Consider the following 57671-nt stretch of genomic DNA (forward strand, 5'->3'; position numbering starts at 1 on the left):
GTTTTACGCATACTTACTTAGGTTGGGTTGCGGTATCTTTTCCTTTTGTAATCTCATTCTTGAGGTTGATCACTCTCTTCAACAGGTCGAACCAAAATGGAGCTCCAAGACTGATCGCTACGGCTGTTACGGCCCAGCCGATCACCCGTAACACCCAATCCCAAAATCCGGTATTGCCGGACAGGTTTCCCCATCCCAGTCCAAGTACTGATGAAACCTGTTCAATATCTTCTTGCACGAGCGCGTGTATCGTTTCATAGCTGCGGTTTATCTGTGCCAGGGTCGGATACGCGGCATTAACAGAGTCGACGCAAGCCGCGGTGTTACCACAATGCTCGTACTGGCTCCGCAGGAAATCACGGATGGCATGACCGTTTTCGAGGGTATCGCTGGTAATTGCTGTGGTTCCGGAGGTATCTGTGACAGTGACCTCTACAACCACGCCCTCTTCCAGGTTGTGAGACTCAATAAATCCCTGGGCCTGCTGCACAACCGCTCTCCTCGTTTCCGGATTATTGGCCAGTGTCTTAAAAATTGAAATGGAATCAACATTGAAACCCGCGGCGGTCAGAAATCCCAGCGCCAGCAATACATACCGAAGTTTTTGCTTGTACCATTCGCTGGTATACGCCATAATTTCATTGAACCAGTCTTCAATCTCATTGCGGAGGACCTCAATCTCTCCATCGGCCCGTTTATATATTTTTTCCAAAAACGGCGCTTGCCTGAACAGCTCGTCCCGCTGCTTCTTATCCCGGATAATCTCTATCAGGGTATCGGCGAATGTAGTTGGAGAAATTTCTGAGGGGTAGGCGTTGTTGGTAATTTTCTTCTTCAGGTCATCGCCCCTGACGTCAATATCTCTTGAAAACTTTGTCCTGATCCACAAATAAATTCCCCAAAAAGGGGTGCCATAAAAAAAGCTCGAACGGTATTTGGTCTTGTTGATCTTCGGGTTCTCGTAAAATTGATCGCGCAGGGCTTTCCCGATCATCCGTTCTATTGAAAAACGCAGCTCTTTGCCCCGTATCTTCAGGAACTGGTTGATGATTTCATTCACAATGCTCACAAACAAGCTGAAGAGCAGGTATACAAATATAAGACCGATGACGACCTCGAGAGCTTCTATCCCAAACATAATCCCTGCAGTTAAATAATATTGAAGATGAGTCTAAGTACTGAGTCAGGACAGATGTGCTGCTTTAATCAAACATTCCCATCTGCCCAGCAGATCTAAAAGGATAATTATCAACTACTTAAATCACAACTACATTTTACCCGAACCCCTTTTTTCGCGCATTCTAAATTTTCATATTGGGATTTGCGGTGTTCTGATTTGGCCCCGTATTAACTCTGGAAAATCCCTTGTTTTTCAACAACCTGTTTTCATCAACTTGAAGTAAAAATTGAAGGATTATATCATTATTATTGTACCGTAAAATTAACGCTTAATACAGGTTATGATACAAAAAGCACGAGAGGCGCTGACCAACATTTTCGGATTTAAGGATTTTCGTCCCCTGCAGGAGGAGGTTATCGATCACGTGTTACAAAAGAACGATGCCCTTGTGGTCATGCCCACCGGCGGGGGGAAATCGCTGTGTTACCAGATTCCCGCCCTTATCTTTGACGGCCTCACTATTGTTGTCTCTCCCCTGATCTCGCTGATGAAGGACCAGGTGGAACAACTCGAGCAGTTCAATATTAATGCCGTATACCTGAACAGTACACTCGCACCCCGGGAATACCGTCATAATATCAATTTATTAAAGCGTGGCGAGGTCTCCATGCTCTACCTGGCCCCTGAAACACTGATGCTCGAGCGCACCATGCGACTGCTCGAAACGCTCGAGATCGCGTGTTTCACCATTGACGAAGCCCACTGCATCTCCGAATGGGGGCACGATTTCAGGCCGGAATACCGGCAGCTGGCCGATGTGCGCACCAACTTTCCGAATGCAGTAACGATTGCCCTTACAGCTACAGCGACGCCCCGCGTGCAGCAGGATATCAAGGCTACCTTGCAGCTCAAGGAGACAGAGACCTTCATCGCCAGCTTCAACAGGGCCAACCTGTTCCTGGAAATCCGTGACAAGTATCGGCCGCTGGAGCAGGTCCTGGACTTCCTGGAGAACCACAAAAAGCAGTCGGGCATCATCTACTGCTTCTCCCGCCGCCAGGTTGACGAGCTGGCGGGTGACCTGGAGCATGAAGGATACTCGGTCCGCCCGTATCACGCGGGGCTTGCCGAACATGAACGAAGTCGCCACCAGGAGGCCTTTATCCGGGATGATGTGAATATCATAGTGGCGACGGTGGCTTTTGGGATGGGGATTAACAAGCCGGATGTCCGCTTTGTCATCCACCACGACATGCCCCAAAATATTGAATCCTATTACCAGCAGATCGGGCGGGCGGGTCGCGACGGCCTGCGCGCCGACTGCCTGATGCTGTTCAGCTATTCTGATATCAATAAAATAAAGTACTTCATCGACCAGAAAAGCGGCAAGGAACAGCGGGTGGCACGCCGGCACCTGAACGCCCTGCTCCAGTTTATTGAAAACAACGCGTGCCGTCGTATTCCGCTAATGGATTATTTTGGAGAAACCTATCCCTCCGACAGCTGTGACATGTGTGACAACTGTGTCGGCGATGTCCGGGAGGTGGAGGACCTGACAGTACCGGCTCAGAAATTTCTCTCTTGTGTGGTCCGCACCGAACAACTATTCGGAGCCAGCCATATCGCCAATATATTGCGCGGATCAAACGCCAGGAAAGTAAAAGAACACGGCCACCAGCAACTTTCCACGCATGGTATTGGCCGGGAATACTCCAAAAAACAGTGGAGCAAGCTGGCACAGCAGCTCGTTATCCACGGGTACCTCAGGCGCGATCCCGAATACGGGAGCCTCAAACTTACACAGGAGGGTGTCAATCTGCTCAAGGGAGAGGCTACCCTGTACGGCCGGGTTAAAACCCAACAGCCTGATCGCCCTGACCGGTCGTCGGGCAAAACTGTACCGGCGGATCAACTGGACTACGATGAAGAACTGTTCCAGCTGCTGAGAAAAAAACGAAAGGAACTTGCTGACGAAGACGATGTCCCCCCCTATATCATTTTTCCCGATACCACGCTCATAGAGATGGCTCACTACTTTCCGCAGGGAGAACAAAACATGCGGAAAATTCACGGTGTCGGTTCCGCTAAATTGAAAAAATATGGGGATATATTCAGTAAAATTATTGAAGCCTACTGTGACGAAAAGGGAATCCGGGAAAAACCGAAATCCTCAGGCAGTACGAACAGAACCGATCGTTCGGGGCGAACCGGCCGTAAACGTCACCATGAAGTTGGCGATGCCTATAACAAAGGGAAGTCGATTCCCTCACTTATGAATTCGTATGACGTCAAACTTTCTACTATTCTGAACAACCTGCGAAAATACGCTTCTGAAGGGCATGCACTGCGTTCCGACGGACTCCTTGAAATCACGGAACTGGACGAGCAGCAGATCAGCGAGGTAATGGAGGCGTACAGCACCGTGGGTACCGAACTGTTGCGCCCGGTTCATGATGAATTGAACGGCAACATAAGCTACAAAGAACTCAAGATTATAAGACTTTATTACCTGGCAACAACGGGATAAAATCGGCAGTGACGCCTGCCGCGACAGAATCATCGCAATAGGGCCTTGAAAAGAACCTTTTTTTGCAGTCAAAAAAATTGCATTGAGTCCCGGGCATTCGCCGGACGAGCAAACCAGTCGTTTTGACGAGTTACCCCGCGGGCAGTCTCAATCCCATTCAAAGGAAAAATGATGCGTTTCTGTCAAATATTTACGATTTTTTAAAAAAGTTAAAAAACACTTATCTGTTCCATGAATAAGAGCATCTTGTCCAGAAATAATGTTCATGTTTCAGGAGAGGGTGACCAGCCAATGATATTTGGCAATGGATTCGGCTGTGATCAGCATATGTGGCGCTACATCGTCCCCGATTTTCAGCAAAACTACCGAACTATCTTATTTGACTATGTGGGTTCCGGCGATTCTGATGTTGAGGCCTACAACTCTGAACGGTACAGTTCTCTTGGTGGATATTCACGTGATCTCATAGAGATAATGGATGCGATGAAACTTGATGACATCATCTTTGTCGGGCACTCGGTCAGCTGTATGATCGGTATGCTCGCTGCCATCCAGCGACCCGAACGGTTTCACCGGCTTATAATGATTGGGCCGTCAGCCTGTTACCTCAACGATCCTCCGGACTACCACGGCGGGTTTGATCGCGAAACCATAGAAGAACTGCTCAACCTGATGGAGAAAAACTACATTGGATGGGCCACCACATTCGCACCGGAGGTTATGAAAAACCGGGATCGTCCTGAACTGTCGGAAGAGTTGAAAGAAAACTTCTGCAGCACCGACCCGCTGATTGCCCGCGAGTTTGCGGAAGTCACCTTTCTGTCAGACAATCGCGATGACCTGGAAAACTGCACGATTCCCACACTCCTTATCCAATGCGCCGATGACGCCATCGCCCCGGTAGAAGCGGGCAAATTTATCCACAAAAAAATTCCCTACAGCAGCTTTGACCTGCTTCCGGTGAGCGGGCATTGTCCGCACCTGAGTCATCCCTCCAAGACAATCGAGTCGATTAATCGCTATTTGAATTCCGAAACCGATTAAATGTGAAAAATATGATAGACAACATACCGGGTGGTTTTTTGGCGCTTGATGACGAAGGAATTATAAAAGCGGTGAATGAGAGATCCTGTACCCTGACTGGATACAAGAAAACAGAGTTGATCAATTCGCATGTCAAACGGATCCTCACCCCCGGTTCAACGATTTTTTTCCAAACACATCTATACCCGCTTATCAAAATAGAGCACCATGCAAAGGAGATCTACCTTTCCCTGCTCTCGGCAGAGAAGGAGAAGATTCCTGTACTGGTCAACGCCGAGAAAAAGGATGTTGAAGACGGTTCGTCGCTCTATTGCTGCCTGGTACTGCCGGTGGAACGGCGCTCCGAGTATGAGGACCAGCTTCTACATGCCAAAAAGAAGGCCGAAAAGAAGAGTGAGCAGAAGGAGAGGTTTCTCTCCATGATATCTCATGAACTCCGGACTCCCCTCAACACGATTCTGGGAATGGTGGATTTGCTGAGTGAAGAGCTGAACGGGAATGCCGGGAATGAGGAGCGAGAATATCTGAGTCTTATTAAGAGTGCCGGCAAAAACCTGGGGCGACTGGCTGACGACATCCTCAATTTTGCCAAGCTTGAGACCGGTTATTTTGAAATAGCCAAAGAGCCTTTCTCCCTGGAGGAAGCAATAATAAAGGCATACATGATGGCCATGCGCAAAGCCGATGAAAAAGGAATTAAATTAATTCGTCATCAGAAAACGGAACTCACAGTACATGCTGATGCCGACCGCCTGCAACAAATATTGTTGAACCTGCTTTATAATGCGATAAAGTTCACCGACAGAGGGGGAATCGTTCAGTTGCATACGGATCAGGATGATCAATTTGCATATATCTATGTTAAAGACAACGGCATCGGCATGAGTGCCGATAAGCAGGACCGTATTTTTGATCCTTTTGTACAGATAGAGCATAACAGCCACACGGGCAACGACAGCGGATTCGGGCTGGGGCTGCCCATCAGCCGGAAGCTAGCCAGGCTGATGGGAGGCGATTTACAGGTCGAGAGTACACCGGGACGCGGCTCCGTTTTCACGGTACGCCTGCCAATTGCCGAGTCTCCCGCCAGCTGAACCCAATTTGTCAAAAACAGCAACCCCTCGCTGAAATAGGGTAATAAGCCTGATGGATTTCCCGGCAGTTAAAACCTTCAGGCTGCAACCATCACTTCCCCGATTGGAAAGACCGGGTTTCAGGAAAATACCAATCTTTACCAGAGGGCTTTGCAAAACCCTCAACCCTCGTTCTGAGGGAGTTGTACTCCCATTCAAAAGGGTAATAAAGTCGGTGGTACCACCTCCCAGCAAAATAGCAGGCTCTCCAAAGGTCCCTACCATCAGTCCAGGTAGTCGACACATCGGCAGCTGTGGATTCCTTTTGCTACTTTGCTCACATCTCAGGAGATCTTTTCTTATCATTAAACCAAATTTCTCAACTGCTTCGAATATCAGTTAGACAGCATGAAAAAAAATATCCTGATAGCTTTTGGCGGCGTTTCTCCTGAACACGAGGTATCCGTTTTAAGTGCCATGCAGGCGATATCTGCGCTGGAGGATACCAGCTACTCGTTACTTCCACTTTATATCACCAAAAGCGGGCGCTGGCTGACCGGTGAATACCTGCTGGACCTGGAACACTACCAGGAACTTGATACACTGAAGGAAAAGGCCATACCGTGCACTTTTTCCCACAACGAAATGGGGAAACCGGTACTGCTGGAAACCAAAAAACGGGGACTGTTCTCCTCTCCCCGGGAGCACTCCATCTACGCTGTGCTTCCTGCTTTTCATGGGTCAGAGGGTGAAAACGGCGCATTCCAGGGGACCTGCGAAATGTACAACCTGCCTTTTGCCGGCAGTGGGGTACTGGCTTCCAGCCTGGGAATGAACAAAGTAAAAGCCAAGGAGCTCTGCAGCGCGCACGACATCCCCGTAGTGGAAAGTGTTCACTTTTTTGAATCGCAGTGGGAGGCCGGACAAAAGGAGCTGCTTGCAGAAATTGATTCGATCGGATACCCCGTCATTGTAAAGCCGGTCAACCTGGGCAGCAGTATCGGGGTGAAGCGAGCGGACGATCGCGACTCTCTCATCGAAGCGGTGGAGACCGCCTTCCGCTATGATGCCAATCTGCTGGTAGAGAAGGCGATATCGCCCCTGATGGAGATCAACTGTGCCGTGCTTGGCGATCCGGAAGAGGCCCGGCCCAGCGTGTGCGAACGTCCTCTCGGAAAAGAGGAGACCCTTTCTTTCAGGGACAAGTACCAAAATGAAAACGGCGGCGGCAAAGGCATGGCTTCAGCTGACCGTGTTATTCCCGCCGACATCCCGGACAAGCTCACGGAGCAGATACAGCAGATGTCGCTCTCCATCTTCAGGGCATTCCGCGCCGCCGGCGTGGCCCGGCTCGACTTCCTGGTGAATGCCGAAACCCACGAGGTCTTTTTCAATGAAATAAACACTATTCCTGGTTCTTTCTCTTTCTATCTCTGGGAGGAATCCGGTATCTCAATCCGCGATCTGATGCTGCAGCTTATTGAAATTGCGCGCAGGCAGCATCAGCGAAAGATCGGCCGGGTGCGCAGCTACGAAACGAACTTGTTAAGCCAAAAGGCCGTTCAAGGCATCAAAGGGCTGAAGGGAAAACAAAAAAATGGCGAAACTTAACATGACGTTGCCACAACTTTTCGCGGCAGTCCGGGTTAACATTCAGAGGCTTTGACCATTCGGGAAACTTGATTAAAATTAAAGATTTACGTCAAAAAAGGATGTAGCATCCGCCCCTGAAGGTATGCCCCATAATTATCATTCATAAAACTATCTTAATGAAAACGTTATTCTATTCTCTGATCTTCGGAGTCATATTGGGACTCATGCTTCACGGTTGCGCCAAGCAGCCTGAAACGATTGTCATCGAGGATTCTCCGGAATCTCCGCAGGCTCCGCCAGCCCCCGATACCGCGGTTTCTCCCATCGAGACTGCGGATTTCAGGCAACTCATCCTCGGCGAAATACACCCGGTCCCCACCCTCGATCCCCTCTTTGCCGATAACAACAGCGCAAAAAGGACCCTGCAGCTCCTGTATGAGGGATTGGTCCGATATGACCGGGATGGAGAGATTGTTCCCGCCGCGGCCAAGCGGTGGTCGGTTGGCGGCGACTCCCTTTCCTACGTGATCACACTTCGCAACGATCTTTACTATCACGACAGCGATATCTTCAGCAGTGGGCTGGGGCGTAAAGTAGTGGCCGGGGATGTAAAATTTGCCTTCGAACGGATGGCAAGGAACGGGGTTCCCTCCGATGCTGCAGAACTTTTCATGGCAATTGAAGGCTTTCAGCCCTATTTCCAGGAACAGCACAATGTACTCAACCCCGCCTACCGGCAAATCAGCAGCGTCAGCGGCATCCAGGCACCCAACGATACCACGGTGGCGTTCGTACTGGATGAGCGGGATCCGCATTTCCTGCAAAAGATGGCCTCTCCCTACGCCTCGGTCTACCCCAGCGAAGCAGTGGCAGAAAATCCACTCGATTTCACGCCCGTTGGATCGGGTCCGTTTGAACTCTCGCAGCAGGTGGGAGACTCGGTCTATATATTTTCGGAGTTTGAGAATTACCCGCGGCCGGGCGGCGACCCTTCGTCACTGGATCGGGTAGATGTGGTTATTGAGCAGAATGAATCGAACCTCCTGAAGGCACTGGCGGCGGGCGACATCCATGCCATCCCGGAACTTGGCCCCCAGATCATCCGCAATATACTCACCCCGCAGGGCGAATTATCCCCGGCATATTCGACCGATTATATCTTTTCCACACCGGGCGGATTCACGACCTACAGCCTGCTTCATAATCCCGCTTCTTCCGTTTCCCGTTCGGGAGTTCGGTCCATATTCAGCAGAGTAGACCCTGCACCGCTGAGTCAGAATATTCCCGCTGACATCGTGCAAGTGGAAACTGTTCCTGATTCGGTTTCGGTACCTTCCGCCGAGCAACCTTCCACAATCTACAGCACCTTTTGGACAGATCCGTTTCAGCGCTGGTTTTTGCAACAGCTTTCAACCCAGTGGCGCGGGCAGCCCAAGCTACAGATCGTCAATATTCGCACCCCAAGCAAGCACACCGCGCTCTATACGAGCTCTTTTGTCCCTTTTTATCCCGGCCACTCGGCTATGATCAACTCAAATATGCTGGTAAAATACACAGTCAAACAGGCAACATTGTCGATCAATGAAATTGAGGATCTCCGGTTTAACCGTTATCCTTGGTGGATTAATGTCAGAACGGTCGATATGCCTGGAATTGACGAGCTATAAGAAGAACATGGACCTGATTTCAACTTTGTTATTATGAAACTGGCTGTTATAGCTAATCCGCAAAAATATTCAGTTAAGGACCCCTTTCTTGCCGCCCTCGACTGGGCCGACAGGCAGGGCGTCAAGATCTATTTTAACAGTGATCTGAACTCTCTCTATGACGCGTCGACTCATGAGTCGGCCGTAGTGGTAAATTCGGAAGAGGAAGCGATCAACCAGGCCGATATCATCGTTGCCATGGGGGGAGACGGAACCATGCTGTACACCGCCCGGCTTATGAAAAACATCCAAAAACCGATTCTCGGCGTAAACAGCGGTAGACTGGGATTCATGGCCAACACACAAAAAGAGAACCTGCCGCGGGCGCTGGAGAGCATCCGGGACAGCAACTACCGGATTGACAAGCGACACCTGCTGCAGGCTGAAGATGGAAACGGGCACATCTATCACGCACTGAACGAATTTCTTTTTTCAAAGCGCGACTCCACCTCAATGATCACCGTTGAAGCCGAATACGACAACATGTTTATCAACACGTACTGGGCTGACGGACTTATTGTGGCATCTCCCACCGGGTCAACCGCGTATAATCTCTCTTCCGGGGGACCCATCGTAATGCCCAACACCGATGTAATGGTACTCACCCCCATCAACCCACACACGCTCACCACACGCCCGCTGGTGCTGCCCTCCGACAAATCGCTCAGGATAACCGTCGAAAAACAACAGCATGAAGTTCTGTTTTCTTATGACGGCAAAATTTATGAAATTCAAGACTATCCATTTCAGGTAGCGATAAAACGCTCCAATTTTACCATTGATCTTATTGAACTACCTGATCAAAGCTATTTTGAAACGCTCCGCAATAAACTGATGTGGGGAATGGACTCGAGAAAACGATATTAATTTTGTCCGGTATATTTTGAATGTAGCGAAACAATCGTTTACACCGCTTTTGATTACCAACGTTCAATATTAATTACAAATTTAACATCCAAATTTAATATTCATGAAAGTAACTGTAGTAGGTGCTGGCGGAAATGTCGGTTCAACCGTATCGATGGCCATAGCTCAACGCGATTTCGCCAAAGAAGTGGTAATGGTCGATATCGTCCAGGAAAAAAACGGCGACAAGATCTACCCCTCCAAGGGGCGGGCGCTGGATCAGTGGGAATCGGCCCCGATCCATAAATTTGATACCAGGCTAACCGGAACGGTCGATTATGAGGATACGGCCGACTCCGACGTCTGCGTCATTACCGCCGGGGTTCCCCGCCGGCCCGGCATGAGCCGCGATGACCTGCTGGAAACCAACGCCAATATTGTACAGAGCGTGGTGGAGCAGCTTGTTGAGCACTCGCCAGACACCATTCTGATTATTGTCTCCAACCCATTGGATGTGATGGCACAGGTCGCCCTCGAAACCAGTGGATTTCCCTCCAACCGCGTGATGGGGATGGCCGGCATCCTTGACACCGCCCGCTTCCGCGCCTTCTTGGCCGAGGAGATCGAGGTCTCTCCCAAAGACATCCAGGCGCTGCTGCTCGGCGGACACGGCGACACCATGGTGCCTCTGCCCCGCTTCACCACGGTTTCCGGCATGCCGATCACCCATTTTATCGATGATAATCGCCTGGAAGAAATTGTGGAACGCACAAAGAAAGGTGGAGGTGAGCTGGTCAACCTGATGGGAACCTCTGCATGGTACGCCCCCGGTGCTGCTGCCGCACAGATGGTGGAAGCCATTATGCTGGACCAAAATCGCGTATTCCCCTGCGCTGCATACCTGAACGGCGAATACGGGCAGGAAGAGCTGTTTTTAGGCGTTCCCGTCAAGCTTGGTCACGGGGGAATTAAAGAGATAATTGAGGTTGATTTAAACGAAGAAGAACAACAACTTTTGGATACATCAGCAGATCACGTGCATTCTGTGCTCAGTGATTTCCGAAAGCTGATGTCCAGTTAATCAATCGCAATAAAAATGAAGAACCAGGCTTCTTCACTACTTGCATTTGCAGAAAGGCTCTGTCGATCATAGCAGAGCCTTTTTGCTTTATAGGGCTTCCTCAAAAAGTCACGAAACTCTTTTTCATTTTTGCACATCCAAAAAATGAAAAAATCGCCGCCGGTGGGAATTAGGAATGTAGAACAAGAAATAACGAATTTCGGAGGAGAGGTCGTACCAACGGGTATAGCACCACGTTCTAAACCGTAAGAATTTCTCTCTGACGAAAGGCCGGACTTGAAAAGGACACCCTGTCTTTCCCGGCTTCGAATGGGGCGTGGAAGCCGAAGCAGGCGGGTGTGGATAAGCAAGACCGGTGTTGGAGCCACCTTGCCTGGTCAGGACATTGCTCTTCTCACTTACCTTACCAATTTCAACCCGTTTAAGCAGGAACTTCTGGGCTTGAAACTGCTGATGAGGCCTACTGCTCACTCATTTTATTGAAAAGGTAGTCCTGGAAACTCAACACTTTCACCCCTTGTGGAATCTGCACCATCGCCCTGGCAATATCAGATTGTTCAATTTCCTGTATTTCAGTAACCTGACGAAGCTCCCCGGACTCATATCCTTCAATACGCATCGGGAAGTATCCATCCCTGAAAATTAAGTCCGTTGAAAACTGGTCGCCCATCATATCCAGGTCAGTATTTCCCCACGGTTCAGCCAGCATTCCCCAATGTATATTCAGCTCATTGGTCATCCACACCTCTGCATGCGCATTGGGATCTTCCTGGTCGGTAAAAATAAATTTTTCACAGCTGTAGCCGTTCACATTTTGGGTCTCCCCGGTTCTTTCATATTCAACCTCCTGGTCCACATCCGGGGTTTGTCCGGCAGCATTTCCATTGCTGAACATATTCATCATGGCGCTTATATCCTGCTTGGAAATCTTTAATGCCGACTGCTCTCCGGTTAAGAACACAAAATCCTCAAAATCCAGCCGCACCAGTACCCCTTCAGTCTGAATAGAGCCGCCAAAACTGTATTGGTTTTCCCCTTCCAGCAAAATGCGGTCGTTCGTAACATACATGGAGAACTGGTCATTCTGGCTCTGCGAACCATCAGGGGTAACCTCGTAACTGTTAAATACGATTTTTCCCTCGAACTGCGCCGCCGCGGGTACACTAAAGACTGCAAGCAATACTGCGATTCCAACCGAAACACCGAATTTTTTTATCATAACCGGACCTTTCTAAAAAAATTTTAAGTATGAGCCTTAAAAGTACAAAAGTTTACAAATGGTTGTACCCCAAATATAACGCTGTGTTTCAATATACTGGTATAAAAAAAGTGCGATGCTCGTTATTGTGCATCGCACATGCCAAAATATAAATGTTGAATTATACGCCTACGCGGGCTGGAGCGCATCGGATTCAACATTTACTTTTCGAATCCAGCCCCCCGCCACTACGTCATCATCTTCGTAGCAAACCACGGCCTGGCCCGGTGTAATCGCCTCACGACCCGCGGGAAAATGGACTTCCATCTCGTTGTCATTAATCTGTGTGAGATGACCAATCGCCCCGTCATCATTATACCGGATAGCGCCGGTGATTTCCATGCCACCTTCCGGAATACGATCATATTTTACCAGGTTCAGCTCTCCGGCACGGCAGGTTGTACTAATCAAATCCTTCTTGCGGCCAATCGTGATTACATTTTGATCCGCATCGATATCGGTAACATAGACCGGGTATCCCATTGCCAGGTCGAGTCCACGTCGCTGACCGATGGTATAAAAAGGATAGCCTTTGTGCCGGCCAACGACTTCCCCATCCTGGTCTACAATTTTTCCGGGCCCAATTCGGTCATCCAGGTCCTCCACCCGGTCGCGCAAAAAGCGATGGTAATCATCATCCGGGATGAAACAGATCTCGTAAGAATCCGGTTTTCCGGCCACTTTAGTGAGCCCGAACTCTTCCGCCAGATCCCGGATTTCCGTTTTTTCATAATTGCCGAGTGGAAAAATCGTGCGCTTCAGATGCTTCTGGGCCACGCCCCAAAGGGCATACGACTGATCTTTTCGGGGATCTTTACCCCGCGAGATAACATACCGGCTGTTTTCTTCCCGAACATTGGCATAATGACCAGTGGCGATATAGTCACAACCCAGGTTATCTGCCCGGCGCAACAGGGCAGCCCATTTTATATGCGTGTTGCAAAGCACACAGGGATTAGGGGTACGCCCCCCCATATAGTCATCCACAAACCGGTCAATTACCCAGTCACCGAACTCGTCGCGGATATCCACAATAAAATGCTTGAACCCGTGCTTGACCGCTATCTGGCGGGCGTCGTTCATCGACTCGAGCGTGCAGCAGCCGGTTTCCTTGTCCGACTTGCCGCCTACGCGGGAATAGTCCCACGTTTTCATGGTAATGCCGATTACATCGTATCCCTGTTCTTTGAGCATTACAGCCGTTACAGAGGAGTCAACCCCCCCGCTCATTGCCACTAATACTCGTCCTTTTGAGTTCATGGATCTAACACTTGATAATTATTTCGATTCGAAAACTATTAAAGATAAGAGTTTTTTATGTAAATAGTGTGAAGCGGATTATCCGGTTTTGGACTTCCAAACGGATGCCATCCCGGTTCATTGTTTCAGGCGTAAAAAACTGCTCATCTGACAATATTATTCACACTGTCTCCACGTCGATATCTCCCGGAAAATAATCTTTGACCGGTCACTAAGAACGGCAACAAGAAGTAAAGGGGCCTTTGCAAAACCTTCGATTTTGTTGGGAGGTAGTTGTACTACCGACCTTGGCTACCTCTAAAACGGGAGTACAACTCCCTCAGAACGAGGGATTGAGGGTTTTGCAAAGCCCTCGCAAAGTCAGCAATACAAGGAAGGATACCCGCTTCCCCTCCCCCGGGTCTGGGAAAAAGTTGTGATATTGAAAAATCACATATACAGGTAGGGCTTCCAATCTTCCTGAACACCTCCGAGGATCGATTGGAGAAACGTGATATGTACAGGGCGAAACGGCTTCTTTTTGAGTGGCATGCCGGCTTCTTCCGGCGTTCGATTGCCTTTGCGGACGTTGCATTCATCGCAGGCCGTTACAAGGTTTTCCCACGTATCTTTTCCGCCGCGACTCTTCGGCATCACATGATCAATAGTCAGATTCTTTCCCACCCCGCAGTACTGGCACTTGTTGCGATCTCGCTTCATGATATTTCTGCGGGAGAGCACAATCTTGTTGTAGGGGAGATTAATATAACGACGCAGCCGAATCACCGATGGATAGGAGTATTCCTCTGATACTGTACGTATCGTGCGATCAGGATAGTCGTGTACCATTTCTGCCTTTTCCATGAAAAGGAGTTTGACTGATCGTTGTACCGAGCATACACTCAGGGGCTGATAGTCCTGATTTAGTACCAAAACATTAGCGTCCATAGGTATCTTGTATTTATTTAATCATGCAAATGCTTTTGGCCTGACATACATTGGGATCAATTTTATATTCAGATGGTAAAATCAACATCATATTTTCCTAAAATGCAACAAAAAATGACACTTGGGGCGTTCAAGCGCCCATTAGTCGCCTTTATCTACTCTCTGGAAAGATCAATTAACGGCGAAAAAAGATGCCAACAAGCACGCTGCAAAGCCGGGGGTGCCGTCTTTCAGAAGGCCGGCACACTTTGCCCTGATAAGGCCCCGGGCTTACTGATCTGCATATTTTTTTATACTTTAGGTAGGCCCGGAATATGCAACAATCTCATGCATAATACAGTTATATTCAGTAGCCGGGTTATACAACATATTTCATCGACCGCGAGCTATGCCTCACCAGAAAAAACAGTTTATTCGGCCACTGGAACTGCACCCCGGATATAGTTTCCTGCCAAAGTTTCCACTCACTACCCTGGAACAGGCCCCGGCTTTCATCCCAAAACCGAAGATTTTTTAATCACAAATATGACAAAACAAACCACCAAATCTCTTACGCTTACCTCCAGTTTTGAACAAGTCAGCAGGGTGGAATCCTTTGTGGATGAATTGCAGGAGTGGATTGGATTCGATCAGGATATGTATGGGAACATATTACTGGCACTTAATGAGGCCGTGACAAACGCGATCGTTCACGGTAATAACGAGGATGAGCAGAAAAATGTATTTATCACAGCTGTCCACGAAGTTCCGAAATTAAAGGTCAGCATACAGGATGAAGGCAAAGGATTTGACCCCAGCTCCCTGCCCGACCCGTTAGAAGATGAAAACCTGCTGAAGGAGGGAGGGCGTGGTGTTTACCTGATGGAACAGTTTGCCGATGAGGTTACCTATTCTGAAGGTGGGACCAGAATTACAATTGAATTTTTGATTGACGAGCAACAGTAAAACCCCGGAGGCGACGCCAAGTCACCACCGGGATTATGACCAAAAGCCGACCTCAATCCAGAGAGTTAATCCATCGTGCAATTTTAAGAGCTTCCTCCTTTGGCACGTTGGTCATGGGCGGCATGGCGGTAGCGTAGTCCGGCCAGTTGGATTGATCCGGGTTATAGATCAGCTCCACCATCTCCTCCGCGCTGTAGTTTCGTTGGGCCACATCCACAAAGGCCGGACCGACCTGGCGCTGATCCCGGTTGTGGCAGGCCGTACAGGTATATTTTGTTAACAGCGGCTTTACCGACTCATAGCTGCTCACATCGGCCTGCTCTCCTGAATCACCTGTGCCGGTTTGGCCGGACTCCGTTCCAGCCTCTTCCGTTGAATTATAGGTACTGACCTCACTCATCGACAGTGCGGGTCCGTCGGGGATGTTTTTCAACGTATAATACCCGGAATTGTGCAGTAACGGGTAGTCCTCCTCTTTATCCCTCACGCCGTCGGCCACCACGAAATGGACATAGTTTTCTCGCAGATTGTCCACTTTCAGGCGAACCGTCCTCGCATCATCCGAAATCCGGACGCCGGTTACCTCCGACTGCTCCTGGTCAACCATCGGGCTGCCATAGACCGGATGATATTTATATATAAAGCTGGAGACCGAATAAGAGGCAAGATCCCGGGCCGTTTCAGGCTCCACCGGCTTCGTGAACTCAATTTCAAATCCATCGGGTGTAGCCCGTATTGTCTTCATCTCAAACGGCACCTGCCCATTCCAAACCAGCCGCTGCAGTCCTTCATCCGCCTCTCCGGCCGATCCCCAGCCCCGGTTGGTCTCTCCCACAAACATCGAGCCGTCATCAGCCCAGGCCATGCGCAGCACCCCCGACTGAAATCCGCTACGGAAGTTAAACACGGCCCCCTGGTAGGTTCCTTTCACCTTTTCAAGTGAAACGCGCATAATTTTACTTTGTCCCTGGTCGCCCACCAGCACCTGTTCTTCAAACGGACCAAAATACCCTTCCGGGATCGGCTGAATATCTGAATTTGAGATGCCCATTATCCCGTGCGGCAGCCAGACTGCGGGTGTTTTGAGGGCCGGGAGTTCATCCTGAAGCTCAAACATCGCTTTATAATTTTCTTCATCCTGGATGTTTTCCGGTTTAATATAATTGCCCTCTTCATCCTTGTTGATACGGGGATCGATATGGCGATAGAGGTCCTCTGCGGTCATCTTCAATGGCGCATTCGGCTTGTCGGTCCACCGCAGTCCGGCGGGGTGCCCAGTAAAATCTCCCTTCTCCACATGCCATATGCCGCCAGAACCGATCCAGTCACCCTGGTTCTCCGCGTAAAAAAGCTCGCCGTCGATCAGTCCGAGTCCCGCGGGAGAACGCATACCGGTTGCCCAGGGCTCCATTTTTCCATCCTCTGAAATACGCATAATCCAGCCTCTCCACGGCACCCGGCTTTCCCCGCGCCACCACTGCTGATCGCCAAAAGCCACATTCGCTGAGACAAAATAGGAACCGTCCGGTGCCACCAGCGGGCCGTAACTGTATTCGTGATAGTGACCAGAAAGCGGCCAGGAATAGACCGTTTCGATGGCGTCAGCTTTTCCATCCATGTCGGTATCTTCCAGGCGCGTGAGCTCCCCCCGCTGGACGCAGTAGAGCGCCCCGTCTTTATATGCCAGCCCCAGAACTTCGTGGAGCCCGGTTGCAAATTTTCGGAAATAGGGCTCTTCACTGGCAGGATTCTCCACCATGAAAATATCACCACGGCGCGTAGCGACCGCCAGGTTGCCGTTGGGCAGCACGGCCATGCCGCCGACCTCCAGCAGATGTTCTTCCGGGCTGACAACATCTGTGATATAGAAATAATCCTCTTCTGCGGGAGGCTCCTGGGCCGAAGCCACGCCGCCGGTTACCAGGCAAAAAAGCAGTACAAATATGAAATAACGTGTATCAGACATAAAATCTCCTCGTATCCTCAGGTTAAAACAGAATGGTATAATGTATCGTCGGGCGGGCCGGCAGTATCAGTTCCTGGTGGCCGTCGATCTCTCTTATAATAACATTATCGGCACCACCCGGACTTTCCAGCTGAATATAATATGACTGGTCATCGACCAGGAACCGGTTCTCCCCTGCCTGTTTTATCGACTCACCAACGCCGATTCTGACATACCTCTGTTCAAGGGGTCCGCTCATGCGAATGGTTCTTTTGAGGCCACCTCCATCGCGTACCGTTTGGATCCGGTCATTAACGGTGGTTCCGAAGACCGTATACGTAAATTCGGGATTGTCATTGTCATCCAGGTTGTATCCGCCGGATTTGAACCCGGTTCCCGTTCTATCCCGTTTCCAGGGGGCTTGCTCATCCTCCATCTTATTTACCGACAATGCTGGTTCCTCCAGCATATACTCAACAGACCCGTTGGGTCTTGATGAGCCGTCGCCCCGGCTATACCACATCGGGGTCACATCCAGGAACTCGCCCCGCCATGCCTGCACGAGGCTGCCGTGATTCAGGTCATATGTATAGTGGAGCTGTTCCAGGCTGCTGACCGATACCGCATGGGTCAGGCGATCTCCTTCCGGGAGGTCCATAAAACTGCGGAGCAGTGGCTTTTCCCTGGCGTGTACATAAATCGGGTTTCGATCACTCTGCCCCGTAAACCGCTGGTCGCTAAGCACATGTTCTCGCAGTCCCTCAGCGGACACCGAAAGTTCAATATTCGGGGTACTCCAGTCTCCTCTGCGAGCATACAGCAACTCAAAAGGGATCTTCCCGCTGTTAAGCTCTGCTCGCCCCTCCGTGTCATCTACCGGTATAACTTGCTGGTCGGCTATGCGCAACAGCCCCGCCCCGCCGGCGACATCGAGTGCAAAATTGTAGCTGCCCGGCTCCTCGATATCGAGCATTCCGGTATACCGCAGCAGGAACTGTTCCGGGAGCACTCCCAGGTGGGCCGTGAGAAGATCGGAGGATCCCGTCCTGTCGACCGTCAATGTATCCAGATCGGGCTCTTCGGTAAACACCCCTTCATAGAGTTGGTAGCGAAGATCCCCGACAGAAGGGGCCGGACGGTTGTATGGGGTGATTTCGACATTGCGAAACGCCACGGGACCGTGGTCGCCCTGGAACCGAAGAGGGCCCTTCGGGACCTCCCCATCCCCGTAGGCACCGGCCGTCGGACCCATAAGTTCGACGTTTTCATGGATCGGAACGCCGTTCAGTTCTGCCCGGAGCAGGCGTGCATTGGCTATTTTGCGTCCATTTTCATCAAAGCGGGGAGCCTGGAAGGATAACTCCAGGTGCTGCCACAACCCCGGGGCCCTGCTTGCATTCTGGCGGGGAGCATACCCCTGCCGTGGACCTTTCGCATCCGCCGGACGCTGGTAAATGCCGCCGTTGTGGGCAGCGGTCGGAACCTTCACCGTCCAGCTGTCATGAAGCTGCAGCTCGTAGCGTCCCTGCAGGTAGATCCCGGAGTTGGATCCCCTGGGCATCATATATTCAAGCGACAGGTCTATATCGCCGTGCTGAAGCCTGGTATACAGATCTTCCCCCTTGTGGGGGTCGCCCGGATTGTTGACCAGGATCCCCTCTCCCCCCGATATCGAGATGGCGTTGTCCTCATCAAGGGAGGCGGTTACCCCCCCGGCTAATTGCCAACTTCCGGCGGGATCCTCAAAATATGACAAGTCATCGAGCAGTACGGTGTTGGAATCCTGTGCATGCACCCCGGTAACAAGGACCATCCACAGGAGTAGTGCGCTCCACGGCAGAAAGCTGAAAGCGTATTTTTTTGTATTCATAAAGTATGCTGTGTATGATTATATGACGATTCTGATCATTGTACCCTATTCCCCATCCATTTTCAAAACACAGGATGCGACCTGTGCACTTATATTATATTCTGTCGATTCATCCCGTAAATGAATTACTGAATGGAGGTAAGGAATGTGTTTTAGACAAATATTAAAAATTTACCCCGGGAAAAGTTATGATATAAGTAACGGTTTGCCAATTGCCACAGTTAATGGCCACCATACCTGCAGAGTTCTTCCAGTCATTGATCGGGCGACTATTGTAGTCGCCCGATCAGTAACCTGAGATAGGTTAATAAATTTCACCTGTGCTTATGAGTAGACGTTTCAAGGATCTCTGTAATGTTACAGGGGATATCCTTTAAAAATGCGATTGGCTGAACAAGCCGACAAGCACTGTACTGCCTGCAGGCGTTATTCAACCAACCGCCACGATTTTTTTCCTGTTCTGGCTACTCAATAATTAGCATTAGTTATACCCGGGATTCTGCTCAAGCGCAGGATTTGTCTGAATTTCATCATCCGGAATGGGATACAGCAGGTGATGCTCTTCGTAGGTCTGTCCCCAGTTGTTGGATGCCCCGACCACATCGACAAACGTGATCTCACCGGGGTTGTTTTCGGAGGTCACGGGGTATTGCCGTGTGCGCTGTATATCAGACCATATCTTGAAGTTCAGCGCCAGCTCACGCAGCCGCTCTTTCCACACTTCTTCCACGAACTGTTGCTCTGAAAGCCCCGAAAGGCTTGCAACAATCGTGCTCCTGTCGGTTTGCCAGTAGGCGCGATCTCTCACATCGGCCAGGTACTGTACCGCCTCGCTGGTAACTCCCTCGGAACGGGCAATGGCCTCTGCAGCGATCAGCAGAACTTCCGCATAGCGATACACCCGGATATCCCGGCTTCCCCGCCCGGTTTCGAAGAGTGCTTCCTCTTCATACCAGAGGTAGGGGGCCCATTCTCCAAAATCAAACTGTTCGCCTTCCCGCTCCAGCGAGGTGTAGTACAGCTGTTTTTCCTGAATGCGCAGATCCATATTCGGATCATACATCCATGAAAACTCCTCTATAGGGCGGTATGCATTCAATGTCCGGCCGTAGCTGATTCCGGGAGGACGAATAACGCCGGGTACCGTTATCCTCGGGTTGTCGTTGGGATCGATGTCGGCATTATATTCGATGCCGTATACGAACTCGTCATCCGTATCGGAGATCCGGAACTTGTTATAGGCACTCTCTTCAGGCGTGGACCCGTGTTCCAGCAACCTGTGCTGGCCCGACTGAATCACCGAACGCGCCGCATCAGCTGCATTTCCATAGTTGTCAGCCTGCAGCGGGAATCCCGACATCTGAAGATATACATCGGCCAGAAGCGTCTGGACTGCTCCCTGCGTTACCCGATAGTTGTTTTCCGGGAAAGGGACGTTGGCAAGCCCCCCGTTGTTGACAGCCCAGTTCAGGTCTTCAACGATCTGTTCATAAACCGCAGATGAAGGATCGCGCTCCACTTCAATACCTTCAAGACTTTCGGTAGGCTCGGTAATCAGCGGCACATCGCCGAAAAACTTGACCAGGGCAAAATAATTGAGGGCCCTGAAAAAACGCGCCTCCGCCAGCAGCCTGTTTTTCTCATCCTGGGCCATTCCCTCCATATCGGGAATGTATTTCAGAGCGGTATTGGCTCTGCCGATGACATCATAATGCCCGGACCACCAGCCGTCGAAAAACTGGTTCAGCACTTCGGGATCGACCTGCAGATCCTGGGCAACCTGCCCCTGGATCCGCTCGCCTTTACCCTCGTTGTCAAAGTAGCCCGACATGTAGCCTCCCATCATCACATCGGCTCCTCCAAATCCGCCAGAGTCGTAAAAGCCGGCTCCCTGGCCGTCTCTGTACAGTCCGTTAACCAGACCTCTGGCACCTTCGGGCGTATTCAACAGCTGATCTACTGATATCTCATCCTTCGGCACCTCCGTCAGGAAATCATCACACGAATTCAACGCCAAAAAACTCAGTACAAGAATGAAAACTAACTTTTTCATAATGTTAAAATCTGTTTTTAAAAATGAGTATTTAGAATCTGAAGTTTACCCCAAGGGTAAAGGTGCGGGGCTTCGGATACTGGTAGAAAAAGATGTTCTGCGTATTCGGGTTGCCCTGCCAGGATGATCCCTCCGGATCATGTCCCTTGAAGTCGGGATGATGGATTACAAACGCGTTTTGTACGCTGGCTGTAACGCGCATATCCTGTATCCCGAACCTACTGATCAGATTCTGGTCAAGATTGTATCCGACCGAAAACAGGTTTCCTCGAATATAGGACCCGTCCACAATCCAGTGGCTGTCGGCCTGCGTGTTCTGCCCGGAAAGCGGCTGATGACGAATGCGCTGAATGGGCGTATCCTGGTTGTCTACTGTCCAGGCTTCATACAGCTGCGTGGCGATTCCGTTGGTCAGCGCCTGCCGATCTTCGGCGGTATGCAGGAATTGCTGCATGATCTCACTTCCATAGACGAACTGGATATCGGCGGTGAAATCGAAGTTTTTATAGCTGAACCGGTTGATAAAACTTCCCGTCCAGTCCGGCATTCCATGCCCGATAATCTGGCGATCTTCGGAACGCTTTGCTTCCCCGGGAATACGGCCTCGTGCAGCCGCTTCCGCCGCCTCATCGGTATTCCAGGTACCAAAGCGCTGGAATCCGTAGAAAGTACCGATCGGTTCCCCAACCCGGAGTATCGTCTGGCTGCCTGATACCCAGTTGGGTCCGGGGAAGATATCCTCATCTTCTGCACCCAGGCTTTCGACGCGGTTCACATTATAGTTGAAATTGAGGGTGGTCTCCCAGAAAAAGTCGTTGGACCGAACGTTCCGGGTGGTCATCATGAAGTCGACCCCTTGGTTGGAGACCGATCCTATATTGTCCAATACCACGTCGAAACCGGTAGTTGACGGAATCGGGCGATTCAGCAACAGGTCTTCGGTGTCCTTGTAGTAGTAGTCGGCTTCAAACGTAATGGCATTCTGCAATACATCCATCTCGAGACCGATGTTGTACTGGGTCGTTTTCTCCCATTCCAGGTCCGGATTTGCCATCCGCTGCAGCGTGCTGGATGTTTGGCGCTGGTTGCCGAGCAGTACGGTCCCGGAACTTATCGTGGAGAGTGATTGGTACACCCCGATCTCGGTATTCCCCGTTTTACCCCAGGAACCGCGGATTTTCAGGTGGTTGATAAAGTCCACATCCGACATAAACTCCTCGTTGGAGGCGGTCCATCCCAGGCCCAGCGAAGGGAAAAAGCCGTACTTGTTGTTTTCTCCAAAACGGGAAGAGCCGTCCATCCTGCTGGTAAACGTTGCGCTGTATCGACTGTCATAGGTATAACTGCCACGGGCAAAAAAGGAGTTCATCGTCCATTCCCAGGCGTCAGATGCCGGAATGCCCTCTACCTCCGTGGCTGCATCCACGTTGTTCGTCCTGTAAAGGTCATTCGGGAAGTTGCGCACCCCGAACGAGTTGCTCCGGTAGGTGGTCTGCTGCCAGCTGGCACCCAGTACCGCGTTTACGCTGTGGGGCCCCTGGTCCAGCAGGTAGGTCAGGTAGTTTTCGTTCTGCCAATAGGTGGTTTCGCTGTTCGACATGCTGGCATTCCCAACCGATGTTTCCGGAGAATAGAGATCCGTGGGATCGTAATCGCGTGCCTCAAAGTTGGTGTTGTCGATTCCGAACTGTGTTCTGAACTCCAGGTTGGGCGTAATCTGAAATTCGGCAAACGTATTGCCAAAAAGATTTACACGGTCTCGCAGCCGATCCTCTTCCAGTGCGCGGTGCACGGGATTGGGCTGCCCCTCCAGCGTGAGGCTTCGTACGTCGCTAAAGTGGCTCCAGTCGCCATCCGGCATCCGTACCGGAAGGATCGGAGCAAACTCGATCATCGTACGGCGTATCTCCTGCCCGCCGCCGCCTTCTTCAATATTGTTTTCCCAGGTGCGGGTCACTGTAAGGTTGGTGCCGAGCGTCAGCCAGTCGGTGGGATTGGCATCATACACAATTTTCGCACTGGCCCGGCGCATCCATGAATTCAGGATAATTCCCTCGTTGTTGGTATAGTTCAGGAATCCGCCAAATGAGGAGTTTTCTCCACCAGACTGGATACCGATCTGATGGTCGTGGGAAAGGGCCGTTCGGGTCACCTCTTCCTGCCAGTCGGTATCGTAAATTGGGTTGCCCTGCTCGTCAAACAAGGTCCCGATATCGGGCGAAAGATCCAGTTCAGGCTCCTCTCCCGGTGCATAATCATCAAAAAGCGGGGCGTTTTCGTAGCCGGTCCGCTGCACTTCCATAAACTCTTCGGCATTCATGGCGTCCATGCGCCCGAGCATGTGGCCCATGCTGAATGTTCCGTCATAGCTTACGGAGACCTCGTCCGACTGGGTATCCCCACGTTTCGTGGTAACCAGTATCACCCCATTTGCACCGCGGGAACCGTAAATGGCGGTTGCGGAGGCATCTTTCAGTACCTCAATACTCTCAATATTGTTTGGATTCATATACTCGATGCCGTCCTGCATTACAACACCATCCACAACATACAACGGTTCAATACCGGCATTTATCGAACCGGTACCCCGTATAACAACCCTGTTGCTACCCGTGGGGGCTCCAGAGTTGGTAAAAATGTTGACTCCGGCGACCTTGCCCCGCAATCCCTGAAGGGCATTAAACGTGGGCTGTTCCTGCAGGTCCTCTTCGGAGACCATCCCGATGGATCCGGTCACATCCGACTTCTTTTGAATTCCGTAACCGGTGACGACCAGCTCTTCACCTTCAATAGCCTGGGGCTGCAACGCGATTTCCATTTCCGTACGCCCGCCTATCGGCACTTCCGCTGTCTGATACCCGATGAAGGACACCACCAGCGTATCCTGGAGAGAGGGAACGCCAAGCTCAAAACGACCCTCGCTGTCTGTCGATGCTCCGGTGGTCGTACCCTTGACCAATACATTGACACCCGGCAGAGTCTCTCCGGTGTTGGCATCGGCGACCGTACCACTCACAACCTCCAGGTTAATTTTTTCGCTTGGTACCGGCTTCGCAGGCAGAATACCCAGTGTTCGATGGGTTAACACCTTGTAGGTAAAACCAAAACCGGGAAGCAGACTGTCCAACAGGCTGAACAGATCCTTTTCAAAATAGAGGATCTGCTGCTCTGTCAGGGTTTTATCCGCCATCAGCTCGCTCCTGTAGAAAAATTTGACCTCATACCGCTCTTCAATTTCCGAAAGCACGGCGTGAAGGCTGGTTCCCTGCTGAAACGTTTTTACCGTGGCGGCATTAATATCCGACGAACTCACATACACATCCTTTGAATCCTGTGCTTCTGCCGGCAACGCCACAGCAAGCAACAAGACCATCAGACTCACAATCCCTGTCCATTTGTAAGGTATCATATTCATAATTGGTCCCTGGTTATTGTTGATTTGATTCTATGGTTACGGTTTGTTCTGTTTTATAAATTTCAACTTCCATGACCTCCGAAACGGCGTTTATCAACCCGTCGAGGCTTCTGAAATCGATTGATCCGGAAAGCTTCTTGTCCAGCAATTCCTTGTCTTTTACAATAACTTCTTTTCCGTAGGTTCGCCTGATTCGCTCCACCAAGACCGAGAACGGGGTTTCATCAAAATAGAGCTCGTTGGTCGTCCACGAGGTATACACGGCCGGATTAACCTGCTCGAGGCGTATTTGGGGCTGGGAACTGTTGAACCTGGCCATCTCTCCCGGCTTTATGGTGATCCCGGACTGTTCCGATTCCGGCGTATTGGCAACATCAATGTGAACTTCCCCCTCTTCCAGCACCACCCGGGTTCCCTCGCCGTAGGTATCCACCGTGAAACGAGTGCCAAAAACCGAGGCCGAGCCATCTTCCGTTTCGACCACAAATTTCGGCTTATCCCGGGTTTCCTGCCCGGAAATTGAAAAATACGCCTCTCCCTCAAGGCTCACACGCTTCACCGGCTGATCCAGCCAGTTGCTCTTGTAGGAAAGCTGGGATCCGGCGGCCAGTACAATGCTTGAACCGTCCGAGAGGGTTAACGTCTTTTTCTCTTCAAATCCGGTTTCGATGGTCTGTATCGCAACTTGCTTTTGAGCCGATTGCGGCTCCTGATAGGTATAGATTGCAAGGCCGGCAAAAGCGCCCACCAGCAACATGGCCGCAGCTTTAAATAGATAGCTCACCACGCGGGTTCTTTTCTGTTTTGCCTGCCGCGCTATAGTGGCAGCCGTGCCGCGTTCTTCACCTGTAATATCTTGCCGAACCCTGCTCCACTCTTCCCTGATATCAGGCACCCGTGGATGGGTAAACCTGAGTCCCGTAATTTCCTTTTGTGCCCGGAGTGCTTTTTTCCGGTTTTGTTCACTTTGTTGTATCCACCGGTTCCAGTAATCGGCTTTTTCACCCGCCGAATTCCCCAGTGCCCACTCAACAAATGAGGGATCATTCACCAACTGCTGTACTGAGTAGTTATCGTCTTTCAAGACCCGTTTTTTTGGTTATTATCATTATCAGATACCATAGAGCAGTTCATAGAGAAAAGTACTCACCCGAATTTATTTTTTTCTCAGCCCCTGAAATCGCCCGCTCAACGCCTCAGACCCTCAATAGATTAGAAAATGGAAATAGATACAGGTACGCCCCAGCGTTTTCCTCTTCTTTTTTCAACATCACGTGTGCGCGGCTGGCTGGAATTAATTACACAGAGGATACCAGTTCAGGCAGGCTATCTACACGGTGAATACAGTCTATCCTGTCATCATACCTATTTCGACAAGCAGGTTAAAGTAACAGGCCTACGAGTTCTGCGAGCACCCAGCCAATTAGCCAGAGGAAAGCCACAATCATAAAGGTGAACAATACCACGATTGCCCAAATCAGCCACTTGCTCTCGGTGGCCAATTCTGAGGGGTTCTTTTCCAGCTCATCCAATAGCCTGGCATTACGTATGTTCGCTTTCCAAGCCACGTCAAACAGTTCGCCAATTATGGGAACTGTTCCTATCAACATATCGACCAAAATATTTAAAAACATACGTGCCAGGATGGATACCCTGCCCCCGATCAGTGCCGCGTGAATGGGGAAATACAGCGACAAAACCCCACCGATCCAGTCGCCAAGTCCCGGCAACAACCCGATAACTGCATCGATACCAAAGCGAATATCTGTTCCCGGAAATTTAAATTTTCGGTCAAGTAACTCGGCCAGTCGCCCGGCAGCACTTTTCCTGCTCACAGAATCCGTGAATTCGATTTCTTTTTTTACCATATTTCTCCTTCTTACAAAACCATATTAAAACAGGAATAAATACATTATTATCAATATTTTATCCGTACATATATGAAATTTCGATTTCATTTACACATCCTGTTACTCCGGATGAGATAATTGAGCAATGGGAAAGTATAATAGCAGTTGCGAGGTGTAATTAAGTGCCCTGTAAAACGTTTCATCTGCATAGCGTACCTTCATTTCCCGAAACAGTTGGCAAGCTTGCCCCCAAAATGGCACGTGAGTATGTAATCTGTTTTATTACTCAAAAAACGGTCCAATTCATAATGCTGCTGTTCCTGCTTCAACTCGGCCTCCTGCAGGGTAAAGCCCAGGACGGATTGGATCTGCTCGCAGGCGATCAATATGAGAATATGTACCAGCTGAATCAACAGGAGCAGCCGTTTGGTGCAAGCCGGCTTGGTCTTACTGCTGTCGTTCCGGGCATTTCAACAGAGCGTGGGATAATGCCATCCGGCAACCAGATGACACGGAATATCGGTCCCATATTTCAACAAGAGGAAGCGACACCTGTAAACTGGGCTATCTTTTCCGCAGTTACAGCCACCCTGGCCGGTTCATATACCGGGCTTTACCTGTATGCACGAGAGCGCTGGAGTAATCGGCCCACGGTACCCTTTCATTTTAATGAACAGTTGTATGCCAAAGGGTTTGACAAATTGGGGCATTTCTACGCTGCAAGTTCCCAGGCGCTGATCACTTCCCGCCTGTACGATTTTTCCGACATCGGTCGCGCCCGGTCGGCGTTGCTGGGATCAGGTATCGCGCTTTCTGCACAAACACTGGTGGAGATTTTGGATGGCCGAACGTCATCTCTTGGCTTTGACCGATACGACCAGCTGGGCAATATACTGGGGGTGAGCTGGTTTTATGCGCGGGAAAACAGCACCTTTCTGAGGCGCTTCAATATAAGATGGTTCTATTACCCCTCCGGGCGAACCGCCAGTACACAGTCTGCCTACGAAAACAAGGCGTTTACCGACTATAACAGCCAGAGCTACTGGGTGAGCATGCGCATATGGGATCTGCTGCCTGAAAAAATACAGCCCTACTGGCCCCGTTTTTTGGTGCCCACCGCCGGTGTTTCACTGAACAACTGGAAAACGAACGCCGATCCCGCTTACGTATCATATCACCTAAGCCTGAACCTGGATTTCACGCAGATTTTTCCGCAGAAAACAAAATTCGGCCGGCTGCTTGGCGACCTGTTTAACAGCGTGTATCTGCCGGCCCCGGCCGTAGAGCTGCACCCCAACCCCTCGGTCAAGCTCATATTCTACGGGCAGGATTAACGAATGTCGAAGCCGATCCATTTGCGGGTATCGGCCATCATCTATACCAGCTCCTTTTTCTTCTCCGCCCGCTTGCGTTCGTTGTGATCGAGGTACATTTTGCGGATGCGCAGATTTTTGGGTGTGACCTCCAGGAGCTCATCCTTGGCAATAAACTCGATATGCTGCTCAAGGCTCATCTTTTTCGCCGGATCGATCTTGACCGCATCAGCCGATTGCGTGGCGCGGTGGTTGGTCAGGTTTTTCTTTTTGGCCACATTCACCACCAGGTCGTCACTGCGCTTGTTGGCGCCCACGACCTGCCCCATATACACAGGGTCGCCCGGCTCCACGAAAAAAGTACCTCGATCTTTCAGTCCCTCGAGGGCATAGCTGGTCACTTCCCCTTTTTCAAGTGCGATAAGCGCTCCCTGGTTGCGTCCCGGAATTTCGCCCGCATACGGTTCATAGGCATCAAACTGCTGGTGCATGATACCGGTGCCGCGGGTTTCCGTCAGCATCTCACCCCGGAAGCCGATCAATCCACGGGAAGGCACCTTGAAGATAAGGCGGTTGTTGTCGCCCTCCTGCGTCATGGAGGTCATAATTCCTTTGCGCTGCTGAAGGTTGTCGATCACGCGGTTGCTGTAGTCCTGGTGCACATCCACCACCACTTCTTCAAACGGTTCGTGGACCTGCCCGTCAATCTCTTTATAGAGCACCTCCGGTCGGGAAACGGCAAACTCATACCCTTCGCGCCGCATCGTTTCGGTGAGTATTGCCAGCTGCAGTTCGCCCCGGCCCGACACTTTGTATACATCGGGATTGTCCGTCTGATCGACCTTGATCGCCACGTTGGTACGGATTTCACGCATCAGGCGGTCTTTCAGCTGGTTCGAGGTGACATATTCGCCTTCTCGTCCGGAAAGCGGGGAATCATTTACCCGGAAGTACATCGCCATCGTCGGCTGATCGATGTCGTAATATTCAATCGGGGTCATCTCTTCCGCATCGGTGAGCGTATCGCCGATATTCACTTTCTCATATCCCGCCAGGGCAAAAATATCGCCGGATGCCGCCTGCTCCACCGGCTCCCGGCCCAGCCCGGCAAATGTAAACAGCTTCGTAGCCTTGGCTTTCTCTTTCAGTTCGCCCTTCCGGTCGACAAGGGCGATCTCCTGGTTCTGCTCAATCGTGCCCTGTTCGACCCGACCAATGGCAATTCGTCCCACGTAGTCGTTCCAGTCAATAGCGCTGACCAGCATCTTGAACGGGGCGTTCACTTCCCGTTCGGGTGGCGGCACATGCTCGATAATGGTATCAAAAAGCGGAACGAGATCTTCATTCTCATCCTCCAGCTCGTGGCGGGCAATACCGTTGATCCCTTCCGCATAAAGAATGGGGAAATCGAGCTGCTCGTTGTCTGCATCAAGCATCACGAACAGGTCAAAAATCTCGTTGAGCACGTGGTCGGGCCGCGCGTCTTTCCGGTCGATCTTGTTGATCACCACAATGGGGCGGTATCCCAGGTCAAGAGATTTCCGCAGTACAAATTTCGTTTGCGGAAGTGGTCCCTCGGCGGCATCCACCAGTAGTATCACGCCGTTGACCATTTTCATAATCCGTTCCACTTCCCCCCCGAAATCGGCATGGCCGGGAGTATCGACGATGTTGATTTTCGTATCCTTCCATTTTATTGCCGTATTCTTGGAGCTGATAGTGATCCCCTTTTCGCGCTCCAGGTCGCCGGAGTCCATTACCCGCTCCTGCACCTGCTGGTTCTCGCGAAAGGTCCCGCTTTGCTTCAGCATCTGATCCACGAGCGTAGTTTTACCGTGATCTACGTGAGCAATGATAGCTATATTCCTGATATCCTTAGACATAAATAAATAGATGTTGTGGCTTTAGATACAATCGCTGTGCCACCGAGACGGCACAGCGATTGGTTAATTGCAAAATTCAAAAGACCCGCAAAATAAGGTTTTATTTGCTGAATTCATTGCAAAAGCCGTATTAATTTTAGCCGGCGCTACCTGCAGGATCCCGGAGCGGGTTGAACGGTCAGGGACAACCAATAACTGCACTAGCCTGGACCTCGCCAAGAAATTTGTTCTTCAGCAAGGCAAAGGGAAAATGGCCGCGCTTTACACCCTGTCAAAAATAGGTCGGTAATATATGATGTAAGACACTGCCTGCCATCAGGGTACCTTATTTTTGCATGCATTATCGTGAGAAAGACGGGCTAGCTGCGCCTGCTCCTATCTCCGGCCAATCAGCAGTACCGGGATGCCAATCAGCAGAATGCCGATACCAAACAGCGCTCCGATACCCGTGAACGTAACACTTGAATACAGCATATAGAGACAGGTAAGTATAAACAGGATGGGCGTAACAGGATAAAACGGTACTCGATATTCCAGATCCTTCTCGCCGTTCTTAAATCGAAATATAAAAAGTGAGATTCCCGTGAGCATCAGGAAAAACCAGAACACGGGAGCCGTATAGTCCACCATCGTGGAGACGCTGTCTTCGGTGACCGCGCCAAGTACCACCAGCAACAGCGCGATAGCGCCCTGAACCAGCAACGCATTTGCCGGCGTATTTTTTGTCGAGTTCCAGACTCCCAGGTAGTTCAGGAAGGAAAAATCGCGCCCCAGGGCGTAGTTTGTACGCGCCCCGGTAATGATGGTAGCATTGGCGGTGGAAAGCGCTGATATGATGACGATAAATGATAGCAGTAGTGCCCCGCCCGATCCGAGAATTGTTCCCATCAGGTCGGCCCCGACGGCATCCGCATTTTGCAGTCCCTCCAGACCCAGTACTTGCAGGTAGGCGTAATTGACCGAAACGTAGATCAGGGTTATCACCCCGATGCCTATCGCCAGCACCCGGATCATATTTTTCTTTACATCCTTTATTTCACCCGACAGGTACGAGGCTTCATTCCATCCACCATAAGTTAAGAGCACAAAAATCATTGCAGCCCCGACGGACCTCCCCGACCCTGTGCCTAGACTACCGGCAGCGCCTGCGTCGGCGTGTCCTCCTCCCGTAATTCCTAAAAAAGCTGCCAGCAAGAGAATGATAACGATGATGGAAGTTACCAGGTTTTGCGTTTTCTTGGCTGGATTGGTACCCAGGAGATTCAGCGCCGTAAGCCCAAAAACCGTAATGGAGGCGTAAATTGCGGAACTGTACGGTCCCAGGGAATAGATAGTCGTGGCATAATCGCCGAGAATAAATGCGGCAAGTGCTATGGAACCGGTCTGGATCACGGTCATCCGCCCCCAGGAGAAGAGAAAACCGAGCGAAGAACCGTACGCCTTGCTCAGGAAATGATACTCACCTCCGGCATCGGGATAAGCGGTTGCCAGTTCCGCATAGCAGAGCGCACCAATCAACGAAATGAGGCCTCCGGCCACCCAAAACGCAAGGAATTCAAATCCACTTCCGGCGTTGGAGGCTACCAGTGGCGGAAGACGAAAAATGCCGATGCCGATGACAATTCCCACGAGCACGGCAACGGCATTCAGGTTTGAAAACACAGGTTGGGGCGTACCATTACCCTTTGTAATTCGGTTCATATAGATAAAATATTACGGTCGTAGAGCAGCATTTATCAATTGATTACTGGTTACCGGATTCGCAGATATACAAACCTGATCAGACCGCCAACTGCCACTGTCGGACCGGAAAAGCAATAGCACTTTCCAACGCTCGGAACGATAAATCAATATGCATAAGTAGCGGGAGGCAGTCTTCATGCCTGGTAGAATGAAGACCACTTCGCCAGGTTTTTACGGATCTGCAACAACTACCCCAACTAAGGGGGTAGAATACCCGCTGACAACCAATAACCGCCGACCTGTCAAAATTCTAGTTTTTAGAGGCAGACCAGTGCAGCACGCGGTCATTTTCCCCGTCGTGGATCTGCACGGTTCCATTTATCACACCATCTTCAACGCGACCGCTGTAGACATAGTGCCGGTCTCCCATGTCCGCCGTAAAACTTACTCGCTCCCCTTTTACCACGGCATGATCTGTCGCCAGTTCGCGACCGTTCGACTCCAGGGCGACATCAATCTTTTGATACTGTTGCTCCACCGACAGGTCGAACGAATCACCTTCTACATTCCAGCTCCAGTTTCCGCCAACCTGGGCCGGCATAACCCAGTAATAGACCGTGTGATTTCTCCCGGTCGAGCTTTCCACCCTCAAGGTGCTGTCCGGCTCCCAGTCGCCCATGTCAAAACTGTGGGATACCACGCGCGTCCCCGGACGCAGCTGCTCAAAAAGTTCAGGACGCAGTTTGCGATTCACGCTGGTCAACAAGTACATAGTGATCACGGATGCCTGGCTGATGTCCGCTTCAAAAATATCGCCGTTGATAAATACGACACGGTCCTCTACGGCATTCTTTTCCGCATTTGCCCGTGCTTCTTTAATTCTCTGGGGATCCAGATCAATTCCATGTCCCACTGCACCGCGCCTGGCGGCGGTTACCACAATACGACCATCACCGGAACCGAGATCAATAACATAATCCCCTTCTCCCACATCGGTAACTTCCAGCATTTTATCAACAACTGGCTGAGGAGTGGGAACATAGGGCACATCCAAATCCTGTGCCTGAGAGGGCAACGAGACCAATCCCAAGAGCAGTACGGACAAAACGGAAAATTGTAAATACTTGTACGGTTTTACTTTGAATACGGATATTTTTGTTGAACTCATTCAGATTCTCCTTCTCTACTTAACTTAATTATGTTGATTGATGAATTTAATGGACAAGTAGTGTTGGCAATCGGTCAATTAAATCCGTTGATGTTAAGAACAAAATGAATATTAAGTTCTTGAAAAACTTAATATTAGCATAAAGCGTAAGATGTCAAACAAATATTCTATTATTTAAGATTTTTAACAGCACACAACGATACAGAATCGGGTCGATGCTACTTATATTACGGATCATACAGCCGTGGTTAATAAATATCTCGACCCATAACTTCACCGGGCCAGGCGCCTTCGATTTCCCTTTGTAGCTTTTTTCCATTCTCAACCCGGCAACATACAGTTTGTTGGAGATCAACTCTCTTTGAGTTTTATTTTAATAGACCGAACTCCTTGTTGTGTAGTGGCTTATGGCATAACAACATAAATATTTGTGAGAAATACGGGCTAAGTATCAGCTTCTGCAAAGGCCTCTTTAAATGAATAACCCCTCACACAACTGTTGAAAAGTTCAATACGAAGCTGCCTTGGATGTGTATTTCTACTGCACCAAGGCAGACCGGTTCCCGCTTTCCCATTTTTGTTTTCTCTCTGCGCCAAAATCATCTCTTGAATTTGGAGTCAATAAGAGTGACTTTTTACGAGAGCTTTTACCCCTGCCTCTGCTCGTTTGCCGCGTGTAGTACAACCGTGGTTGCCCGGCAAGGAGGTAGAGTATTGCAAAACGCAATTTACAGCCTTTTCAGCTGGCCGTACCACTTGCGTGAGCAAACAAGAGAAATGGCAGCGTTCGCTAACAGATACCAACTAATCTTTATTCAAAAACATACTATGGACCTGAAGATAAATGATCATCGATTCTTGGTGTGCGGGGCAAGCAGCGGCTTCGGACGTGCAATTGCGGAGCTCCTGTTGGATGAGGGAGCATCGGTCATCGTCGTAGCCCGTCGCGAGCAGAAACTGAAAGAGCTGGAGGAGCAGTATGGCGAGGCCGCCATCACGGTAGCGGGCGACCTCACCGAGGAGGAGACGCACAACAAAATTGAGTCGGCCATCGGCAATTCCGGGCTCCATGGGGCCGTCATAAATTCGGGAGGACCGCCGGCGTTGACACCGCTGGAGACGGCGATGTACGATTGGGACAAGGCGTACGAATCGGTGATGCGCTGGAAGATTGAGCTGGTACTGCGACTGGTGAGTTATTTTACCGCCCACGAATACGGCAGGATTTTGTTCGTGGAAAGCAAATCTGTCAAACAACCGATTCCCTCTCTCGTACTGAGCAATTCGTACCGGGCGGCGGTAGTCGGTTTCGCGAAATCGCTCTCCCAGGAAGTGGCCGGAGACGGTATCACCGTCAATGTGCTGGCGCCCGGGGCCCATGACACCCCGGCTATAAATCGCGTTATTAAAAAGAGAAGCGACGACAGCGGCAAATCGCTCGAGGAGGTCCGCAGCGAGATGGAAGCCGGAGTCCCGGTCGGGCGATTCGGGAAACCGGAAGAGATCGCTTCGCTGGCGGGCTGGCTACTTTCGCCACACGCCTCCTATGTAACAGGGCAAACCATCAGCCATGACGGGGGTGCCATCCAGGGACTGTTTGGCTAAATACCGAATCCCTTGCAGCTCAATTTCACTGGATTTCTTGATCTCAATTTCTACTCTGTAAATCATGTGGCATCAAACACAAATCAGTCTTTCTCCCAAATCAAGAGGATATCACATCATTACTGATGAAATACTCCGCAATATCCCGGAGATCAAACAGATCAGCACCGGCATTGCCCATATTTTCATACAGCATACCAGCGCCAGCCTGACTATCAACGAAAACGCCGATCCCTCGGTCCGCCGCGATTTTCACACCCATTTCAAACGCATGGTCCCGGAAGACACCTCATTGTACGAGCACACCCTGGAGGGACCGGATGACATGACTTCGCACATCAAAAGTTCACTGTTGGGCTCCTCGGTGAGCATCCCGATAACGAATGGCAAACTAAACCTGGGTACCTGGCAGGGAATTTATCTCTGTGAACACCGAAACAGGGGTGGCAGCCGTAAACTGGTCGTTACGCTGCATGGGGCGTTGGATGATTGAATGATTGAATGATTGAATGATTGAATGATTGAGTGAGTGGGTGAGTGGATGAATGGTCGGGAATGGAAAAAATTAAGGGAAGAGGTGGATGTTGAATATTGAACAAGGAATCTCGAATTGCGAATGGACGGTTCTACATTCGGTATTCCCTGTTCTGAAATTCGAAAACCAAAAGCGGAGAGGGAGGGATTCGAACCCTCGATACCCTGTTTAGGGTATACTCCCTTAGCAGGGGAGCGCTTTCGACCGCTCAGCCACCTCTCCAAGGAAGTCCCAAATATACGGGCCTCTTCTTTTCATATCAATACCAAATTCAATTTTCGCTTTCCACACGACATTCAGCCGTTTATCCTGCCGAAGATCGATCGTATACGAACGAAAATCATCTTGATCTCCCATTCGAGTAGTCAATACTTGAGGACTTTGCAAAACCTTCAATTCCTCGTTCCGGGGAAGTTGGACCGCTGTTTAAAAGATCAATTAAAACCACCTCCCAACACAATAGCAGGTTCTGCAAAGATCCCTGTCTTCCAGAATACCAGGCAGTGCTCCCGGCCTCAACGGTTCAGGTGTGATCGGATCGGGATTCACCTTCATCGAGAATATAAATCTGGGCCAGGTTCCGGCCCTCCTGGGCGTAATCAAGGCCATATCCCAAAACAAAGAGCGACGGTATCCTGAATCCCACGTAATCCAGCGGTACATCGTGGCGGGTCGCCTCCGGCTTGTGCAGCAGCGTAACTGTGGCGATGGAGGCCGGATTCTTTTGCTCCAGTTTCTCCACCATGTACTTCATCGAAAGACCGGTATCTACGATATCCTCCACCAGCAGGACGTGGCGATCTTCGATATTGGCATCAATGTCTTTGAGATCTCTTACCTCTCCGGACGATACTTTTTCATCCCCGTAGCTGCTCAACTTTAAAAAATCCACCTCTGACGGGATGCTGATATGGCGCAAAAGATCGGATAAAAAAATAAACGCCCCGTTCAGCACCCCGATAAAAATCGGCTTTTTACCGGAATAATCCCGGTTTAACTGTTTAGCCAAATCGGCAACCCGTGTTCTGATCTTCTCTTCTGACAGATACACTTTGAACGTTTCGCCGTTGCAATTTACAGTTTGGGGTTTGTATAATGACATCGGTCTGCTACTGTTTCCACCGTATTACCAGGCACTCGGCGGTATCCTCCTCGCATTTGACCAGCTCGGAAATAGTGCCCGGGGGATTCATTTTTTCAATCGGCGGAAAGATAACCGCACAGATTGTATCTTCAAAAGTTTTCAGGACAAGGGCTTTTCCCTTTTCAGCGGCACTGATTTTCCGGTTGGTCAGGTGGTCTGATATTTTTTGGTGTCCAACCATGCCAAAAGGCTGGAAAGCGTCCCCCGCTTTCCAGCTGCGCAGCACCAGCGGCCAGTGCAATTTCTGCAGGTCCAGGTACAGGGCCGTTTCAAAGGAAGGGTCCACAAACGGCTCGATGGCAAATACCAGATCATCAAAGATGAACGGCTGCTGCCTCAGGGTCTCCTCATCGAGCTCGATCAAATTCAGCGATTCGGATTGCTCATACACAATTTTGAGCCATTCACGATCATTCAGCAGTGAGTAGTGTTCGGTTAGCTGAATCGATTTGCCCGTTTGCAGATCGGACAGCTTCTCCACCTGCCGGAGTGCCCCACTTGTAATCTCTATACCGGGATCGCTCTGTTTGAGCAGGTGCAGCACCAGCGCCTTCTGCAAGCCGGGTTCCAAATTCCGGAACGCAACCATATCAATCCGGTTGCGGTTGTCTGTCAAGCGGCCGGCGATATAACGAAGCGCCTGTGAAAACAGGGCCGCCCGTTCCGGCAGCCTCAGCACATTTTGCTTCCAGCCCGGGAAAAATTCATCCAGCTTGTCCAGCCACTCATTCCGAAGCAGATTTCTCGCAAATTCTGACTCCAGGTTACTCCGGTCGGTCCGCCAGGGCACGCCATGCGTTTCCACATAATTCATAATTTCCCGCCGTGAGCTATCAACAAGAGGCCTAAACAGGGGAGGATCCCACACACTCATGGCACTCCATGACTCCAGACCAGCTCCCCGAAATAATTTTTGCAGTACCGTTTCAACCTGATCGTCCTGGTGGTGAGCAACCGCTATGGCATCCGCATTATGCTCATGCTGCAGGTCTCGAAAAAACTGGTAGCGCTGATCCCGGGCCCACTGCTGGAAATTGCTCTCCCCGGCTCCCCTGGCATCGAGCTGCTGCCTGTGGCAGCGATAATTCCATTCCCGTGCTGTTTCCTCAACCAGCTGCTGATCTTTATCTGACTCGCTTCCCCTTTTCTGGTAATTTACATGTGCAACCACCGCTTCAACCTCCAGCTGCTTAAAAATATGCAACAGGGCCATCGAGTCGGGCCCGCCGCTCACCCCGATAACAAAGACAGGAGACCCCGTTTGGGGGAAATAGTGTTCCAGGTGCCGCCTGACGCGTTCTTCAATCAGTGATAAGCCGGATCTGTTCATAGGAAAAGGTTTTTACCTCGGCCTCGTGGTTGATTACAGTTAACCGCCCCTTTTCATTGATTCCCAGCAACTTGTACCTGTCGGAGCGGGTATGCCCGTCAATCGACAATCGAATCCATTCGCCGTAGCCAATCAATTTCTGGTTCACCGACCGCAACAGGTCGGTATCATTTTGGTGCCAGCGGGTGTAGCAGTGTTCTATCAATCCGATGAATTCCGCCAGCAGTAGCTCCCGGCTAAACGAAGTGCCGTTTTCGAGTTTTAGAGAGGTTGCGTGCTCCTTTAAATCATCCCTGAACAGGTCCTGGTTTACATTGAAACCGATGCCCACGAGTACCCGGTCCAGACTGTTTCCGCTGAATACTGTTTCGGTGAGCACACCTGCTATCTTCCGATTTCCGATCAGCACATCATTCGGCCACTTGATGGAGGCTTTTTGCGGGGTATTATGCTCTATCAGAGCCGTGGCAGCGTATGCACAGGCCAGTGTCAATACGTGCAGCCGCTCGGCACGACCAGGTTTAAATGCGATGGTAAATGTCAAATTTTCTCCGGGGGATGATTCCCAGTTCCGTTCATACTGCCCCCTCCCTTTTAACTGGTTATCGGTCAGACAAACCATACCGTGGCTGATCTCCTCACCACTCACGCTTCTCAAATACGAGTTGGTGGAATCAAGCCTCTCAAAATACTGCAGCTCATGCCCAACCCACCGCGTGTTGAGAGCCTTTTTAAATTGATCTACATCAAACAAATTTTCCTGGCTTGTCAGTTGTCAGTTGTCAGAGGCTGCTTGTTTCTGAGAGCTGTGTCAAGGATAATTTCACAATCCGTTGCTGCACGCTTAAAATGGCAGTTGCTTACGAATCCCGCATTACTCAAGAGAAAACCGGTTGCAAATCAATTTCCACTCCCCAAATCCGGGCTTTCAGCCAGTTTACTCTTAAAAAGATCGATTTTCGCCACCGGGCTTGGATCCACTCCATTGATGATGGCAAGATAAAAGCTGGTCCAGTCTGCCAGCTGTATGAGCGAAAACATGCGCGTCAGCCGGCTTTCCCCCCGCGTTTTCAGTATAATAATCGAGTCGGCCTGATCCTCAATCAGTTCCCGGGTGATATTCATCCGTTGTTCAATGCGGTCGCCATCTTCGCGATCCATAAGAAAGAGAATCGAAAGCCGGCCGGTGAGGTGGGCTACCCGTTCCCAGCCCACAATTTCGGTGTGTGTCATCTCCGGGAACTCGTTGCGATACGCCAGCGTCTTGGAATTTTCCTCGAACTGCGTGCACCAGCGCATTCCCACCGCTTTCATAAAGTTGTTGTTGGTATACACGACCGGGAGTGTCTCAGCCAGATCCCGGGCGAGTGTCAACGCTTCATTGTCACGGTGGTTCGAGAGGAGCTCAACCTGGTTTTCCAGGAACTGCCTGGTCTCACTGAGCGCTTCCCGTCCTTCATTCAGGAACCCAAGTTTTTGAAAAATTCTGAACAAGATGATAAAGCTGTAGCCGACGGCCGCCCGGGCCCGTATGTCGCTCGGTATCTTGAAATAGTCAAAATGGTCGCGCGTAGCCCTGAGCATAAGTTCACCGCCGGCCGTAATGGCAACAGGGGTGGCCCCTTTTTTACGAGCCTGCCGGAGAGCCGCCAGCGTTTCCTCGGTATCGCCCGAAAAACTGGAAGCCACCATCAGGGTCTCCTCGTTGACCCAGTGGGGTACTTCATATCCTTTTACGACCTCAACCGGTACAGGAGCTGTATCTTTGGTATAGGCCTGAATCAGGTCGCCCGCAATGGCAGATCCCCCCATACCCGCAATGCAGATCGTTTTTATTTTTTTCGGGTCCAGTGATATCTCCAGCTGCTCCGTTGTTTCAACCGCTTCATTCCACTGATTGGGAAAATCCACCAGCAGGTCCCACATTTGCTGAGTATCAATATCCTCGATTGTTGATTTTGTCAACTCCATGGAATCAGCGTGTCTAAAGATTCGTCAATATGCTATTCACTTCGGCAGTCGTTGAAGACGAAAGCACCTTGTCGGCCAGCTCTTTCATTTCGGCGACAGAATATTTTTTCAGCAGTGTTTTCACCTTGGGAATTGATACAGGAGACATACTCAATTCGGTAATTCCCATGCCTACCAGGCAAAGAGCCGCCTTGGGATAAGAGGCGATTTCGCCGCAGACCGCAATATCGATCTGCTCGTTTTCAGCTGCCACTACGCAGTCATGAATCAGTGACATGATGGCGGGATGGATCTCCTGGTACAGTTCTGATATCAATTCATTTCCCCGATCCACCGCCAGCGTATACTGCGTCAGATCGTTGGTTCCCACGCTGAAAAAATCGACCTCTTTGGCAAAAGCCTCCGCCTTGACCGCCACGCTGGGAACCTCCACCATAATGCCGACCTGCACCCGGTCGTCTACCGGCACTCCCTCCTGCCGCAGCTCTTCCTGGATGGCGGATATCTCCTCCTTTACCTCCAGCACCTCTTCCATCACCGATACCATCGGCACCAAAATCTTAACCCGCCCCGGGTAACGGCCGGCCACGGTAAGAATCGCCCTGAGCTGCTCGCGCAGCAGATCGCGCTCGTCCAGCAGCATCCGCACTCCCCTCCATCCGAGGAACGGGTTTCGCTCATCCGCATTCATACTGAAAAACTTGTCCCCGCCGGCGTCAAACAGGCGGATGGTAACCGGGGCGGAGCCGGCCTTTTGCAGGATCTCGGAATAAAAATCGGTCTGCTTTTCCTGGTTCTCAAAATGTTCTTTGCGGATATAGATCGATTCGGTCCGCAGCAGCCCCACCCCCTCGGCCTTGTACTTTTGGACGTTGGGCAGCTCTTCGGCAAACTCAATATTTGCCCGCAGTTGAAAGGGAGTTCCATCCCGGGTTACGGAAGGTTCCGAAATGATACGCCTGAGTTTCTGCTCCTCAACCTGCTGGTGTTTGATCTTTTCGCGATACTCATCTAGCTGGCACTGGTCGGGATCTATGATGACCATCCCTTCGTTGCCGTCCACAATTATCTGGGAAGAGGATTCCACCAGCTGACAGGTTCGCTTGGTACCCACCACGGAGGGAATCCCCATGGAACGGGCCAGTATACTGGCGTGAGAGGTTTGCCCGCCGTGATCCGTAACCAGCGCGCTGATATTGTAGTCAGAAAACTGAATAACCTCCCGGGGGCTGATATCCTCCGCAACCACGATACTGCCCGGTTCAATATCCAGATCTATGGAATAGTTCGTCGCCACCTGTATCAGCCGGTCGCGGACATCCTCCAGGTCTACGATCCGCTCCTGGCTGATCTGGTTCTGGCTCTTTTTGAGCATCTCCAGGTAAGAATCAAATACCTGCTTGACCGCGAAATCCACCGAACGATTCTGTTTTTCAATCAGCTGCTTTACCTGCTCCTCAAGTTCGGGGTCGTTCACCATCTCTATCTGGGCGTCGATCACCTGCAGGGAGATCTCATCCACCTCCTTGCGTTTGAGGCGGACCAGTTCCGTTTCAATCACTCTTTTGGCTTCATCAAACAGTTCCAGGTGCCTGGCTGTGCTGCCGGAACTGATCTTTTCGGTATTGATCACTGGTTTGGGCCTCCGGTAGATATACCCTTTGCCCATGGCAATTCCGTTGGAAGCCGGTACGCCTTTCAACACAAATTCACTTGAAGCAGATTGTTCTACATCGGTGTTCATTGATCACCTGTTATTTCTTCTCCAAAACCATCTTCTATCAATTCCGTGATCGCCTCGGTTGCCTCCTCCTCGTCAGGACCCTCCACTTCTATCTCCAATTCAGCACCCTTTTCGGCAGCCAGAGTCATCACCCCCAGAATACTTTTCCCGTTCACCCGGTAGCCGTGCATATGGATGAAAAAATCTGAGTCAAACTTGCTGGCCAGCTTAACCAGCGAAGCCGCCGGGCGGGCGTGCAGTCCTGCGTCGTTTACGATATTTACTTTCTTTCGGATCATTAAATTACTTATAATTTTTGAAAGGCCAAGATCAGAATTATTACCTAAAGTATCCACACGGATCAGTTGGCAATAAACAGCCTGCGCGGAGACTTAGTTCTACGGTCGTTGTATGATTGGGAATAGTTGCCATTTTTATGTATCTCGAACTGCGTATTTGGAAAAGCATTTTCCCAGATTCAAGCAGAGTAATACGCAATACGGAGTACGAAATACGTTCAAGTTTTAGGGCTAAATCGTGAAATTCGAATCATGCTCCTGTAAAAATTTCGATTGCTATTCAAAACCAATTGATCATTGTTCACTGCAAACTGTTTTGTTAACTTTGAACCTGTTTAATTCGAAACTTATAGACCCAGCACATGTCCGTAACAAAAGATGATGTCCAGTATATAGCCCATTTGGCGCGGCTCCAGGTAACCGACGAAGAGGCCGAAGGGCTCAAGGAAGATATGAACGATATTCTCGGCTATATGGATGAGCTTGCGGAAGTGGACACGACCGATGTTGAACCGCTTGAACACGTGACCGATCTGGAATACCGGTTCCGTGAAGACGAGGCCAAAGAGCCGGTCGACCACAAGGATGCTCTTAAAAATGCCCCCGATGCCGACACCGACTATTTCAGGGTTCCAAGGGTTATCGAATAACTATGGCCTCCAAAAAATCAGCGGTCTCCTCTTATAAAGACGACTTCATATCTTCGCTTCCGGAGGGCAAGCAACACCTTGTGGCGCTCCTGATCATCCTGGTATTGCCCTTTATTCTTTTTGATGATGCCTCCCTCGGGGGCAAGCGATTCATGGGTCATGACACCGAGCAGTGGCGGGCAAGCGCCGAGTCGATCATTGACTACCGAGAAACTCATGACCGGGAACCGCTCTGGGCTACGAACGTATTTTCGGGGATGCCCGCCTACGGCATTTCAGTTCACAACTCGGTACCCCATATCGACCGGTTGATTCGCACTGCGACCAGAAGCATCTATCCTGTCGCCCATTTCTGGATTTTGCTCGGCGGGGGGTATCTTCTCCTCTTTCTCATGGGCATGCGACCGTTGACTTCTCTTATAGGGGCGGTCTGTATCAGTTTTACTACTTACATCCCCATAATTATCGGTGCGGGCCACAACACCAAGTTTATCGCCTATGTATTTATCCCCTGGATGTTCATCGGCTACTGGCTTTTGACGCGCAGCGATAAAAAACTGCTCAGCTTTGCTCTTTTTGCGATCGCCTTGACCCTTGAATTCAGGGCGGGACATCCCCAGGTTACCTACTATTTCTTCTACCTGCTCGGCTTTTGGTGGGTTTACGATACGTGGCAGGCCTATAAAAAGCAGCAGTTAAAATCGTGGCTCGGCACTACCGGGCTGGTCATTCTTGCCGGGCTGCTGGGGTTTGCGGGTAATGCCCAGCAATACTGGCGATTCCTGGAATATTCGCCCTATAGCACCCGGGGCGGTTCTGCCCTTGCCGAAGGAGGCGGTGGGCTTGGATTAAACTACGCATTCCAGTGGTCGCAAGGCATCAGTGAATTGCTCACCCTGGTCATACCCGGCATATTCGGTGGTGCCTCCAGCCAGGCGTACTGGGGACCCAAACCGGTTACCAGCGGTCCACACTACCTTGGCGCTGTTGCATTTATTTTCGCCCTAATCGGGCTGCTGAGATCCAAACACAAGTTGAAGTACCTGTTTTTTGGGGTAGGCACCCTGACGCTTCTATTTTCTCTCGGTCGCCACTTCGAAACGTTCAACCGGGTGTTCTTCAACTACATGCCCTACTTCAATAAATTCAGGACGCCCGAGATGTGGCTCATCGTCACGGTATTCTGCTATTCCGTGGTTGGTGTTTTCGGCCTGGAGTACCTGTTTGAGCAGGCAAAACAGAAATCCCAAAACCTTAAATCCCTTTTCCTTCCGCTGGGCATAGCCCTGGTCCTTGGAGTTGTCTTCGCGTTGGGAAGCAATGCCTTGCTCTCATTCGAAAAACCGGGAGAACGGCAACAGTTTGCCCGGCAGGTCGCCCAGCGCAACAACGTTCAGCCGTCGGATCCCCAGGTTCAGCAAGCCGTTAACAATTTCATGAATTCCCAGCTAAAACCACAGCGCAAGGAGATCGCTCAAAATGACTCCATACGCTATTTTGTCATTGCGCTGGTAGTAAGTGGATTGATTGTCGGGTTCATGAGGCGAAAAATCAGTGCCGGCTATTTCCTTCTCGCTCTTGTCATTGTGGCCTCGTACGATTACCTGTCGGTGGGCAATCGCTACATAAACGAGGACAGCATGGTCAGTGAACTGGTGGATCCGGAGCGGGCCATTCAACAACAACAGCGGCCCCTCGACAAGTTTCTGCAACAAAATGTGGACAGTGGCAACGGGTGGCCTTACAGGGTGTTCCGGTTAGGTGACAACCCGTTTAACAACTCGATTCAAAGTTATTTTTATCCCACTATCGGGGGCTATTCCGGGGCAAAGCTTAGTTACTACCAGGATCTTATCGATCAGTTTCTGCTCGATGAATCCGGCTCCATGCGTCTTCCCCTGCCGATGCCGATCCTGAATATGTTGAATGTCAAGTATATCACATTCCCCCAGCAGCTCCCGTTTGACAACCTGACGCAGGTGTATTCCGGGAATGACGGCTTCGTATATGAAAATAACACCGCCCTGCCCAAAGCCTTTTTTGTGGATTCGATTCAAACCGTCTCCACAGCCCGGCAAGCCGTAGATGCGATGCAGCCGGTGCAGCAGTTTAATCCTGCTGAAACGGCTATTGTGGAAGGGAATCCATCCACCGACATCCAGCCCGATACGGCGGCCGCGGTCCGGGTAACACATTATGATGCGCGCTCCATCGAACTGACGACTAAGCGCAGCACGCCCGGCTACCTCGTACTGAGCGAAATCTATTATCCCGAGGGATGGGAGTTGACCATCGACGGCAAGCCTGCAGAAATCTATAAAACCAACTACGTGCTGCGCGGCATGAACGTGCCCGCCGGCGAACACACCCTGCGGATGGAGTTTAATCCAACATCATACATCTGGGGTGGACGCATCGCGTGGGCCTCGAACCTGCTGCAGTGGAGTATTTTACTGGCAGGCCTGGGACTATGGTACCGGCGCAGAGAATAGAAGGGGAATGGCGAATAACGAACACGGAATATCGAATACTGAATATTTTTTCAGCTACTTTAACATTTGAAATTCAAGATTCCTTGTTCGGTGTTCTTAAGCTCAAACGGTGTGAAATATGAGTGAACGGGCGCTTATCGTAACCTATTACTGGCCGCCGAGCGGGGGTGCCGGCGTGCAGCGACCGCTGAAGTTTGCCAAATACCTTCCCCAATTCGATATTCAGCCGTTTGTTCTCACGGTTGAAAATCCCACCTACCCGATACGGGACGAAAGCCTGGAATCAGATATCCCTGAGGAGGTGGAAGTCTTTAAATCGAATACCATTGAGCCGTTTTCGCTCTACTCCAGGCTGGTCGGCAAATCCGTCGCAGACTCAACCAAGCCTACCATCCAGCTCAAATCCGGCAGCTGGAGTGCCAAGCTTAGCGCCTGGATCCGTGCCAATATTTTTCTGCCGGATGCCCGTGCGGGCTGGCTGCTCAGCGCACGGTCCAGCGCGCTGTCGATTGTCGAAGAGCACGATATCGGTACCATCATCACGACGGGTCCCCCCCATTCCGTGCATTTTACCGGAAAGCATGTGAAGGAACGAACCGGCATCCGGTGGATTGCCGACTTCCGCGATCCGTGGACCGGTGTCTACTACAACAAGCTGATGCCGCGCACCTCCCTGGCCCGGCACATTGATGAAAAGCTGGAGAAATCGATCCTCCAAAACGCCGATGAAGTTGTCGTAATTTCTGACTCAATGGTCGACATTCAGCGCAAAATCATCGATCGCACCTACCACGTTATTCCCAACGGCTTTGATCCCGATGACTTTCAACCTGGAAATTTTAAACCCGAAAACAGATCGGAATCCCAACTCACGATCCGCTTTGTGGGGAGCGTGCGGGACGGGGCGATCCCCGATGGGTTTTTAAGGGCCCTGGCCAGACTTAAAAATCCCGGAAAATACAGGATGGAGTTTATTGGGAATCATCATCCCTCCCTCCGGGAATGGGTTGACGAGCTGGACCTCCGTGATGTGGTTGAGTTAAAACCCTATGTCCCGCATGAGGAGGCGATCCGCGCCATGTGCACCGCCGACCTGTTGCTGCTGAGCATCTCCAAAACGCCCGGCAGCGAACTCATCCTCACCGGAAAACTGTTTGAATACCTGGGTTCAGGGACCCCCATCCTTTTTCTCGGCACCGTTAACGGCGATGCCGCGCAGATCATTCGGAAAGCAGGGCAGGGTGTCTGTTTTGAACACCACCAGGTGCCCGAAATTACGGAATTCCTGGAACATTATTCCCGTTCCGAGGCGCAGGCCTACAAGCAACCCCAGGGGCAGAAAGAGCACCCGTTCTCACGCCTGCGCCTGACCCGACAATTGGGAGAACTGATTTCCAACCGTTAGATTCCCAGCCTATGGATACCCGCAGCCGCTACGTACTCAATATTTTCCGACATCTTTACCAGGTGCCCGACGAGGTCGAAATTTTTTATGGTGATGATCAATATCCCAACACCAAAGGGGTTTTTGTACCCAACCATGCGGGCGACTTCTTCGAGGATCGAAACCAGGTTGATCCCGCCACTCTGACATCCAGGGAGTGGAAAAACACGGAGGTACCGTTCCTGTTTGAGCAGACCGCCGAGGCCGATTTTTTTACCCGGCAGTCCGATGCGATCAGATTTTCTTATGACATCATCGGCGCCTCATTCTACTTTTTGAGCGGATGGCAGGAATATGTTTCCCCAAAAAGGGACAAATATGGGCGTTATCCCTACAGGCAAAGTCTGCAATTCAAGCTGGGAGCCCCTCACATCCCGTTTGTCAACTACTATTTTGATATCCTGAAAACGGCCATCGAGCAGGTCTATAGCGTTGAGCTTGCTCCCAGAAAGATCGAAAGCCATCCCTATACATTCATTCTCACGCACGATATTGACAGCGTCTACTCCGGCTGGCTGCAAGACGGTTATTCGGCCTTAAAGAGCGGAAAAACGGGCAGATTGATCCGCATCCTGTTGCAAAAGATGAAGGGCGATGATCCCTGGTTTAACCTGGGAGAGATTATTGCGTTTGAAAAAAAACGAGGTGTGGATTCCACGTTCTTTTTCCTTGCAAGGCAGGGAACGCACCAGGGAATTAAGCACGCCGATTACTCGCTGGAGGACCCGGCGATCCCCCAACTCATGGACCAGGTTCGCAATGCGGGAGCAGAAATCGGGCTCCACGGAGATGTTGAGGCGCATCGATCCCCGGCCGCCCTGAAGCGAAGCATGAACCGGTGTGGACCGACCATCAAGGGCAACCGTTTCCATTTCCTCATGTTTGATGTCCGTAAAACACCGGGAATTCTATCCAGCTGCGGCCTGGAGTACGACAGCACCCTCGGTTTTTCGGAGCATGTGGGATTCAGAAACGGCATCTGCCACCCTTTCCCCCTGTATGATCTCGAAAATAACAGACCCACCACTGTCCTGGAAATTCCCCTGGCCGTCATGGATGTCACCCTGCACAACGCCAAATATATGGGATTGCCTCCCGAACAGGCCTTCTCCGGTATTGAGCCCGTCATCCGGGAGCTCCACAAATTCAACGGTGCGGTCTCCATCTTGTGGCATAACAACTATTTCTCTGACCTAAAGTACCACGGCTGGAAGGATGTGCTTGACGAAGTATTTACACGGGCCAGGACCGATGAGGCATTGATTACAAAGGCGGAAACGGTACTTCAAACCTTTAACTTTTCGAGCAGATGAACAGAACGCCCCGCGTAGCCTTGATGAGAAATCGGATATATCCCGGCGGCGTTTTCCACGTGATGCTGCAGATGATCCGCAGCCTGAACCAAAAGGGGGTTGTTCCCGATCTGGTAACGCTGAAATCCAAAGTTTCACCCGAGCTTGCGGCCCAAAAATATAATATGGAGGTACAGTTCAGGGTTCGGGAAATCCTGGCCGACCTGCGGATACCCTATGAATGGCACATCCTCCTGTTCAACAAAATCAGCCGGCATGAGTTGAGAAAATATGATATCGTAATCAATCACAACAATACCTCCTTTCTCTACGAGCGTCCAGGTCGGCAAAAACTGATAAGTTATGTTCACTTCCCCAGAAAAGCGCGTGGCCTCTCCCGGGCGCAGTCGATCCACAGGCCGGAGGGTCCCCGGAAAAAGTGGTACCACATACGCCATGATCCATTTATGCTGGCTTCCCATGCCTACCGGTTCGACAACCACGTTGACAAAGAGGAAATAGTCCTGGCCAACTCAACGTTTACCCGTCAAACGCTGCTGAACCATTATGCTATGGAGGCTGCCGATGTTGACGTGCTGTATCCCCCGGTGGAGATTCCCGACGGTCTGCCGTCGTCTCCCAAAGATGAAATGATGGTGGTGAGCCTGGGACGGTTTGCCCCGGAAAAACGACAGATGGAGCAGCTTGAAATTGCCCGGCAGCTGCCGAATCTTCAGTTCCGGATTATGGGCTTTCTCTCGGATCAAAACTATTTTGAGAAATGCCGGGCTTATAAAGAGCGGCATGGACTTGATCACGTAGAGTTGCTGCCCGATCTTCCGTTTGATCAGTTGAATACTTTGCTGGATCGCGCGGGCCTGTTCCTCCACTCCATCCGGAATGAACCGTTTGGCATCACCACCGTGGAAGCGATCTCCCACGGCTGCCTTCCGGTGGTACCCGATTCCGGCGGACAGGTGGAGATCGTCCCGGATCAGGATCTGCGATACTCCGACACCGCTGAAGCAGCAGCAATCATAAAGCGGGTGATCGACGTTCCGCCGGGAGCCAAAAAAGAGCGCAGGGACCGGTTGTTTAAACGGGTACAGGAATTTGACACCGACAATTTTCGTCAGCAGTTTGACGAGTTGTTGAACAAAGTGACAGGAGCAAGCTGATGAAACTCAGGCAAATTCTTGAAAAATTTTACCAGGTAAACGTCGATCTCTATCGTGAGTTGCGCGACCAGAGCCGGATTCACCGGCAAATCCGGGAGGTTGACGTTCGCAGCCTCTATGACAGGGTGCACCGGGAAGCCGCTCCCTGCTTCGTCCTCTCCACTGGTCGCTGCGGCACCAGGCTGCTAACGGATATCCTGCAGGAAAGCGATCAACTGAGGCCGCAGCACGTTCCAACCCCGGAATTAACCTACTACAGCAGTTTTGCCTACAAAAATGCCCGTGAAAAACCGGAGCTCGTATCCAGCATTATAGATTCGGCACGCTACGAACAGATCCGTGATGCCTGGGTGCTCGGGAAAAAGTACGTGGAGACCAACAACCGCATCACCTTTTTTTGCCATGCCCTCGCAGACCTTTTTCCCGGTTCCAACTTCATCCACCTGGTCAGGAAGCCCGAGGAATTTATCACCAGCGGGCTGGCCCGCAACTGGTACAGCGGCACCGTACTGCATGACGAGGGCCGAATTGCCCCCGAAGATAACCAGGTGAGTCAGGCAGAAAAAATTGCCTGGCTCTGGAATGAAACCAATGGCTTTATCGAAGCGTTTAAAGAGACCTGCCCGGAGGAGCGGGTGCTGACCATCCGCGCCGAAGAACTCTTCCATTCAGTTGATACCACGTTCAGGATATTTGATTTCCTGGATATAAACCCGGTTGCTGAATCGGTCATCCGGAACAAAATCAGTCGGCCGGTAAATCAACAGGACAAAAGCCGGGTTCCGAAAGACCGGGTTACCGGGCAGCTACTGGAGCAATGGACCCCGTTGCGTTCGCGTTATTTCACATAAAAAACGACAACAACCAGGCCTATTTTGAATTTAATCCGCCGTAAAAAACAGGAAGAACGCACGCACCTGCTGATCCTCGGGCTCCCGCGTTCGGGTACTTCGCTGCTGGCCAGCCTGCTGGGGGCGCACTCAAAAGCCAGTGTTATTTGCGAAGATTTCGGGCGCAGCTGGATGGATGTACTGGGCAAACCGGTGGTTGGCAACAAGCTGTGCGTGCCCCGACAGATCGACCTGGACCGACGGCGCACCATTGCCGTTAAGCTGGCAAATCGACTTGGCCTCCTGAAACGGTGGCCAAAAAGCACCTATTCCATCAACGACTACCTGATCATTCCCAACCTGAGGCTGATCCTGATCGAAAGAGATCCGGTTGACGTTCGAAACAGCATTCAAAACCGGGGAGCGGTTACCTGGACCGGCATGGATGGCACCATAAAAAACAGGGAGATCAGCACGAATGAAATCGACTACACCATCGACCGGGGTACGGCCATACTGGATACACTGAAGCCGAGAGAAAATGCCCGCACGCTCTCCTTCAAAGATTTAATCAACCAAACCGACTCGGTTCTGAAGGACCTGCTCCCTTTCATCGGCCTCAGTTACGAAGAAGGGCTGGTCGAAAACGGCACGCGGTGGAACTGGATGTATCCGAAAGTCAGCGAGAAGGGTATAGATGCGGACAAGGCTTAACGCCGCACCGAATCGAATAATTCAGGCCAACTGCTGTAAACTTCCTATATTGTGGACCGCAACGTTTAGCCAATTATCAGCATCAATTCCTAAAACCTATTATCTGGATCAAATTTCAGAGCCAAGTATTTCGAATTCGCGAAAAAGCTAACATTGGGTAAAACAACCGTTTTGCCCGGACCTCTTGCAGAATTAAGCAGCACCTGATACTATGAATGACAGACCCATTTTCCTGCTTGGAGCCCACAAATCGGGCACGACGTTGCTGCGGAGCATCTTCGATGGCCACCCCGACCTGTTTGTTGTTCCCTTCGAATCCCACTTTTTCCAAAACTGCTGCTTTTGGGTGGATTATGACTACCGCAGGGAGCAGCCCCGGAAGGTGAGCAGGGAAACGATCATCAATCGATTTGGCGACCGGCTTCGGCACCTCAACAACACCGACGACCGGCTGGGAGATTCTCCCGCCAACTTTACAATTGAGGTATCGAGATTTCTGGAGGTGTTCGGGCGGTTTTCCAGTGAAATGAACAACCGCGAGCGGTTTACCCTGCTTATGGAGGGGTATCACCAGGCACTGTATGACCGTCCCCTCCCAGAGAACAAGCGCATCGTTGAAAAATCAGTGGAACACGCGGAATTTGCACTGTTCCTGCAGCAGATGTTCCCCCAAGCGCGGTTCATACATATTGTACGAAATCCCTACGCAAATATCGTGTCGCTGCGCAAGGCGAAGGTTCTCCAATCCGGGTTTCCCCTAGTATTTCGCATGCTCAACTCTCTTTACAACAACTACTACCACCTGTACCGCAACCGGCAGCTGATCGACGACTATTACCTGGTTCGATATGAAGACCTGCTTTCAGATCCACAGGAAGAGATCAACAAGATGGTGGAGTTCCTGGATCTGCGGTTTGACAAGTCCCTGCTTGAACCGACAAAGTTCGGGGCCCCCTGGAGCGGCAACAGCGCCACGGGGCGGGATCTCTCCGGCTTTGACCAAAGCCGTATCGACAGCTGGAAAAGGGAGATCAGTGCCATGGAAATACTGCTGCTCAACAGGTTGTTTGACTACCCGTTTGAGGAGTTCGGCTACCAGAAACTCCCGGATCCACCGATGAGGCGATTCCTGGAAAAAGTCAACGGCGAAGGCATCAGGCGGTACCTGGTCAACCGACTCTGGCTGGCCTATCTTTCATACAATCCGGGTAACGAAATATGAGGTCCGAACTTTGGGTGTAATCATTCGACAGAGCATTCAAAACACCGTCATCGCCTACGTGGGAGTGGGACTGGGATTTATCTCCACCATCCTGCTCTATCCCCGCGTGTTGACACCCGACCAGTACGGACTCACCCGCATCCTGATCTCCCTGACCATGGTATGCACCCAGTTCGCCCATTTGGGGATGAAGAACACGGTCACCCGCTATCTCCCCCATTTCAAAGAAACATCCTCCGGCAAACATGGACTCCTTTTCCTCACCGTGGTAGTGCCGATGGGGGGATTTCTGATCTTCACGATACTCTTTTTCCTCTTCGATGATCAGCTCATCTACTACTACCGGGACCAGTCCCAGCTCATCAACCGGTATTACCTTTACCTGCTGCCACTGGTGGGCGTGGTGCTTTACTACGAGGTACTCAACAGCTACGTACGGGCACTCAAGGATTCCGTTACCGGGTCGTTTCTGAATGAAGTGGTGATGCGTATTCTCATTATCGCGCTGTTGATCCTTTACTCCTTCGGCCTGTTCGATTTCACCCTCTTCATGCTGTTGTTCGTATTGGTCTATGCGACCGAACCGCTGGCCCTGCTGGGATATCTCTACGCCAGGGGAGAACTTGCCTTTGCCATTCCGTTCAGGGATTCTAGCAGAAAGCTGGCGCGCAACATGCTGGCCTACGGCACCTACACCATGCTTGGCGGGCTGACCACTATTTTAGTGAGCAACATCGACATCATCATGCTCGGATCAATGTCGAACCTGGCCAACACGGCGGTCTATGCCATCGCCTTCTATGTTGGATCCGTGATCGAAATTCCAAAGCGCTCCATTGCCAAAATCGCCACGCCGATCATCGCCGACCTTTCGAAAGAGAAAAACTACGACCGGATACGCGACCTGTACAGCCGGACCTCGCTCACCCAGATCATCGGAGGAAGCCTGCTGCTGGTGGGCATCTGGGCCAACATGCACAACCTGATGGATCTGCTTCCGTCGGAATATCACGGAGGGCGATGGGTCATCATCGTTATCGGCTTTGCCAAACTCATTGATATGGCGGCCGGCGTAAACGGGCAGATTATCCTGCACTCCAGGCACTACCGGTTCGACCTGCACACCATGATTTTACTGGTGGTATTGACTGCCGTCACCAATTACCTGCTGATCCCGGTTTACGGTATACTGGGAGCGGCCCTGGCCACTGCCATTTCGATTTTTATCTACAACCTGATCAAGTACGTTTTTGTATGGATTAAATTTTCAATGCAGCCACTCCGCCGGGAGGCCTTGTGGGTACTGCTCATTGCAGCCGGATGCCTGCTGGCCTCATTTCAGATTCCCTACATGGTCAATTTTGTGGTCGACGTCACCGTCCGGTCGCTGGCAATCGCCTCTGTTTTCCTCGGATTAATCCTTATGTTTGACCTTTCTGACGACGTCAAGCGACTGACGATCGAGACGGTGCGCCGCATTCGGGCATTCCTCAAGAACCGCTAACGTTTATATACCATGAGCATGGAGCACACCAAGTTAAACCGACAGCGATCCGGGCAGTACCGGAAATCTGCCGACAGGGAAGCGTTCCTGGATCAATTTAACAGCGCGTTGCAGCCTTTCGAGCAGCAGGAATATGCCGACATCCCGCCCTCTCATCCTTTCCTGTTCGTCATCGGCCTGCCGCGCTCCGGCACCACCCTGCTGAGCCAGCTGCTGGTCCACTGCCTTGACGTGGGCTATATCAACAACCTGGCGGCCCGGTTTTGGAGGGCCCCCGTAACCGGCATCCGGTTTGCTGACAGCGTGCTGGAAACGGGCCGCTTCCAGGCGTTTCAATCGCACTACGGGGCCACCCAAGAGCTGGCGGATATCCACGAATTCGGTTATTTCTGGCGGGAATGGCTCAAAAAAGATTCCTTCAAAAACATCAAAAACGCCCGTGCCATCGAAGATCAGATCGACTGGGGCGGGCTCCGAAAAGCACTGGCCAACATGCAGGCGCAGTTCAACCGCCCGATGGTGTTTAAGAATATCTTCGGCTCGTATCACATCCCAAAGCTCAACAACGTGCTGGAACAAACACTTTGGATCTATATCGAACGCGATCCGCTGGATACCGCCGTTTCCATCCTGGAGGCGCGCCGGAAATATTACGACGATCCCAACAACTGGTGGAGCTACGTTCCCCCGCAGTATGAACAGATTATCGACAAAGACTACTGGCACCAGATCGCCGGACAGATTCACTACCTAAAAAAGTTTTATCACCAGGAACTGGAAGACATGGAGGATTCCGGCCGGGGATTGTCGTTTTCGTATGATAAACTCTGTTCAAATCCGGCGGGTTTGCTGGAGGCCGTGACCGATCGAGTCCGGAAGCTCTATGGAGTTGAGATCCCGATCACCCAAAAACCTCCGTCCCGGTTTGAGTACAGCAGTTATAAAGATAGCACCGAGGAGAAGCAGCGTTTTAAACAAATTTTAGAACGCTTTTGAACGACGATATGTGTGGGACACATTCAGCCACCGGAAAATCCACAACCCAAAACTCAAGACTCAAGACTATAAATATGACTCCCGATTCACCCGTCGTTGCGATCCATCAACCGAACTACATCCCCTGGCTGGGTTATTTTCAAAAGATGTGGGAAAGCGATATTTTTGTATTGCTCGACACCGTGCAGTTTCCCCGCGGGCAGAGTTTTGCCAACCGCAACCGGGTAAAAACCCACAACGGTACTTCCTGGCTGACCATCCCGGTTTCAACGCCTTCAGGTGAGAAGGGCAAGGTGCCCTATACGGAAGTTGAGTTTGCCGGCACCAAGTGGAAACGCAAGCACCTGCGCACCCTGCAGATGAACTATAAAAAAGCGGATTACTACGATGAGATCTATCCCATGTTGGAGAAAGAGATCGAAAAACATCTTGATTTCGTGGAGCTGAACATCGCCCTGATCACTAAAATCGCCTCCTACCTGGGCATTCAAACACGACTGGTGAGGCTCTCAAGCCTGTTGGATACGTTCGGTGAAAAGACGGACTTGATAATTGACATCTGTAAAAAATGTCATTCCAGTATTTACCTATCGGGAACGGGCGGGGGCAAGGAATACAACGATGAAGAAAAGCTCAATGAGAATGACATTGAACTGCGATACAGCCGGTTTGCCCACCCGGAATATCCACAGCTCTGGGATGGATTCGAACCCAACCTTTCGGTCATAGACCTTCTCTTCAACTGCGGACCTGAGAGCAGTGCAGTGCTTTTTCGCAAGCAGTAATTCAGTTCTCAGAAAGAAAATCGATTTATAAATCCGTGCAGAAATTTATTTACGTACTTCGTGTTTCGTAATGGGAATTATGTATTTGTTTGTTGCTGCTTTCAAACGCAGTTCTACCAACGGTAAAATAAATGGACACCGCTACTTTCATCCCGGAAATAACAGATTTTGCAGGTTCCTATTTGGTTCTTGATTTCTAATTCCCGATTCCCAATTCTCGTCCTGTACACTGTCCCCTGATCCTTGTATCTTTGGCAACGATTCTGGCCAATAATCCGTTAGAAACGCTCATTACAACGAAATTCAACCAGTCGTCCATGGACGAATTACATATTTATAATTCGCTGACCCGGGAAAAAGAACGATTCAAACCAAATAAAGAAGGCTTTGTGGGCATCTACGTTTGCGGGCCCACCGTCTATGGAGATCCCCACCTGGGACACGCCAAAAGCTATGTCTCCTTTGATGTAGTGATACGGTATCTCCGCTATTTGAACTACAAAGTGCGCTACGTGCAAAACATCACCGATGTAGGTCACCTTACCGACGATGCCGACCAGGGCGAAGACAAGCTCGAAAAACAGGCGCAGATCGAAAAGCTGGAGCCGATGGAGATCGCTGAAAAATATACCTACAACTACTTCCGGGACATGGACAAGCTGGGAGTACAGCGGCCGGATATTTCGCCCCGGGCCACCGGCCATATTCCAGAGCAGATCGAGATGGTCAAAAAGCTGCTGGATGAGGGGCATGCCTATGAGGTGAACGGCAATGTTTATTTTGATGTATCCTCCGACGAGGACTATGGCAAGCTCAGCGGCCGGGATGTGGAGGAGCAGGAGACCGGCACGCGAATTGAGACCGCCGGCGACAAGCGGGATCCCAAAGATTTCGCCCTGTGGAAAAAAGCCGGAGACGATCACATCATGAAGTGGAACTCCCCCTGGGGATGGGGCTACCCGGGCTGGCACCTCGAGTGTTCGGTTATGTCCACCAAATACCTGGGGCACAATTTTGACATCCACGGCGGCGGCCTCGATAATATTTTCCCTCACCACGAGTGCGAGATCGCCCAGAGCGAATGCGCCTTCCACGAGCCGTTCGCCAACTACTGGATGCATAACAACATGGTTACCCTGAACGGGCAAAAAATGGGAAAATCGCTGGGCAACGCGATCTCACTCGATGAATTTTTCCGGGGCAACCACGAGCTGTTGAGCCGAAAATGGGCTCCGCAGGTCATCCGCTTCTTCCTGCTGCAGAGCCATTACCGAAGCACCACCGATTTCACCGAAGAGGCCCTCGGCAGCGCCGAGCAGGGGCTGGAAAATCTCCAAAACATCATTCGTCTGATAGCGGACACCGAGCCCGGGGATGCCGAACCGTTTGATACTGAAGCGTTGGACTCGGAGCTGAGGCAGCGAATGAATGACGACTTCAACACGGCACAAGCTATTGCCGTACTGTTTGAAAACCTCAAAGCCCTCCGCAAACAGATTAACCAGGGCAACGTCCCCACCAACCTGGATGAGGTCAAATCCCTGCTGGAACGGTTTGTAGATGGAGTGCTCGGCATCTGGCCGGAAGCGGAAAAAGACACCGACCGGGACGACAAGACCGAAGACCTGGTGAAGCTGCTCATCGACCTGCGCTCCGAGGCCCGGCAGCAAAAGAATTTTGAACAGGCCGACAAAATCCGGGATGAGCTAAAAGCGATCGGCATTGAGCTTATGGACAATCCCGACGGCACCACCTTTGAAATCAAATAATAACTGCGGTTCGTGACCGGCAGGGCGTAATTTGCCCGCACCTGCACACGACCCAAGACCCAAGACTCAAGACTAAAAAAATGCAATCAACCGATTATTTTGTTTGGGATGCCGATCCGAGTGTCTTTAACCTCGGGACCATCAACCTTCCGTTCCCGGTCGCTGTCTGGGGACTCGTTTTGGCTGTTGTCGCCATTATCTACGGCTTTTCAAAACTCGAAGAACGCATACCGGAGCACGTGGAAGAACCGGCTGCCTGGAAAATCCTGGTTCTCATTTTTGGAGCTTTTGCAGGGGGACAGTTACTCTTCCTGGTACTTCCTTCTCCCACGATCAGTCAAATCGGGCCTATCCAGCCGCGCTGGTACGGGGTGCTGTTTGCAGGCGCATTTGTGGTCGGCTACCTGTTGACACGACGCATGTTCAGGCACGCCGGCCGAAAGGAACAGGAGGTGGAACAGCTGTTGACCTATGTGCTTATCGGCACCATCATCGGAGCCCGTCTTGGTCACGTTATATTCTACGATCCGGGATACTACTTGCGCCATCCCGGCGAAATCATCGCCATCTGGCGGGGTGGACTTGCCAGTCACGGGGCTGCTATCGGGATACTGCTGGCGATGTACTATTTTGTTAAAAAACAACGCAAAATGAGCTTTCTCTGGCTGGCCGACCGCGTGGTGATGGTGGTTGCCATCGGGGGCGCTTTTATCCGCACCGGCAACTTTTTCAACTCCGAAATTCTGGGCGAACCCTCCACCCTGCCCTGGGCCGTTATTTTTGCCAAAATCGACATGATTCCCCGGCATCCCACGATGCTCTACGAGGCCGTCCTCTGCATCGTCACGTTTGCGATCTGCTGGACCATCTACAAACGCTACAAGCACCAGCCACCCGAAGGCGGCATCTTCGGCGTGTTTATGCTGGTCCTGTTCAGCGGCCGTTTCCTGCTGGAGTTCACCAAAATGAATCAAGCCGGGTTTGCCGGCGACTGGGCGATCAACATGGGGCAATGGCTCAGTATCCCGCTGATTGTGGCCGGAATCTGGCTGATCCGAAAAGTAAACTGGAAGAAGAATAAAGGTTGAATCCTGAAGGTTTGGAGCCTGCAGTTTCGGCTAGTTTTTTTATATTGATGCAAAATTCTAACCGTCAACTTATTCAGATCAGATATTATGGAAAAACTTGATCCGGGAATTCGGGAAAAAATTGATCACTGGCTACAGGGCAACTATGATGAAGAGACCAAAGCTGCATTGCGCGAAAAACTGGAGCAGGAAAAGTATGAAGAGCTGACCGATGCCTTTTACAAAGATCTGGAATTTGGAACCGGCGGAATCCGGGGCATCATGGGGATCGGCTCCAACCGGGTTAACAAGTACACGTTTGGGATGGCTACACAGGGACTCAGCAACTTTTTGAATGCCCGGCACCCCGGAGAGCAGGTCAAGGTAGCGATCGCCCATGACTGCCGGAATAACTCCGAAACCCTGGCCCGGGTGGTGGCCGACGTATTCTCCGCCAACGGCATTAAAGTTTACCTGTTTGAAGGATTGCGCCCCACCCCCGAACTCTCGTTTGCCATTCGCGAGCTCAACTGCCACGGCGGGGTGATGTTGACAGCCTCT

At 51.0% G+C, this 57671-nt stretch carries 46 protein-coding genes and 1 tRNA gene (2 of these 47 cut by a window edge); 25 read left to right on the forward strand and 22 right to left on the reverse strand.

The features are described 5' to 3' along the window. Both ACG2E4_RS04620 and ACG2E4_RS04625 read right to left on the reverse strand, forming a co-directional pair. Positions 1-11: the start of a hypothetical protein gene (locus ACG2E4_RS04620; RefSeq protein WP_395275841.1), read on the reverse strand. The gene continues 343 nt to the left of window position 1, outside the view; the window shows 11 of its 354 coding nt (coding positions 1-11); its start codon is at positions 9-11; its stop codon lies off the left edge, out of view. A 2-nt stretch (positions 12-13) separates the two neighbouring features. Next, positions 14-1138 (reverse strand): hypothetical protein, encoded by a 1125-nt coding sequence (locus tag ACG2E4_RS04625; protein WP_395275842.1) that lies wholly within the window; start codon positions 1136-1138, stop codon positions 14-16. Positions 1139-1460: 322 nt separating this feature from the next. Between ACG2E4_RS04625 and recQ the strand changes: the two genes are divergently transcribed. From recQ to mdh, 7 genes are all read left to right on the forward strand, one after another. Further along, positions 1461-3647, forward strand: a complete 2187-nt coding sequence (gene recQ, locus ACG2E4_RS04630) for a DNA helicase RecQ (protein WP_395258344.1) — start codon at positions 1461-1463, stop codon at positions 3645-3647. A gap of 231 nt (positions 3648-3878) precedes the next feature. Next, entirely contained in the window at positions 3879-4691 is an 813-nt protein-coding gene (locus tag ACG2E4_RS04635) for an alpha/beta fold hydrolase (protein ID WP_395275843.1), read from the forward strand. An 11-nt stretch (positions 4692-4702) separates the two neighbouring features. After that, positions 4703-5785: a PAS domain-containing sensor histidine kinase gene (locus ACG2E4_RS04640; protein WP_395275844.1), complete on the forward strand. Its 1083-nt coding sequence runs from the start codon at positions 4703-4705 to the stop codon at positions 5783-5785. Between the two features lie 387 nt (positions 5786-6172). Further along, the gene (locus ACG2E4_RS04645; protein ID WP_395258349.1) at positions 6173-7375 is read left to right on the forward strand and encodes a D-alanine--D-alanine ligase family protein; all 1203 of its coding nucleotides are present in this window, start codon (positions 6173-6175) and stop codon (positions 7373-7375) included. A 158-nt stretch (positions 7376-7533) separates the two neighbouring features. Continuing rightward, the gene (locus tag ACG2E4_RS04650) at positions 7534-9024 is read left to right on the forward strand and encodes an ABC transporter substrate-binding protein (protein ID WP_395275845.1); all 1491 of its coding nucleotides are present in this window, start codon (positions 7534-7536) and stop codon (positions 9022-9024) included. Between the two features lie 33 nt (positions 9025-9057). Then, positions 9058-9930, forward strand: coding sequence for an NAD(+)/NADH kinase (locus ACG2E4_RS04655; RefSeq protein WP_395275846.1), 873 nt, complete (start codon positions 9058-9060; stop codon positions 9928-9930). Positions 9931-10033: 103 nt separating this feature from the next. Then, entirely contained in the window at positions 10034-10990 is a 957-nt protein-coding gene (mdh, locus tag ACG2E4_RS04660) for a malate dehydrogenase (RefSeq protein WP_395275847.1), read from the forward strand. A 460-nt stretch (positions 10991-11450) separates the two neighbouring features. Here the strand turns inward: mdh and ACG2E4_RS04665 are convergent, their stop codons facing one another. The 3 genes from ACG2E4_RS04665 to ACG2E4_RS04675 all read right to left on the reverse strand — a co-directional run bounded on the left by ACG2E4_RS04665 (position 11451) and on the right by ACG2E4_RS04675 (position 14435). Continuing rightward, complete coding sequence (locus ACG2E4_RS04665) at positions 11451-12209, reverse strand: DUF4412 domain-containing protein (protein ID WP_395275848.1); 759 nt, start codon at positions 12207-12209, stop codon at positions 11451-11453. 168 nt (positions 12210-12377) lie between these two features. Then, positions 12378-13508 carry a tRNA 2-thiouridine(34) synthase MnmA gene (gene mnmA / locus ACG2E4_RS04670; protein WP_395275849.1) on the reverse strand — a complete coding sequence of 377 codons (1131 nt, stop codon included), beginning with the start codon at positions 13506-13508 and terminating at the stop codon, positions 12378-12380. Positions 13509-13937: 429 nt separating this feature from the next. Then, positions 13938-14435 carry an HNH endonuclease gene (locus tag ACG2E4_RS04675; RefSeq protein WP_395258363.1) on the reverse strand — a complete coding sequence of 166 codons (498 nt, stop codon included), beginning with the start codon at positions 14433-14435 and terminating at the stop codon, positions 13938-13940. 525 nt (positions 14436-14960) lie between these two features. Here ACG2E4_RS04675 and ACG2E4_RS04680 point away from each other — a divergent pair. Continuing rightward, a complete protein-coding gene (locus ACG2E4_RS04680; protein WP_395275850.1) occupies positions 14961-15380 on the forward strand; it encodes an ATP-binding protein in 420 nt (139 codons plus the stop codon). Between the two features lie 52 nt (positions 15381-15432). Here ACG2E4_RS04680 and ACG2E4_RS04685 read toward each other — a convergent pair whose 3' ends face one another. From ACG2E4_RS04685 to ACG2E4_RS04710, 6 genes are all read right to left on the reverse strand, one after another. Beyond that, the gene (locus ACG2E4_RS04685) at positions 15433-17346 is read right to left on the reverse strand and encodes a hypothetical protein (RefSeq protein WP_395275851.1); all 1914 of its coding nucleotides are present in this window, start codon (positions 17344-17346) and stop codon (positions 15433-15435) included. Between the two features lie 22 nt (positions 17347-17368). Continuing rightward, positions 17369-19195, reverse strand: coding sequence for a family 16 glycoside hydrolase (locus ACG2E4_RS04690; RefSeq protein WP_395275852.1), 1827 nt, complete (start codon positions 19193-19195; stop codon positions 17369-17371). A gap of 481 nt (positions 19196-19676) precedes the next feature. Continuing rightward, on the reverse strand, positions 19677-21248 hold the full coding sequence (locus tag ACG2E4_RS04695) for a RagB/SusD family nutrient uptake outer membrane protein (protein WP_395258373.1): 1572 nt from the start codon (positions 21246-21248) through the stop codon (positions 19677-19679). 31 nt (positions 21249-21279) lie between these two features. Next, positions 21280-24663: a SusC/RagA family TonB-linked outer membrane protein gene (locus tag ACG2E4_RS04700; protein ID WP_395258375.1), complete on the reverse strand. Its 3384-nt coding sequence runs from the start codon at positions 24661-24663 to the stop codon at positions 21280-21282. A 13-nt stretch (positions 24664-24676) separates the two neighbouring features. Continuing rightward, a complete protein-coding gene (locus ACG2E4_RS04705) occupies positions 24677-25747 on the reverse strand; it encodes a FecR family protein (RefSeq protein WP_395258377.1) in 1071 nt (356 codons plus the stop codon). A 298-nt stretch (positions 25748-26045) separates the two neighbouring features. After that, on the reverse strand, positions 26046-26531 hold the full coding sequence (locus ACG2E4_RS04710; protein WP_395258379.1) for a DUF4112 domain-containing protein: 486 nt from the start codon (positions 26529-26531) through the stop codon (positions 26046-26048). A 236-nt stretch (positions 26532-26767) separates the two neighbouring features. On the opposite strand from ACG2E4_RS04710, the gene ACG2E4_RS04715 reads away from it, so the two are divergent. After that, positions 26768-27847: a DUF2279 domain-containing protein gene (locus ACG2E4_RS04715; RefSeq protein ID WP_395275853.1), complete on the forward strand. Its 1080-nt coding sequence runs from the start codon at positions 26768-26770 to the stop codon at positions 27845-27847. Positions 27848-27888: 41 nt separating this feature from the next. On the opposite strand, the gene typA is transcribed toward ACG2E4_RS04715, so the two are convergent. The 3 genes from typA to ACG2E4_RS04730 all read right to left on the reverse strand — a co-directional run bounded on the left by typA (position 27889) and on the right by ACG2E4_RS04730 (position 32560). Next, positions 27889-29709, reverse strand: a complete 1821-nt coding sequence (typA, locus tag ACG2E4_RS04720) for a translational GTPase TypA (RefSeq protein WP_395258384.1) — start codon at positions 29707-29709, stop codon at positions 27889-27891. A gap of 375 nt (positions 29710-30084) precedes the next feature. Next, the gene (locus ACG2E4_RS04725; protein WP_395275854.1) at positions 30085-31410 is read right to left on the reverse strand and encodes an APC family permease; all 1326 of its coding nucleotides are present in this window, start codon (positions 31408-31410) and stop codon (positions 30085-30087) included. Between the two features lie 292 nt (positions 31411-31702). After that, positions 31703-32560 (reverse strand): SAM-dependent methyltransferase, encoded by an 858-nt coding sequence (locus ACG2E4_RS04730; RefSeq protein WP_395275855.1) that lies wholly within the window; start codon positions 32558-32560, stop codon positions 31703-31705. Between the two features lie 828 nt (positions 32561-33388). On the opposite strand from ACG2E4_RS04730, the gene ACG2E4_RS04735 reads away from it, so the two are divergent. Both ACG2E4_RS04735 and ACG2E4_RS04740 read left to right on the forward strand, forming a co-directional pair. After that, positions 33389-34165, forward strand: a complete 777-nt coding sequence (locus tag ACG2E4_RS04735) for an SDR family oxidoreductase (RefSeq protein ID WP_395258395.1) — start codon at positions 33389-33391, stop codon at positions 34163-34165. Positions 34166-34229: 64 nt separating this feature from the next. After that, positions 34230-34658 carry a secondary thiamine-phosphate synthase enzyme YjbQ gene (locus ACG2E4_RS04740; protein ID WP_395258398.1) on the forward strand — a complete coding sequence of 143 codons (429 nt, stop codon included), beginning with the start codon at positions 34230-34232 and terminating at the stop codon, positions 34656-34658. Positions 34659-34833: 175 nt separating this feature from the next. Here ACG2E4_RS04740 and ACG2E4_RS04745 read toward each other — a convergent pair. The 8 genes from ACG2E4_RS04745 to ACG2E4_RS04780 form a co-directional block, all read right to left on the reverse strand. Next, positions 34834-34922 (reverse strand) — tRNA-Ser (locus ACG2E4_RS04745). Next, a complete protein-coding gene (locus ACG2E4_RS04750; protein WP_395275856.1) occupies positions 34884-35057 on the reverse strand; it encodes a hypothetical protein in 174 nt (57 codons plus the stop codon). Before ACG2E4_RS04750 ends, ACG2E4_RS04745 begins: the two co-directional genes overlap by 39 nt. A gap of 166 nt (positions 35058-35223) precedes the next feature. Continuing rightward, complete coding sequence (gene hpt / locus ACG2E4_RS04755) at positions 35224-35802, reverse strand: hypoxanthine phosphoribosyltransferase (protein ID WP_395275857.1); 579 nt, start codon at positions 35800-35802, stop codon at positions 35224-35226. A gap of 7 nt (positions 35803-35809) precedes the next feature. Next, entirely contained in the window at positions 35810-37174 is a 1365-nt protein-coding gene (gene tilS, locus ACG2E4_RS04760) for a tRNA lysidine(34) synthetase TilS (RefSeq protein WP_395258403.1), read from the reverse strand. After that, entirely contained in the window at positions 37146-37928 is a 783-nt protein-coding gene (locus tag ACG2E4_RS04765; protein WP_395275858.1) for a biotin--[acetyl-CoA-carboxylase] ligase, read from the reverse strand. The genes tilS and ACG2E4_RS04765 overlap by 29 nt, the downstream gene beginning before the upstream one ends. A gap of 146 nt (positions 37929-38074) precedes the next feature. Continuing rightward, entirely contained in the window at positions 38075-39145 is a 1071-nt protein-coding gene (locus tag ACG2E4_RS04770; protein ID WP_395275859.1) for a bifunctional phosphoglucose/phosphomannose isomerase, read from the reverse strand. Between the two features lie 13 nt (positions 39146-39158). Continuing rightward, entirely contained in the window at positions 39159-40889 is a 1731-nt protein-coding gene (gene ptsP, locus ACG2E4_RS04775) for a phosphoenolpyruvate--protein phosphotransferase (RefSeq protein WP_395258411.1), read from the reverse strand. After that, positions 40886-41167: an HPr family phosphocarrier protein gene (locus ACG2E4_RS04780; RefSeq protein WP_395258414.1), complete on the reverse strand. Its 282-nt coding sequence runs from the start codon at positions 41165-41167 to the stop codon at positions 40886-40888. The genes ptsP and ACG2E4_RS04780 overlap by 4 nt, the downstream gene beginning before the upstream one ends. Before the next feature lie 362 nt (positions 41168-41529). Here ACG2E4_RS04780 and gatC point away from each other — a divergent pair, with 362 nt between their 5' ends. The 14 genes from gatC to ACG2E4_RS04850 all read left to right on the forward strand — a co-directional run. Beyond that, on the forward strand, positions 41530-41817 hold the full coding sequence (gene gatC, locus ACG2E4_RS04785; protein ID WP_395258416.1) for an Asp-tRNA(Asn)/Glu-tRNA(Gln) amidotransferase subunit GatC: 288 nt from the start codon (positions 41530-41532) through the stop codon (positions 41815-41817). A 2-nt stretch (positions 41818-41819) separates the two neighbouring features. Then, positions 41820-44309: a YfhO family protein gene (locus tag ACG2E4_RS04790; RefSeq protein ID WP_395275860.1), complete on the forward strand. Its 2490-nt coding sequence runs from the start codon at positions 41820-41822 to the stop codon at positions 44307-44309. A gap of 118 nt (positions 44310-44427) precedes the next feature. Continuing rightward, complete coding sequence (locus tag ACG2E4_RS04795; protein WP_395258422.1) at positions 44428-45714, forward strand: glycosyltransferase family 4 protein; 1287 nt, start codon at positions 44428-44430, stop codon at positions 45712-45714. 11 nt (positions 45715-45725) lie between these two features. Next, on the forward strand, positions 45726-47066 hold the full coding sequence (locus ACG2E4_RS04800; RefSeq protein WP_395275861.1) for a polysaccharide deacetylase family protein: 1341 nt from the start codon (positions 45726-45728) through the stop codon (positions 47064-47066). Next, the gene (locus ACG2E4_RS04805; protein WP_395275862.1) at positions 47063-48223 is read left to right on the forward strand and encodes a glycosyltransferase family 4 protein; all 1161 of its coding nucleotides are present in this window, start codon (positions 47063-47065) and stop codon (positions 48221-48223) included. The genes ACG2E4_RS04800 and ACG2E4_RS04805 overlap by 4 nt, the downstream gene beginning before the upstream one ends. Then, positions 48223-49074 carry a sulfotransferase gene (locus ACG2E4_RS04810; RefSeq protein ID WP_395258430.1) on the forward strand — a complete coding sequence of 284 codons (852 nt, stop codon included), beginning with the start codon at positions 48223-48225 and terminating at the stop codon, positions 49072-49074. The genes ACG2E4_RS04805 and ACG2E4_RS04810 overlap by 1 nt, the downstream gene beginning before the upstream one ends. Before the next feature lie 24 nt (positions 49075-49098). Next, the gene (locus ACG2E4_RS04815) at positions 49099-49767 is read left to right on the forward strand and encodes a sulfotransferase family protein (RefSeq protein WP_395258433.1); all 669 of its coding nucleotides are present in this window, start codon (positions 49099-49101) and stop codon (positions 49765-49767) included. Positions 49768-49978: 211 nt separating this feature from the next. Next, complete coding sequence (locus tag ACG2E4_RS04820) at positions 49979-50989, forward strand: sulfotransferase family protein (RefSeq protein ID WP_395258436.1); 1011 nt, start codon at positions 49979-49981, stop codon at positions 50987-50989. Between the two features lie 10 nt (positions 50990-50999). Further along, positions 51000-52493, forward strand: coding sequence for an oligosaccharide flippase family protein (locus ACG2E4_RS04825; protein WP_395258438.1), 1494 nt, complete (start codon positions 51000-51002; stop codon positions 52491-52493). Positions 52494-52511: 18 nt separating this feature from the next. Then, on the forward strand, positions 52512-53489 hold the full coding sequence (locus tag ACG2E4_RS04830; protein WP_395275863.1) for a sulfotransferase: 978 nt from the start codon (positions 52512-52514) through the stop codon (positions 53487-53489). A gap of 74 nt (positions 53490-53563) precedes the next feature. Beyond that, a complete protein-coding gene (locus tag ACG2E4_RS04835; RefSeq protein WP_395275864.1) occupies positions 53564-54274 on the forward strand; it encodes a WbqC family protein in 711 nt (236 codons plus the stop codon). 317 nt (positions 54275-54591) lie between these two features. Next, a complete protein-coding gene (gene cysS, locus ACG2E4_RS04840; protein ID WP_395275865.1) occupies positions 54592-56043 on the forward strand; it encodes a cysteine--tRNA ligase in 1452 nt (483 codons plus the stop codon). A gap of 80 nt (positions 56044-56123) precedes the next feature. After that, entirely contained in the window at positions 56124-57131 is a 1008-nt protein-coding gene (lgt, locus tag ACG2E4_RS04845) for a prolipoprotein diacylglyceryl transferase (protein ID WP_395258449.1), read from the forward strand. Positions 57132-57218: 87 nt separating this feature from the next. Further along, positions 57219-57671, forward strand: partial view of a phospho-sugar mutase gene (locus ACG2E4_RS04850; RefSeq protein ID WP_395275866.1) — the start only. It continues 1284 nt past the right edge of the window; the window shows 453 of its 1737 coding nt (coding positions 1-453); it begins with the start codon at positions 57219-57221; the stop codon falls past the right edge of the window.

Source organism: Halalkalibaculum sp. DA384, assembly GCF_043951955.1.
Lineage (GTDB): Bacteria > Bacteroidota > Rhodothermia > Balneolales > Balneolaceae > JAMQKA01.

Bases quoted from the DNA above. Each gene is read 5' to 3' on its own strand.
- ACG2E4_RS04625 (WP_395275842.1), bottom strand. From the start codon at position 1,138: ATGTTTGGGATAGAAGCTCTCGAGGTCGTCATCGGTCTTATATTTGTA.
- recQ (WP_395258344.1), top strand. From the start codon at position 1,461: ATGATACAAAAAGCACGAGAGGCGCTGACCAACATTTTCGGATTTAAG.
- ACG2E4_RS04635 (WP_395275843.1), top strand. From the start codon at position 3,879: ATGAATAAGAGCATCTTGTCCAGAAATAATGTTCATGTTTCAGGAGAG.
- ACG2E4_RS04640 (WP_395275844.1), top strand. From the start codon at position 4,703: ATGATAGACAACATACCGGGTGGTTTTTTGGCGCTTGATGACGAAGGA.
- ACG2E4_RS04645 (WP_395258349.1), top strand. From the start codon at position 6,173: ATGAAAAAAAATATCCTGATAGCTTTTGGCGGCGTTTCTCCTGAACAC.
- ACG2E4_RS04650 (WP_395275845.1), top strand. From the start codon at position 7,534: ATGAAAACGTTATTCTATTCTCTGATCTTCGGAGTCATATTGGGACTC.
- ACG2E4_RS04655 (WP_395275846.1), top strand. From the start codon at position 9,058: ATGAAACTGGCTGTTATAGCTAATCCGCAAAAATATTCAGTTAAGGAC.
- mdh (WP_395275847.1), top strand. From the start codon at position 10,034: ATGAAAGTAACTGTAGTAGGTGCTGGCGGAAATGTCGGTTCAACCGTA.
- ACG2E4_RS04665 (WP_395275848.1), bottom strand. From the start codon at position 12,209: ATGATAAAAAAATTCGGTGTTTCGGTTGGAATCGCAGTATTGCTTGCA.
- mnmA (WP_395275849.1), bottom strand. From the start codon at position 13,508: ATGAACTCAAAAGGACGAGTATTAGTGGCAATGAGCGGGGGGGTTGAC.
- ACG2E4_RS04675 (WP_395258363.1), bottom strand. From the start codon at position 14,435: ATGGACGCTAATGTTTTGGTACTAAATCAGGACTATCAGCCCCTGAGT.
- ACG2E4_RS04680 (WP_395275850.1), top strand. From the start codon at position 14,961: ATGACAAAACAAACCACCAAATCTCTTACGCTTACCTCCAGTTTTGAA.
- ACG2E4_RS04685 (WP_395275851.1), bottom strand. From the start codon at position 17,346: ATGTCTGATACACGTTATTTCATATTTGTACTGCTTTTTTGCCTGGTA.
- ACG2E4_RS04690 (WP_395275852.1), bottom strand. From the start codon at position 19,195: ATGAATACAAAAAAATACGCTTTCAGCTTTCTGCCGTGGAGCGCACTA.
- ACG2E4_RS04695 (WP_395258373.1), bottom strand. From the start codon at position 21,248: ATGAAAAAGTTAGTTTTCATTCTTGTACTGAGTTTTTTGGCGTTGAAT.
- ACG2E4_RS04700 (WP_395258375.1), bottom strand. From the start codon at position 24,663: ATGAATATGATACCTTACAAATGGACAGGGATTGTGAGTCTGATGGTC.
- ACG2E4_RS04710 (WP_395258379.1), bottom strand. From the start codon at position 26,531: ATGGTAAAAAAAGAAATCGAATTCACGGATTCTGTGAGCAGGAAAAGT.
- ACG2E4_RS04715 (WP_395275853.1), top strand. From the start codon at position 26,768: ATGGCACGTGAGTATGTAATCTGTTTTATTACTCAAAAAACGGTCCAA.
- typA (WP_395258384.1), bottom strand. From the start codon at position 29,709: ATGTCTAAGGATATCAGGAATATAGCTATCATTGCTCACGTAGATCAC.
- ACG2E4_RS04725 (WP_395275854.1), bottom strand. From the start codon at position 31,410: ATGAACCGAATTACAAAGGGTAATGGTACGCCCCAACCTGTGTTTTCA.
- ACG2E4_RS04730 (WP_395275855.1), bottom strand. From the start codon at position 32,560: ATGAGTTCAACAAAAATATCCGTATTCAAAGTAAAACCGTACAAGTAT.
- ACG2E4_RS04735 (WP_395258395.1), top strand. From the start codon at position 33,389: ATGGACCTGAAGATAAATGATCATCGATTCTTGGTGTGCGGGGCAAGC.
- ACG2E4_RS04740 (WP_395258398.1), top strand. From the start codon at position 34,230: ATGTGGCATCAAACACAAATCAGTCTTTCTCCCAAATCAAGAGGATAT.
- ACG2E4_RS04750 (WP_395275856.1), bottom strand. From the start codon at position 35,057: ATGGGAGATCAAGATGATTTTCGTTCGTATACGATCGATCTTCGGCAG.
- hpt (WP_395275857.1), bottom strand. From the start codon at position 35,802: ATGTCATTATACAAACCCCAAACTGTAAATTGCAACGGCGAAACGTTC.
- tilS (WP_395258403.1), bottom strand. From the start codon at position 37,174: ATGAACAGATCCGGCTTATCACTGATTGAAGAACGCGTCAGGCGGCAC.
- ACG2E4_RS04770 (WP_395275859.1), bottom strand. From the start codon at position 39,145: ATGGAGTTGACAAAATCAACAATCGAGGATATTGATACTCAGCAAATG.
- ptsP (WP_395258411.1), bottom strand. From the start codon at position 40,889: ATGAACACCGATGTAGAACAATCTGCTTCAAGTGAATTTGTGTTGAAA.
- ACG2E4_RS04780 (WP_395258414.1), bottom strand. From the start codon at position 41,167: ATGATCCGAAAGAAAGTAAATATCGTAAACGACGCAGGACTGCACGCC.
- gatC (WP_395258416.1), top strand. From the start codon at position 41,530: ATGTCCGTAACAAAAGATGATGTCCAGTATATAGCCCATTTGGCGCGG.
- ACG2E4_RS04790 (WP_395275860.1), top strand. From the start codon at position 41,820: ATGGCCTCCAAAAAATCAGCGGTCTCCTCTTATAAAGACGACTTCATA.
- ACG2E4_RS04795 (WP_395258422.1), top strand. From the start codon at position 44,428: ATGAGTGAACGGGCGCTTATCGTAACCTATTACTGGCCGCCGAGCGGG.
- ACG2E4_RS04800 (WP_395275861.1), top strand. From the start codon at position 45,726: ATGGATACCCGCAGCCGCTACGTACTCAATATTTTCCGACATCTTTAC.
- ACG2E4_RS04805 (WP_395275862.1), top strand. From the start codon at position 47,063: ATGAACAGAACGCCCCGCGTAGCCTTGATGAGAAATCGGATATATCCC.
- ACG2E4_RS04810 (WP_395258430.1), top strand. From the start codon at position 48,223: ATGAAACTCAGGCAAATTCTTGAAAAATTTTACCAGGTAAACGTCGAT.
- ACG2E4_RS04820 (WP_395258436.1), top strand. From the start codon at position 49,979: ATGAATGACAGACCCATTTTCCTGCTTGGAGCCCACAAATCGGGCACG.
- ACG2E4_RS04830 (WP_395275863.1), top strand. From the start codon at position 52,512: ATGGAGCACACCAAGTTAAACCGACAGCGATCCGGGCAGTACCGGAAA.
- ACG2E4_RS04835 (WP_395275864.1), top strand. From the start codon at position 53,564: ATGACTCCCGATTCACCCGTCGTTGCGATCCATCAACCGAACTACATC.
- cysS (WP_395275865.1), top strand. From the start codon at position 54,592: ATGGACGAATTACATATTTATAATTCGCTGACCCGGGAAAAAGAACGA.
- lgt (WP_395258449.1), top strand. From the start codon at position 56,124: ATGCAATCAACCGATTATTTTGTTTGGGATGCCGATCCGAGTGTCTTT.